Source organism: Bacillus sp. YBWC18 (genome assembly GCF_002998775.1).
Classification (GTDB): domain Bacteria; phylum Bacillota; class Bacilli; order Bacillales; family Bacillaceae; genus Bacillus.
Window position 1 is genome coordinate 115,343 of record NZ_PVRI01000006.1, and the last position, 57,671, is coordinate 173,013.

At 42.3% G+C, this 57,671-nt stretch carries 49 protein-coding genes and 1 pseudogene (2 of these 50 running past the window's edge); 19 read left to right on the forward strand and 31 right to left on the reverse strand.

Annotated elements, in window-relative coordinates; translation table 11 throughout:
* The 9 genes from C6348_RS16305 to C6348_RS16345 form a co-directional block, all read right to left on the reverse strand.
* Nucleotides 1-456, reverse strand: partial view of a response regulator gene (locus tag C6348_RS16305; protein ID WP_189293948.1) — the 5' portion only. 243 nt of this gene lie to the left of the window's left edge; 456 of the gene's 699 nt are visible here — the first part of the coding sequence; it begins with the start codon at nt 454-456; its stop codon lies off the left edge, out of view.
* Between the two features lie 3 nt (nt 457-459).
* On the reverse strand, nt 460-2,058 hold the full coding sequence (locus C6348_RS16310) for a sensor histidine kinase (RefSeq protein WP_106043742.1): 1,599 nt from the start codon (nt 2,056-2,058) through the stop codon (nt 460-462).
* Nucleotides 2,059-2,196: 138 nt separating this feature from the next.
* Nucleotides 2,197-4,293 carry an exosporium glycoprotein BclB-related protein gene (locus C6348_RS16315; RefSeq protein ID WP_106043743.1) on the reverse strand — a complete coding sequence of 699 codons (2,097 nt, stop codon included), beginning with the start codon at nt 4,291-4,293 and terminating at the stop codon, nt 2,197-2,199.
* A 118-nt stretch (nt 4,294-4,411) separates the two neighbouring features.
* Complete coding sequence (ribD, locus tag C6348_RS16320; protein WP_106043744.1) at nt 4,412-5,497, reverse strand: bifunctional diaminohydroxyphosphoribosylaminopyrimidine deaminase/5-amino-6-(5-phosphoribosylamino)uracil reductase RibD; 1,086 nt, start codon at nt 5,495-5,497, stop codon at nt 4,412-4,414.
* Nucleotides 5,498-5,780: 283 nt separating this feature from the next.
* Nucleotides 5,781-7,538: a WD40 repeat domain-containing protein gene (locus C6348_RS16325; RefSeq protein ID WP_106043745.1), complete on the reverse strand. Its 1,758-nt coding sequence runs from the start codon at nt 7,536-7,538 to the stop codon at nt 5,781-5,783.
* Between the two features lie 4 nt (nt 7,539-7,542).
* Nucleotides 7,543-8,346, reverse strand: coding sequence for a formylglycine-generating enzyme family protein (locus C6348_RS16330; RefSeq protein WP_106043746.1), 804 nt, complete (start codon nt 8,344-8,346; stop codon nt 7,543-7,545).
* Between the two features lie 33 nt (nt 8,347-8,379).
* The gene (locus C6348_RS16335) at nt 8,380-9,105 is read right to left on the reverse strand and encodes a GTP cyclohydrolase II (RefSeq protein WP_106043747.1); all 726 of its coding nucleotides are present in this window, start codon (nt 9,103-9,105) and stop codon (nt 8,380-8,382) included.
* 349 nt (nt 9,106-9,454) lie between these two features.
* On the reverse strand, nt 9,455-10,111 hold the full coding sequence (locus tag C6348_RS16340; RefSeq protein ID WP_034664521.1) for a class I SAM-dependent methyltransferase: 657 nt from the start codon (nt 10,109-10,111) through the stop codon (nt 9,455-9,457).
* Between the two features lie 950 nt (nt 10,112-11,061).
* Nucleotides 11,062-11,409 (reverse strand): YflT domain-containing protein, encoded by a 348-nt coding sequence (locus tag C6348_RS16345; RefSeq protein WP_060595744.1) that lies wholly within the window; start codon nt 11,407-11,409, stop codon nt 11,062-11,064.
* 221 nt (nt 11,410-11,630) lie between these two features.
* On the opposite strand from C6348_RS16345, the gene C6348_RS16350 reads away from it, so the two are divergent.
* Together C6348_RS16350 and C6348_RS16355 are read left to right on the forward strand one after the other, a co-directional pair.
* Nucleotides 11,631-12,020 carry a YfmB family protein gene (locus C6348_RS16350; protein WP_106043748.1) on the forward strand — a complete coding sequence of 130 codons (390 nt, stop codon included), beginning with the start codon at nt 11,631-11,633 and terminating at the stop codon, nt 12,018-12,020.
* A gap of 108 nt (nt 12,021-12,128) precedes the next feature.
* Entirely contained in the window at nt 12,129-13,133 is a 1,005-nt protein-coding gene (locus C6348_RS16355; RefSeq protein WP_060595742.1) for an NADP-dependent oxidoreductase, read from the forward strand.
* A gap of 34 nt (nt 13,134-13,167) precedes the next feature.
* Here the strand turns inward: C6348_RS16355 and C6348_RS16360 are convergent, their stop codons facing one another.
* Nucleotides 13,168-14,310, reverse strand: coding sequence for a DEAD/DEAH box helicase (locus tag C6348_RS16360; protein ID WP_106043749.1), 1,143 nt, complete (start codon nt 14,308-14,310; stop codon nt 13,168-13,170).
* Nucleotides 14,311-14,462: 152 nt separating this feature from the next.
* Between C6348_RS16360 and C6348_RS16365 the strand changes: the two genes are divergently transcribed.
* Nucleotides 14,463-16,016 carry an ABC-F family ATP-binding cassette domain-containing protein gene (locus C6348_RS16365; protein ID WP_024426645.1) on the forward strand — a complete coding sequence of 518 codons (1,554 nt, stop codon included), beginning with the start codon at nt 14,463-14,465 and terminating at the stop codon, nt 16,014-16,016.
* A 49-nt stretch (nt 16,017-16,065) separates the two neighbouring features.
* Here the strand turns inward: C6348_RS16365 and C6348_RS16370 are convergent, their stop codons facing one another.
* A complete protein-coding gene (locus C6348_RS16370) occupies nt 16,066-17,256 on the reverse strand; it encodes an MFS transporter (protein WP_034664540.1) in 1,191 nt (396 codons plus the stop codon).
* 56 nt (nt 17,257-17,312) lie between these two features.
* Nucleotides 17,313-17,738 carry a MerR family transcriptional regulator gene (locus tag C6348_RS16375; protein ID WP_034664543.1) on the reverse strand — a complete coding sequence of 142 codons (426 nt, stop codon included), beginning with the start codon at nt 17,736-17,738 and terminating at the stop codon, nt 17,313-17,315.
* Nucleotides 17,739-17,881: 143 nt separating this feature from the next.
* Between C6348_RS16375 and folE2 the strand changes: the two genes are divergently transcribed.
* A complete protein-coding gene (folE2, locus tag C6348_RS16380) occupies nt 17,882-18,778 on the forward strand; it encodes a GTP cyclohydrolase FolE2 (protein ID WP_106043750.1) in 897 nt (298 codons plus the stop codon).
* A gap of 25 nt (nt 18,779-18,803) precedes the next feature.
* On the opposite strand, the gene C6348_RS16385 is transcribed toward folE2, so the two are convergent.
* Entirely contained in the window at nt 18,804-20,693 is a 1,890-nt protein-coding gene (locus C6348_RS16385) for an ABC-F family ATP-binding cassette domain-containing protein (protein WP_106043751.1), read from the reverse strand.
* 134 nt (nt 20,694-20,827) lie between these two features.
* On the opposite strand from C6348_RS16385, the gene C6348_RS16390 reads away from it, so the two are divergent.
* Nucleotides 20,828-21,901 (forward strand): tetratricopeptide repeat-containing glycosyltransferase family 2 protein, encoded by a 1,074-nt coding sequence (locus tag C6348_RS16390; protein ID WP_106043752.1) that lies wholly within the window; start codon nt 20,828-20,830, stop codon nt 21,899-21,901.
* A gap of 180 nt (nt 21,902-22,081) precedes the next feature.
* The gene (gene bcaP / locus C6348_RS16395; protein ID WP_106043753.1) at nt 22,082-23,473 is read left to right on the forward strand and encodes a branched-chain amino acid transporter BcaP; all 1,392 of its coding nucleotides are present in this window, start codon (nt 22,082-22,084) and stop codon (nt 23,471-23,473) included.
* A 204-nt stretch (nt 23,474-23,677) separates the two neighbouring features.
* Here bcaP and C6348_RS16400 read toward each other — a convergent pair whose 3' ends face one another.
* Complete coding sequence (locus C6348_RS16400) at nt 23,678-25,093, reverse strand: SLC13 family permease (protein ID WP_060595735.1); 1,416 nt, start codon at nt 25,091-25,093, stop codon at nt 23,678-23,680.
* 262 nt (nt 25,094-25,355) lie between these two features.
* On the opposite strand from C6348_RS16400, the gene pbp4 reads away from it, so the two are divergent.
* Together pbp4 and C6348_RS16410 are read left to right on the forward strand one after the other, a co-directional pair.
* Nucleotides 25,356-27,395 (forward strand): penicillin-binding protein PBP4(5), encoded by a 2,040-nt coding sequence (gene pbp4, locus C6348_RS16405; protein WP_106043754.1) that lies wholly within the window; start codon nt 25,356-25,358, stop codon nt 27,393-27,395.
* Between the two features lie 134 nt (nt 27,396-27,529).
* Nucleotides 27,530-28,768, forward strand: coding sequence for an MFS transporter (locus tag C6348_RS16410; RefSeq protein ID WP_106043755.1), 1,239 nt, complete (start codon nt 27,530-27,532; stop codon nt 28,766-28,768).
* A 35-nt stretch (nt 28,769-28,803) separates the two neighbouring features.
* On the opposite strand, the gene C6348_RS16415 is transcribed toward C6348_RS16410, so the two are convergent.
* The 5 genes from C6348_RS16415 to rfbF are packed head-to-tail and all read right to left on the reverse strand — an operon-like array spanning nt 28,804 to nt 33,585.
* Nucleotides 28,804-29,733 carry a putative nucleotide-diphospho-sugar transferase gene (locus C6348_RS16415; protein WP_095285994.1) on the reverse strand — a complete coding sequence of 310 codons (930 nt, stop codon included), beginning with the start codon at nt 29,731-29,733 and terminating at the stop codon, nt 28,804-28,806.
* Nucleotides 29,734-30,924 (reverse strand): glycosyltransferase family 2 protein, encoded by a 1,191-nt coding sequence (locus tag C6348_RS16420; protein WP_106043756.1) that lies wholly within the window; start codon nt 30,922-30,924, stop codon nt 29,734-29,736.
* Complete coding sequence (locus C6348_RS16425; protein WP_106043757.1) at nt 30,921-31,832, reverse strand: putative nucleotide-diphospho-sugar transferase; 912 nt, start codon at nt 31,830-31,832, stop codon at nt 30,921-30,923. The genes C6348_RS16420 and C6348_RS16425 overlap by 4 nt, the downstream gene beginning before the upstream one ends.
* A 12-nt stretch (nt 31,833-31,844) precedes the next feature.
* Complete coding sequence (locus C6348_RS16430) at nt 31,845-32,816, reverse strand: GDP-mannose 4,6-dehydratase (RefSeq protein WP_041816148.1); 972 nt, start codon at nt 32,814-32,816, stop codon at nt 31,845-31,847.
* 4 nt (nt 32,817-32,820) lie between these two features.
* Entirely contained in the window at nt 32,821-33,585 is a 765-nt protein-coding gene (rfbF, locus tag C6348_RS16435; RefSeq protein WP_106043758.1) for a glucose-1-phosphate cytidylyltransferase, read from the reverse strand.
* 356 nt (nt 33,586-33,941) lie between these two features.
* On the opposite strand from rfbF, the gene C6348_RS16440 reads away from it, so the two are divergent.
* Both C6348_RS16440 and C6348_RS16445 read left to right on the forward strand, forming a co-directional pair.
* On the forward strand, nt 33,942-34,091 hold the full coding sequence (locus C6348_RS16440) for a DUF1540 domain-containing protein (RefSeq protein WP_003213883.1): 150 nt from the start codon (nt 33,942-33,944) through the stop codon (nt 34,089-34,091).
* 198 nt (nt 34,092-34,289) lie between these two features.
* A complete protein-coding gene (locus C6348_RS16445) occupies nt 34,290-35,369 on the forward strand; it encodes a DUF3900 domain-containing protein (protein ID WP_012009211.1) in 1,080 nt (359 codons plus the stop codon).
* A 65-nt stretch (nt 35,370-35,434) separates the two neighbouring features.
* Here the strand turns inward: C6348_RS16445 and C6348_RS16450 are convergent, their stop codons facing one another.
* Complete coding sequence (locus C6348_RS16450; protein ID WP_034664579.1) at nt 35,435-36,634, reverse strand: MFS transporter; 1,200 nt, start codon at nt 36,632-36,634, stop codon at nt 35,435-35,437.
* A 103-nt stretch (nt 36,635-36,737) separates the two neighbouring features.
* On the opposite strand from C6348_RS16450, the gene C6348_RS16455 reads away from it, so the two are divergent.
* The gene (locus C6348_RS16455) at nt 36,738-37,646 is read left to right on the forward strand and encodes a LysR family transcriptional regulator (protein ID WP_034664581.1); all 909 of its coding nucleotides are present in this window, start codon (nt 36,738-36,740) and stop codon (nt 37,644-37,646) included.
* Between the two features lie 34 nt (nt 37,647-37,680).
* On the opposite strand, the gene C6348_RS16460 is transcribed toward C6348_RS16455, so the two are convergent.
* On the reverse strand, nt 37,681-38,160 hold the full coding sequence (locus C6348_RS16460; protein WP_034664582.1) for an aminoacyl-tRNA deacylase: 480 nt from the start codon (nt 38,158-38,160) through the stop codon (nt 37,681-37,683).
* Between the two features lie 145 nt (nt 38,161-38,305).
* Here C6348_RS16460 and C6348_RS16465 point away from each other — a divergent pair, with 145 nt between their 5' ends.
* The gene (locus C6348_RS16465) at nt 38,306-39,505 is read left to right on the forward strand and encodes an MFS transporter (protein ID WP_106043759.1); all 1,200 of its coding nucleotides are present in this window, start codon (nt 38,306-38,308) and stop codon (nt 39,503-39,505) included.
* Nucleotides 39,506-39,522: 17 nt separating this feature from the next.
* On the opposite strand, the gene C6348_RS16470 is transcribed toward C6348_RS16465, so the two are convergent.
* The gene (locus C6348_RS16470; protein WP_034664588.1) at nt 39,523-40,254 is read right to left on the reverse strand and encodes a MurR/RpiR family transcriptional regulator; all 732 of its coding nucleotides are present in this window, start codon (nt 40,252-40,254) and stop codon (nt 39,523-39,525) included.
* Nucleotides 40,255-40,453: 199 nt separating this feature from the next.
* Here C6348_RS16470 and C6348_RS16475 point away from each other — a divergent pair, with 199 nt between their 5' ends.
* Nucleotides 40,454-41,782 carry a 6-phospho-beta-glucosidase gene (locus C6348_RS16475; protein ID WP_034664592.1) on the forward strand — a complete coding sequence of 443 codons (1,329 nt, stop codon included), beginning with the start codon at nt 40,454-40,456 and terminating at the stop codon, nt 41,780-41,782.
* A gap of 33 nt (nt 41,783-41,815) precedes the next feature.
* On the opposite strand, the gene C6348_RS16480 is transcribed toward C6348_RS16475, so the two are convergent.
* Complete coding sequence (locus C6348_RS16480) at nt 41,816-42,463, reverse strand: DUF3885 domain-containing protein (RefSeq protein ID WP_106043760.1); 648 nt, start codon at nt 42,461-42,463, stop codon at nt 41,816-41,818.
* A 113-nt stretch (nt 42,464-42,576) separates the two neighbouring features.
* Between C6348_RS16480 and C6348_RS16485 the strand changes: the two genes are divergently transcribed.
* Nucleotides 42,577-42,783: a hypothetical protein gene (locus C6348_RS16485; RefSeq protein WP_066031192.1), complete on the forward strand. Its 207-nt coding sequence runs from the start codon at nt 42,577-42,579 to the stop codon at nt 42,781-42,783.
* Between the two features lie 185 nt (nt 42,784-42,968).
* On the forward strand, nt 42,969-43,340 hold the full coding sequence (locus C6348_RS16490; RefSeq protein WP_034664610.1) for a hypothetical protein: 372 nt from the start codon (nt 42,969-42,971) through the stop codon (nt 43,338-43,340).
* 146 nt (nt 43,341-43,486) lie between these two features.
* Here the strand turns inward: C6348_RS16490 and C6348_RS16495 are convergent, their stop codons facing one another.
* Both C6348_RS16495 and C6348_RS16500 read right to left on the reverse strand, forming a co-directional pair.
* Nucleotides 43,487-44,815 carry a 6-phospho-alpha-glucosidase gene (locus C6348_RS16495; protein ID WP_106043761.1) on the reverse strand — a complete coding sequence of 443 codons (1,329 nt, stop codon included), beginning with the start codon at nt 44,813-44,815 and terminating at the stop codon, nt 43,487-43,489.
* Between the two features lie 17 nt (nt 44,816-44,832).
* Nucleotides 44,833-46,422 (reverse strand): alpha-glucoside-specific PTS transporter subunit IIBC, encoded by a 1,590-nt coding sequence (locus C6348_RS16500; protein WP_106043762.1) that lies wholly within the window; start codon nt 46,420-46,422, stop codon nt 44,833-44,835.
* A gap of 148 nt (nt 46,423-46,570) precedes the next feature.
* Here C6348_RS16500 and C6348_RS16505 point away from each other — a divergent pair, with 148 nt between their 5' ends.
* A complete protein-coding gene (locus tag C6348_RS16505) occupies nt 46,571-47,335 on the forward strand; it encodes a MurR/RpiR family transcriptional regulator (RefSeq protein ID WP_106043763.1) in 765 nt (254 codons plus the stop codon).
* A 132-nt stretch (nt 47,336-47,467) separates the two neighbouring features.
* On the opposite strand, the pseudogene C6348_RS16510 reads toward C6348_RS16505, so the two are convergent.
* From C6348_RS16510 to C6348_RS16520, 3 genes and pseudogenes are all read right to left on the reverse strand, one after another.
* Nucleotides 47,468-47,917: pseudogene (locus C6348_RS16510) on the reverse strand (SMI1/KNR4 family protein); the annotation flags it as partial.
* A 110-nt stretch (nt 47,918-48,027) separates the two neighbouring features.
* The gene (locus tag C6348_RS16515; RefSeq protein ID WP_034664624.1) at nt 48,028-48,999 is read right to left on the reverse strand and encodes a tRNA dihydrouridine synthase; all 972 of its coding nucleotides are present in this window, start codon (nt 48,997-48,999) and stop codon (nt 48,028-48,030) included.
* A gap of 413 nt (nt 49,000-49,412) precedes the next feature.
* Complete coding sequence (locus tag C6348_RS16520; RefSeq protein WP_223251589.1) at nt 49,413-50,549, reverse strand: Rap family tetratricopeptide repeat protein; 1,137 nt, start codon at nt 50,547-50,549, stop codon at nt 49,413-49,415.
* 332 nt (nt 50,550-50,881) lie between these two features.
* Here C6348_RS16520 and C6348_RS16525 point away from each other — a divergent pair, with 332 nt between their 5' ends.
* Both C6348_RS16525 and C6348_RS16530 read left to right on the forward strand, forming a co-directional pair.
* Nucleotides 50,882-51,364, forward strand: coding sequence for a hypothetical protein (locus C6348_RS16525; protein WP_106043764.1), 483 nt, complete (start codon nt 50,882-50,884; stop codon nt 51,362-51,364).
* A gap of 48 nt (nt 51,365-51,412) precedes the next feature.
* Entirely contained in the window at nt 51,413-51,973 is a 561-nt protein-coding gene (locus C6348_RS16530; protein WP_106043765.1) for a hypothetical protein, read from the forward strand.
* A gap of 167 nt (nt 51,974-52,140) precedes the next feature.
* On the opposite strand, the gene rlmD is transcribed toward C6348_RS16530, so the two are convergent.
* Nucleotides 52,141-53,520 carry a 23S rRNA (uracil(1939)-C(5))-methyltransferase RlmD gene (gene rlmD / locus C6348_RS16535; protein WP_106043819.1) on the reverse strand — a complete coding sequence of 460 codons (1,380 nt, stop codon included), beginning with the start codon at nt 53,518-53,520 and terminating at the stop codon, nt 52,141-52,143.
* A 60-nt stretch (nt 53,521-53,580) separates the two neighbouring features.
* Nucleotides 53,581-54,489 (reverse strand): diacylglycerol kinase, encoded by a 909-nt coding sequence (locus C6348_RS16540; RefSeq protein WP_034664632.1) that lies wholly within the window; start codon nt 54,487-54,489, stop codon nt 53,581-53,583.
* Between the two features lie 181 nt (nt 54,490-54,670).
* Here C6348_RS16540 and C6348_RS16545 point away from each other — a divergent pair, with 181 nt between their 5' ends.
* The gene (locus tag C6348_RS16545) at nt 54,671-55,624 is read left to right on the forward strand and encodes a nucleoside hydrolase (protein WP_106043766.1); all 954 of its coding nucleotides are present in this window, start codon (nt 54,671-54,673) and stop codon (nt 55,622-55,624) included.
* A 197-nt stretch (nt 55,625-55,821) separates the two neighbouring features.
* Here the strand turns inward: C6348_RS16545 and C6348_RS16550 are convergent, their stop codons facing one another.
* Nucleotides 55,822-57,671, reverse strand: the 3' portion of a protein-coding gene (locus tag C6348_RS16550; RefSeq protein WP_106043767.1) for an efflux RND transporter permease subunit. 1,375 nt of this gene lie beyond the right edge of the window; the window shows 1,850 of its 3,225 coding nt (coding positions 1,376-3,225); its start codon lies off the right edge, out of view; the stop codon is at nt 55,822-55,824.

Genomic DNA, 57,671 nt, shown 5'->3' on the forward strand with positions numbered 1-57,671 from the left:
GCCATCCTTTTCTTTTGGCTCTTCTTGCATCTGTCCAAAAAACAAATCAATCATCGTTTGATTGACTTCATCCTTAGAATTGATGATGTCTTTCTTCTCTTTATATTCGGTTAAAACTTGCGCAAACTTTTGTGCGGTCACTGGTTTGATTAAATAATGAACCACTCCGTAATGAAGTGCATCTCTTAAAAGTGTCGTTTCCGTTGCAGCCGTGATTATAATCACATCTATTTCTGGATAGTGTTCTCTTAAAAGCGGCAACAGGCTTGTACCGAGCTCATCGGGCATATATACATCAAGCAAGATGAGGTCGACTTGTTCCTTTTGGAGCGCCTCCCACATATCTTTTGCACTCTTTGCCTTTCCGGCGACTTGAAATCCTTCTATTTGTTGTATATAAGATTCATGAATGGCTGCGATTCGAAAATCATCCTCCGCAATGAGTACCTTCATCACCATTTATTCCCCCTTTGTGCCTTTCGGTATGTATGCAGTGAAGATGGCACCGCCTTCTTTTTGGTTCGTCACTTCAATCCAGCCCCCAAGTTCGTCCAATACTTCTTTCACATTCGCTAGCCCGTAGCCTCGTCCTTCCCCCTTTGACGAATGGCCTCTTGTGAAAATATGTGTAAGTTCTTCCTCGTTTACTCCATCACCTGAATCAGATACTTCTATGATAATATCAAACCCAATATCTGTAATGAACAGGCTTACCTCGCGCGTCTCCTTATTTAGTACGGCCTCAAAGGCGTTATCTACAAGATTACCAATGATGGTAATAAAGTGAGATAGACTTAAATGTGGTGGAAGCGGCTCCAATGAACTATTTTCATCGATGTTGAAATGAACCTTCTTCTCAGATGCTTTCCCTAACTTGCCGAGTAAGATGGCTTGTATTTTAGGAGATCGAATTTGATTCATGAGTAAATCGTGCTGACGGTTTTGCAGCGTATATTCTTCCTTTATTAAGTCGATGGCCTCATCCACTTGCTTCAGCTCAAGCAAACCTAAAATGGCGTACAGCTTATTTGAGAATTCATGCGTTTGTGCCCTCAGGTCTTCTGAATATTGGCTGACCTCTGTTAATGTATCCAGCAGCTTCGTCAGCTCTGTTTTCTCTCGGAAGCTCACAATTCCCCCAAAAACTCGATTGTCCTGCACCACTTTTTTCACATTTAAGACATAGGTTTTATCATTGACGACGGTTTCGATGTTCGGTTCAATCGTTTCTGCCTTTAAATAGAAAAGGAGATTGGCTTTTGGCAAGACTTGGTCAATATGAAGCGGCAGCTCGGATGAAACGCGCAGCATGTGTTCAGCAGATGTATTCATCATCGTTATCGCGCCTTTGCGGTCAAATGCAATAATCCCTTCTTTTATAGCAAGCAGCATCGCTTCTCTTTCTCGAAATAATGAAGCAATTTCGTGCGGTTCAAGCCCTAATGTATCTTTGCGAATACTTCTTGTTAAAAAAATCGCTCCGAATATACCAGGCAAGAGCACAAGAAGGGCAATATAGCTAAGCTTGATTAGTTGATGGGCTGTCGCTTGATCAATTTCCTTTTTTAAAAATTCGACGGTGACTGTGCCAATAATTTCTTCATGCTTGCCTGTTTCTTTCATAATCGGGGCACTGCCTCTGACAACGGTTTCACCATTAGAATCACCCGTTGATATGGAGGTTCCCCCAAATAGCAGGGTACTTCTTCCTCTAAATACACTGATGGTTTTTCCTACATTCTCATGATTCGTATGAAAAAGGACCTTCCCTTTTTGATTGGTAATGAAGATGGCATGTGCTCTGACTTGATCCTTCATTTGCTCAAGCACTGCCTGTTCTTCATACTCAGACACTGATGAGGTGCCCACCGATGTTTTAATGGGCGGCATATATGAGATTGTTCTAGCGGTTTGCACCGCCAGCTGTTCAGCTTGCCGCTGCCTTTCTGATGTCTGCAGAAAACCAAAACAAATGGTCAATAAGGCAATGACAACAAGCAAAAGCCCGATAATTAACCCCAAAATTTTCGTTTGTAAAGTGACTTTCCTTTTGCCCATCCTCACCGCTACAACCCCTAATTCAAGTAGATTCATCGACTAGACTCTAAGAAAATCATATCATTTTTTCTTACGAAGTTAAGAGAAAATTCATTCAAACAAAAAAGGACGACTCAAATCGAGTCATCCCTGTTTCAATTACGTGATAGATAAGCCTGCACTCGCATAGCCTGCTACAGTGTTAATTAAAGATAAGCCTGTTGCAGTCGCAGAGAAAACAACCAGTAATCTTGTTTCTGCTGTAACTGGCACATTCAGGCCGGTAGCGATTCCGTTTGAAATAGCACCAATAGTTAAAATCCCCGTTAATGGTGGTGCCAACGTGACACTCGCTACTTGAGTGAAGCTGTTATCTGGTGTCGGTGAAGCAAATAAGCTAGCTGTCACTGTAATACTCGTGCCGACTAAAGCCAATGCTGCCGTAGTACTAAAGTATCCGGCAAATGAAGTAATAGTGCCATCCCTTGGTACAGAGAATGCCATATTTAAAAGAGTACCTGCTGCTCCTGTTAAGTCGATGATACCACCTAGTATGCTAACGCCTGTTGCAGAGCTACCAAAGCCGACCAAACTAGAAGTTCCGACAAGACCACCTGCAATTGTAGTCAAGACAGCAGGGGTACCTGATGCAAATGGAATAATCGCACTCGATCCAGTTGCTCCGGTTGCTCCTGTAACTCCGGTGGCGCCGGTATCTCCGGTGGCTCCCGTTACTCCAGTCGCTCCGGTGACTCCGGTGGCGCCGGTATCTCCGGTGGCTCCCGTTACTCCGGTGGCTCCTGTGACTCCGGTGGCGCCGGTATCTCCGGTGGCTCCCGTTACTCCGGTGGCTCCTGTGACTCCGGTGGCGCCGGTATCTCCGGTGGCTCCCGTTACTCCAGTCGCTCCGGTGACTCCGGTATCTCCTGTGGCTCCCGTTACTCCGGTGGCTCCTGTGACTCCGGTGGTGCCGGTATCTCCGGTGGTGCCGGTATCTCCGGTGGCGCCCGTTACTCCAGTCGCTCCGGTGGCGCCGGTATCTCCTGTTGCTCCCGTTACTCCGGTCGCTCCGGTATCTCCGGTCGCTCCTGTGACTCCGGTCGCTCCGGTATCTCCTGTCGCTCCTGTGACTCCGGTATCTCCGATATCTCCTGTTGCTCCCGTTACTCCGGTCGCTCCTGTGACTCCGGTGGCCCCGGTATCTCCGGTGGCGCCCGTTACTCCAGTCGCTCCGGTGGCGCCGGTATCTCCGGTGGCGCCAGTATCTCCTGTTGCTCCTGTGACTCCTGTGATCCCGGTTGCTCCGGTAACTCCAGTCGCTCCCGTATCACCTGTTGCACCGGTTGCTCCTGTACCTGTTGCTCCTGTGGCTCCTGTGATCCCAGTTGCTCCGGTAACTCCAGTCGCTCCCGTATCACCTGTTGCACCGGTCGCTCCTGTACCTGTTGCTCCTGTGGCTCCTGTGGCTCCTGTGATCCCGGTTGCTCCGGTAACTCCAGTCGCACCTGTATCTCCTGTCGCACCGGTCGCTCCTGTACCTGTGGCTCCTGTGATCCCGGTTGCTCCGGTAACTCCAGTCGCACCTGTATCTCCTGTCGCACCGGTCGCTCCTGTACCTGTGGCTCCTGTGATCCCGGTTGCTCCGGTAACTCCAGTCGCACCTGTATCTCCTGTCGCACCGGTCGCTCCTGTACCTGTGGCTCCTGTGATCCCGGTTGCTCCGGTAACTCCAGTCGCACCTGTATCTCCTGTCGCACCGGTCGCTCCTGTACCTGTTGCTCCGGTTGCACCCGTTTCACCAGCAGCTGCTAACAATGTATAATCTGGTGACGTACCTGGCGTACCTGTTGGCGGCGCTGAATTCACCACATACGTACTTCCATCGAATGTCACGACTTGACCTACTGGATAGGTTGGGGCTACCGCTGGATCAAATGCCACAATGCCCGTTAAGCCTACACCAGTGGCTCCAGTTGCTCCTGCCGGGCCTGCTGGGCCTGCTGGACCCGCTGCACCCGCTGGACCTGCTGGGCCTCTTCTTCCTCTCCCGCCTGGCGGACCTTGAATCACACAAACACAAGGATCTTTTCCGCAGCAAGGATTTTTCACTGGTTTCCCTGGCTTTCCTGATTTCCCTTTCTTACAACTATCACATTCCCAGCCGTCATCCTTATACGCGTCATACCAGCTTCCTTTTTGGTAGTGGTCTGTTGAATGAGTTGGATATGTCTTTCCGCATTGTCTACACCTTCTCATGGAATCACCCCCATCCATTGTATTCATCGTTCCTTGGATAGGTGTATGTACACTTTTATTTTTTATCATGAAATATTGAAAAGACCTTGCACTCGATGCACAAGGCCAGGCCTTACTTTCATTGAAATTTCATCATCATTTTGATATCTTTTCCTACCATACTATATTCAATATCTGCTGGACGGATCGCTTCTTTTAGTTTTTTCACCCCTTCTCCTTCAAAAAAAGTAGGTGCATGTTTTCCACCGATTAATAAAGGCGCCATGTAAATGACGGCTTCATTGACTAGTGATGCTTCTAAAAAGGACGCACTCACATTCCCTCCTGCTTCAACGAGAACTGACATGACAGAACGTTCCTTCAGCATTCGTAACACGTCATGAATATTTGTCCGCTGCTCTCCGCTTGTGACATAGACTTGATGCCCTTTTTCTACCAGCTGTTCATACTTTTTCTGATCATGCATGTGCGAGGTGCAAATAATGGTTTCCGCCATATGATCTGTTAAACATTTCGCATGAAGCGGAATCCTTAATGTGGAATCTAAAATGACACGAATGGGCTGGGTCGCCATTGAATCTTTCACAATAAGACCTGCATCATCTTGAATAATCGTTTCGACGCCTGTAATCACAGCATCTGCTTCTTGACGCAATTGCTGCACTTCTTTCCTCGCTTCTGTTCCTGTGATCCATTTGCTTTCAAGATGAGATGTTGCAATTTTCCCGTCTAACGAAATGGCTGATTTTAAGATGACGTAAGGAAGGTCTGATTGAATGAAATGAAAAAAAGGCACATTTAAGCGATCCGCCTCCTGTTTACATATTCCTTCTTCCACTTCAATCCCTGTTTGTTTCAACATGGTGATCCCTTTACCTGCTACAAGCGGATTCGGGTCTTGTGTCGCAATGACTACACGTTTTACACCACTCTTGATAATGGCTTCCGTGCAAGGACCCGTTTTCCCATGATGCGAACAAGGTTCAAGCGTCACATACATGTCAGCTCCCTTTGCCTTTTCCCCTGCCATTTGCAGCGCATGAATTTCAGCATGAGGTTCGCCCGCCTTCATGTGAGCACCAACCCCAACAATCTCACCTTGCTGTACAATGACTGCACCGACAAGTGGGTTTGGGGAGGTTTGCCCTTTCATTGCCTTTGCGTTGGCAATCGCCAGCTTCATATAAAAAACATCGTCTTTCATGTGAGTCTCCTTTCTTCTCTTTCAAGGGAAAGAACTCCTTCAGGAAATGAAGGAGTTCTATTCTCATGTGCTATATTTTTTCCATCCGTTTCTTTTCAGATCGATCATAGTAAGGCAAGGAATAAAAAAGTTTATATGATGCTCGTTGTTTACAAAAACAGCATTTGCGTAATTCATATTTATTAATGAGGAGCACATGCGGACAATTGAGTACAGTCAGGCCTTTTTTCATATGTTCCTTGCAAACACTTATCATGAGAATCCCCCGCTTACATTCTTTTTCTTAATGAGAGATTACTTCTTTCGGAAATTGTTCAAATAAGCGCAGTACTTCGGTATGCGTGCCATCTTCTCGAATGTGATAAATCCCGCCGTCATATGAGCTTGCGTATACATCATTGCCTAATTGTCTGATGGCACTAATCCCATTCTTGGCAATTCTAATTGGGCCGGTATTGACATCTAGCTCTGGATTCCACACAACGATATAGCCCCAATAATCTCCGCTCACAATATAGCCAGAGTCTGTGACAGAGACAGATTTAATAGAATACTGGTGTTCATTATGCTGGTCTAAAATTCTTCCTGTATGCAAATCAAACAATCTCACATTCTTGTCACGGCTGACAATGGCAATACGATCTCTTTTACTATCAATGAATACATCATTTAACAGCTCTGTCGCTCCGATATATTTCGCTTTTAGAGACAAGCTCTTCTTATCTAAAAGACAGATGGTTCCTTCTACCGCGGCTGTGATGATATGATCTCCTTCTACTTTTAATGCTTTAACAGCACAATCGTGTGCTTTGGAACGGCCAATTTCCTTTAAATGTTCTGTCGAAATGACATGTACATAACCGCCGTAAGTTCCAATATAGAATTGCCGATCCTCCTCGTGGAAATACACACTGTTGACCGGCCCTGTGTTGAGATCAAACGAAACCATTTGCTGTAATGATTCATGAACAATATGCACCTGACTTGCATGATCTCCCCACGCATAATAGCTTCCATCTCGTGCGACAGCCACTCCATTTGTTAAAACGCCTGTCGATTTAGCGATTTCAATCCCGTTCTTTCTGAATTTTCCGTCATCTGATGCTGTGATGATATCTCCCGCATCAGTCAGCGCAATATCATTAATAGATGGTGTCGCCATTTCAATCTCATCTGATACAACTTTTCCCTTTTCAATAGACCATTCACAATACGTTTTACCAAAGCTGGCTCCTAGGATCGATTTCTCATCTTCCGTCCAGACAAGCGAACGCTCCCACTGATATTTATGAGGCAGCAACGTATTGACTAAATCCCCTGTTTCATAATTCCACAGCTTAATTAAATGGTCATAGCCTGCTGTCAGCAAGTAATTGCCGCTTGGAGAAAAGTTCACCCGCTTGACGCCCTGTAAATGGGCTTTAATGATTTTTTTCTCCTGTAAAGTAACCGCATCATAAATAATGACGGTGCCATCGTCTCTGCCAAGTGCGAACACTTCTTTTTGATTGCTGCCGCTGATTGTGTCCAGCTCATAATCAAACGGACCAATTTCTCCTACAATTTCTCCTGTATCATACAGCCATACAAGAACGTAGCCATCATCACCTGTTGTATAAGCTTTATCGCCATGTATCCATACAGCTAATACATCTTTGCTATGTCCATGGAATTCTCTTAAAATAGCTCCTGTTTCGATATCCCACACTAAGCACCTTCTATCTCTAGACACCGATACTAGTAAGGTATCCTGTTTGGCAAAGGCGACGGCTTCTACATCATCCGCATGACCAAACAGGGTGCGAATTCGAGTATGAGTGCCTGTATCATACAATTGAATGGTGTAGTCTGACGATGCACTCGCTAAATACTTTCCGTTTTCAGAAAGAGATAAAGAGTTAATGATATGCTCGTGACTTCCAATAAACGTTCCTTCTCCTGTTGCCCGGTTCCACTTATAAATACAGCGGTCATAGCCGCCAGTGTAAACAATTTGGTCCTGCTGAGTTGATAAAACAGATGTAATCGGTCCTCTATGCATGATTTTACACTCCCACCTTTATATGTTGTTTTTGACGAGTCACTATACGAAAACCAGTAAATCGGAAAACGGGATCTGGATGCTTCCCGTGTCTTCTGGCGACTCTGCATAAATCTCCGCCTCTTGCAAAGGAGCCTCCTTTTAAAATGTAGTAATCACTGCCAAGCGTCTCCGTTAAATCATCTACGACCTCGATGCCGCCTTCGTATACATGATATTTGGTGTTGACCCATTCCTCGACGTTGCCCCCCATATCATAAAGACCAAATAAGGATCTGCCCTTTTTGTATTGACGGACAGGCGTCGTTTTTTCAATATTTGATTCGAACGTATTACATAAAGAAGGATCAAACTCATCTCCCCACGGGTATTGATTTCTCGTATTTCCTCGGGCAGCATATTCCCATTCTTCTTCAGTAGGAATCGACACGTCTATCCCAAGTTTCCCGCTCAGCCACTGGCAGAACGAGAAGGCTTCCTCGATATCCATGCCCCAAGCCGGATGATCTTTCCCGCCACCAAGCTCTTGATTCGTTAAGCTCTCCGGGTACGTCTGGCCTGTTTCATCACAGTAGCTTTGATACCATTCATTGGTGACGACCGTATCTGAAATAAAAAATTCATTGATATACGGCTGATAGGATGGAAATTCTTTGTACAGCCATTTTTGAAATTTTTTCTCACGGCCGTAGGTTGGATTGAGAAGCTTGTCCTTCCAGAATTCTGATGCCTTTTTCATATCTTCTTCATTACTTCCAATCGTTGCATAGCCGCTTGGGATTTGAATCCAATTGATTTCAGGTTTCACGCTTTTCTCCCGCCTTCTTTAAAGTAAACTCATCTACTGATTAATTAATTTTTTCTCATCGACCATATGCCCTGAGGCTGCTTTTGCCTTTAAATAGGCTTCATTATAGAGAGAGGCTTCGACCGTATGATCAAACCGCAAAACAGGAAGACCGTAAGCAGCAATGGAATCGACTTTATCTGGATTGTTCGTTAGGAGGTGCATTGGTTTCCCTTTGTTTAAATAGTGCAGAACAGCCGCTGCCTCCTCGTAATGCCGGTCATCATCTCCGCACCCGATCAGGCGGTTGGCTTCAAATGTATCCAGCTTCATTTCCTGTAATTTATACGTCAATGCTTTCGCCATCAGCCCAATTGACCGCCCTTCTTGATTGGCCATATATACGAGCATGCCTTTACCGTAATCGGTGATTTTCTTCAGCGATAACGCAAGCTGTGGACCGCAGTCACATTTCAGTGACCCAAACACATCCCCTGTTTGGCAGACACTATGAATTCGCACTAGCGGCGGCACCTCATTTTCAAAGTCGCCAAATAAGAGACAAGAGGAAAAGGTTTGCTGCGTGGTACTCATTTGGACAATAGATTCGATCGTTGGTTTTGTCTCCCCTTCAACAGGTGCGAAGGCATACCATTTAAATGGCACTTCTTCATGTTGAATGGAGATCGGCAGGTTCACTGGCCCCACGAGCAAATAGTTTTTTTCTTGAAAGGTAAAATGATGAATCATTGATTGTAATTCATCTACAAACTTGTTCATTTGTCTCCCCCCTATTCATCGCTGCACCCAAATCGACTCTCATAGCGCAGTGATGGAGTGATGAATATGTGTCCGCACTCCCTTACTTAACATGTGTGCTCCTATTTCAAGCGGCACTCATTCCTAAAAAGAAGAATATAGATGTGCGATGCCTCTCATCGTTCAGACCTTGATTTTCGCAAAAATGTTTCCGTTCCACCTCTTCTAGCAATGTTTCAATCTAGGTCTTGTCCAGTACAAAGGAGCAGAAATCTTGGTTCATACGATGTTAACGCCTTTCGATTCTTACATGATGCATGCTCTTTATTAGAATGAACACCTCTGCTAGGTTTGAGTGATCACCTTTGTACTAGATTTTGACGGCAATGACATGATGCTGGCTAATGCCGGCCTTTGCTTTTAATGGTGTAATCGATACAAGCTCCAGACCTGATGAACAAATTCTTTCTCCAAGCTGAGAGTCTGAAAATGAAAAGTGGAAACGGCCATCTTCTCCGATCAACCCTGTTCTCCACTCTTCTCCCCATACAACAAGTGAGAAGACGCCGCCTTCATGAAGCAAAGAGGAGACCTGTTTTAAATAACGCTCATGATCATCAGGATGCTGGTGATGAAAGCAGCCATGATCTAAAATTAAATCAAACTGCATCCCGCGTCCCTGATCCATCGACCAGGACATAAAATCTTGATGAACAAAATGGACAGGAACCGTTTCTCTTTTCTGTAATCCTTCCCACTCCTCATGCTCATACAGGTCGATACCGACATATGCAGAAAGCCCCCTTAAATGTTCAAGTGCCCGGCCGTTCCCGCACCCGATATCGAGCACAGAAGCAAGTGCATTCTTTTCCCGTGAATGCCATGCCTTTAATGACATCACGGCTGCATCTGTTAAGGATGGATCAGTAGACCACATATCTGTTCTTTTCTCATAATGTTCTTGAAATGCCATACGCATTTTTTCTAGATACAACCCACTGTCTTCATGGTATAAAGCTTTTTTCATCACAGGACCTCCTTCTATTCAAAATCGACTTTTCGGGCAAAGGTCATTTTCAAGCCAAAAACCTTATGTTAAAATGAAAGATGGATTTTTTAGGAAAATCTGTTTTCTGAAAAAGGAGAGTAGCATCCCACATGTTCACTCTTCTTTTTCAGCATGCATCCTCATATGCAGCCATTTGAGAGCTGCAGCGCCTCAGCTTATTGTCTCTTTTTTTCATATGAGTTCACCTCCTTCACCGTTCGATCAACTCACAGCCTTTATTGAAACCGCTTTCTCTTCTGTACAGGAGTACGACGTCTTTTAAATATCTCTTGCAAAGGGATCATAGTAGAAAGATCATCTACTGTTTAAATCGGCTATCATTTCTTCTTCATGTAAAAAAACATTTTCTCGTGTTTAGTAGTAATTTTCCGAGTGCTTTTACCTTGGTTTTATGCCACCACCTATCACTAGAATGTGCTTCGAATAAACCCATCAGAAATTTAACAACTACTTCCATAATGACTGGATTAAGCCAAATATATTGTTTTTAGATTATTTTGTCAACAAATTATTTCCTAAACATTAAAATGAATTTTCTAATTGAAAATACAGGTATTTTTCGTGGTTTTTTGACCTCAAAACACTTATTTCTACACAAAAATACAACATAAACCAATAGAACTAAGAAATTTATCTACTAAATTACACAAGATTTTTATTTCATTTTGAAACAAAATTGAAAGATACAATGATTATTTCCCGAATGGATTTTTGTGATATTTTGACTATTTTTTTCTCATTTCCGATCATTTTCTTTGGTATATCTGCATTTTCAATTAGGTGATTTACTGTTTATTCCAATCTGCTGTTTTTTCTTATTATAGTAAAAAAGATGTGTCCTCTCCTTCAGAGATGATGGCATGAAAAAAAGCCCCTTACGAAAGTAAGAGGCTTTTTTCAGTTGGCGTTTATGCCCAAGTTTTCACTTTTTCATGGTCTGTCACAAAGAGAAGGACTTTTCCTTCGTCTAAATGTTCTTCAAATTTCTCAGCTTCTTCTTTAGAGAAACCAATTTCATGGATTTTATTTCGGAGCTCATCGCCCTTTTTACTAAAGATGTTCCCAACAGCATGTTTAAGTCCAACTTCTCTTTGACCTATCGTATTAGCATCTGCATTTCCAGCAATACGCTCTGTACGATCATCGTCATGGGACAGAACATAAATGTCCTCTCTGGCTACACCGAGTGCTTTTAATTGCTCTACATCTCTTTGAAGTGTCTCATCATTTGAATACTCTCTTACAACAGGTTTCATTTTATATTCCTCCTTTAGCGTCTTACGAATCTTTTACCCGTCACTTTTGTCATTAAACCTTCCTTGAGCACATCCATTTTACATTGTGTACTAACCGTGCCTATTGGCTTATTTTTGACAAAAATCCTGTAAAAATGACTAAATTTTCTGAAATATTGTATTCATCCCTCTTGTTTTGTTGTACAATTCTTATACTGGAGGCTAGAAATGAGGTAGAGCTGATGTATTACTTTTCAGCGGAGCAGCAGTTTAATGCTTGGGTTGTCAGTGATTTGGTGAAACAGCTTTTTCAGAAGTGGAATCCTGAAGAAGCAAAAGCAAAGCCGCTTACATTGTTTGCTGAACAGCACTTTCGCATCTCCATTGATTATCTCTTTTCAATCATCATTAACATTGGAGATATCGAGTCGATTGAACAAGATCCACAAGACCTGTTGTCCTCATACTTGAATATCCTTTTTCCTTTTGTGACGCACGATATGATGAAAGCCTCCATGCAAAATGCGAACGAATATTTGTTAAAAGAACGTGATGCGGACGTGTATCAGCTGTTTGGCTGTCTGCCGCCGCTCCTCTCTGTTGCCTTCCAAAAAAGCAGTCCTCATCTATGAGATGGCGGCTGCTTTTTTGTATGTGTTTGAAAAAGACCGTATGTTTTGAATGAAAAGAAGCATCATGTTAATGTAAATCTAGGCTGCAAGTGAAAGGGAGGATTTGACATGAGTCAACAAAAGCAAATTCAATTAGCCAAACGTCCAAAAGGATTACCTACAAAAGATGTTTTTCATTTTGAAACAGTCGATATACCTGTGCCGCAAGATGGCGAAGTCTTGATTCAAACGAAATATGTTTCTGTAGATCCTTATATGAGAGGACGAATGCAGGATACAAAATCCTATACACCTCCATTCAAGCTAAATGAAGTGATTCAGGGCGGTGTTGTCGGAGAAGTCGTTGAATCCAAATCGCCTCAATTTGAAAAAGGGGATTTTGTTCTTGGATTCCTTGGCTGGCAAGAATATTCCACAGCCAAAGCTGAATCTCTGACTAAAATTGATCCATCCATTGCGCCATTGTCCTATTATTTAGGCATTTTGGGCATGCCAGGGCAAACCGCTTATTTCGGACTTCTTGCGATTGGCCAGCCAAAAGAAGGCGAGACCGTTGTCATTTCTGGAGCCGCAGGTGCTGTTGGTTCCGTTGTGGGACAAATTGCTAAGATCAAAGGCGCACACGTCGTTGGGATTGCCGGATCTGATGACAAGCTGGCTTACTTAAAAGAGCTGGGCTTTGATGAAACGATTAATTATAAAACAACAAATGATTTAGATGATGCCATAGCAAAGGCGTGCCCTAACGGCGTCGATGTGTATTTTGACAATGTTGGCGGCGAAATTTCTGATGCCGTGATGAATCATTTGAACCGCTTTGCACGTATTCCAGTGTGCGGCGCGATTTCGTCTTATAACATTAGCGCAAGCGAGGACATCGGACCGCGTGTGCAAACAAAACTCATTAAAACAAGCGCATTGATGCAAGGCTTCATTGTTGCCAACTATTCAGATCGTTTTGAAGAGGCTGCAAGAGATCTCGCACAATGGGTAAAAGAAGACAAACTGACTTATAAAGAAACAATCATTGAAGGCTTTGACAACATTCCTGATGCATTCCTTGGACTGTTTAAAGGGGAAAATGTCGGAAAACAGCTTGTCAAAATTTCATAACAAGAAAGGACCCTCCATGTGGAAGGTCCTTTTTTTATGCTTGCTTGGGCGCAAGATGCAGCTGGCCTTGCTTATAAACAATTTCCTGAAGCGAAAGATTCAGCTTTTTCGCCATTTTTTTGAGCGTTGCATGCTCTTGAGGTGTGACTAGGCTGATGACAGCCCCTTCCTTTCCTGCGCGCCCGGTTCTGCCTGAACGGTGGATATAGCCTTCTTCGTTTGGCAGGTCGGCATGGATCACGTAAGGCAGATCGTCAATATCGATGCCTCTTGCTGCGATATCTGTTGCAAGGAGAAGCGGGAATTCACGCTGTTCAAATTCCTTTAAGATGATAGCACGCTCTGCTTTTTTCGCTTCACTATGAAGCACACCAAGGTCGACATGGTGATACGCTAATTTCTCTGCATAAATGCTTAAATTCGTAATATCACGCACAAACACGAGCGCCTGCATGTCCTCAAGGCGTGATAGCTTTTGCAGTAGTTTTACTTTGTCACGCTGATCACATAACAGATAATAGTGTCCTACTTTCTGCGCTTCTTCCTCACTTCTGGCAATTTTCAATACTTCTGGTTCAGATGTCATTTCTTTAATCAGTTGAACCGTTCCCTCTTTCAGCGTCGCAGAAAAACAAAGGATTTGTCTTTCTTTTAATGTGGATTTAATGATCGCTTGGATCGTTTTCATATGCTCTGGCACAAGAAGCTGATCTGCTTCATCTAGCACGACCGTTTTGACTTCGTGCATTTTCAGTTTCTTGATTTTGATTAATTCCTGTACACGGCCAGGTGTTGCGACAACGATGTTCGGGTGTTTCTTTAGTTTTTCCTGCTGCTTTTTGATGTTCGCTCCACCAATCAAGGAGACCGCTTTGATATCTGATCCTTGTTTGAACTCTTGCACGACATCAAAAATTTGCATCACAAGCTCTCTCGAAGGTGCCAAGATTAAGACTTGCGGGTGCTTGATATTCACATCGATTTTATTTAAAAGCGGCAACACATACGCCAGTGTCTTCCCCGTTCCCGTAGGCGATTCCGCGATCACATCACGCTTCTCCGTAATCCACTCTGCTGTTTTTTCTTGTATAGCTGTTGGTTTTTCGAAGCCAGCCGCTTGAAAGTTTTCCTGAATAAATGGCTTTGCTTCTTTCAAAAATGCCCAATTTTCTATCATGTCGATCTCCTTTATCCTCATTCAATCTATCCTTTAGTATCTCAAAATCAGCTTTGAAACGCAATTTTTCTTTTGATGCTTTTATCGAGCCGGACAGTTCGATATAATCATGAGAGGCACTAGCCGTTTTGAATCTATTTGAGGTGTAAAAAATGATATTATCTGTTAAAGATTTAAGCCATGGCTTTGGCGACAGAGCCATTTTTCACGAAGTCTCCTTCCGTTTATTAAAAGGCGAGCATGTCGGCTTAATTGGCGCCAACGGTGAAGGAAAGTCAACGTTTATGAATATTATTACTGGCAAGCTGGAGCCAGATGCAGGAAAAGTCGAATGGGCAAAAAATGTCCGTGTCGGCTACCTTGATCAGCATACTGTACTAGAAAAGGGAAGAACGATCCGCGAAGTGCTTCAGGATGCATTCCACTATTTATTTTCCATGGAAGCAGCGATGAATGACATTTACGGCAAAATGGGTGAAGCCGATCCTGATGAGCTGGAAAAGCTGTTAGAGGAAGTTGGCGTCATTCAAGATGCGCTCACAAACAATGATTTTTATATTATTGATTCCAAGGTCGAAGAAATTGCGAGAGGTCTTGGGTTAACGGATCTTGGGCTGGACCGTGATGTGACGGAGCTGAGCGGCGGACAGCGTACAAAAGTATTGCTTGCGAAATTGCTGTTAGAAAAGCCAGAAATTCTCCTTCTCGATGAGCCAACCAACTATTTGGATGAGCAGCATATTGAGTGGCTGAAGCGCTATTTACAGGAATATGAAAATGCGTTTATCCTCATTTCACATGATATTCCGTTTTTAAACAGTGTCATTAACTTGATTTATCATGTTGAAAATCAAGAGCTCACGCGCTATGTTGGTGATTATGATCAATTTAAACAAGTGTACGAAGTCAAAAAGCAGCAGCTTGAAGCAGCTTATAAAAGGCAGCAGCAGGAAGTCGCTGAATTAAAGGATTTTGTTGCAAGAAACAAAGCACGTGTCAGCACAAGAAATATGGCCATGTCCCGTCAAAAGAAACTGGATAAAATGGATATGATTGAACTCGCAGCAGAAAAGCCAAAGCCTGAATTCCACTTTAAGCCGGCACGAACTTCCGGGAAATTGATTTTTGAAACAAAAGATTTGGTCATTGGTTATGATGAACCGCTCTCTCGTCCATTGAATCTGAAAATGGAACGCGGGCAAAAAATTGCGTTATACGGCGCTAACGGTATCGGAAAAACGACATTGCTGCGAAGTCTTCTTGGAGAAATCACGCCAATTTCTGGTGAGGTGGAACGCGGAGAATTCCTGCATATTGGCTACTTTGAGCAAGAAGTAAAAGAGCAAAACAGCAACACTTGTATTGAAGAGGTGTGGAGTACCTTCCCTTCTTACACGCAATATGAAGTCAGAGCCGCTCTTGCAAAATGCGGATTAACGACAAAGCATATTGAAAGCCGCGTGTCTGTTTTAAGCGGTGGAGAAAAAGCAAAGGTCCGTCTTTGTAAGCTGATCAACGAAGAAACCAACTTACTTGTTCTCGATGAGCCGACCAATCACTTGGATGTCGATGCAAAAGAAGAACTAAAACGTGCATTAAAAGAATACAAAGGGAGCGTCTTATTGATCTCTCACGAACCTGAATTTTATCAAGATGTAGCCACTGAAACTTGGAATTGCGAATCTTGGACGACAAAAGTATTATAACGACAAAAAAGCCTTATATCTGTTCAGAAGATATAAGGCTTTTTTCTATTTAATGACCTGCTTGAATATTGACCAAATGCTTCCGACCAAGAAGCAGGATGATCATGCCTAACAGAACGACAGCCGCCCCAACATAGTAAGGGGTGCTTGCTGTGTAAGATTCAGCAAGTACGCCGGCAATCCAAGGAGCAATCGCGCCCCCAATAAACCGCACAGCACTGTAAGAGGATGAAGCAATCGAACGTTCAACCGGCGCCGATCCCATCACAGCGGTCGTGAGCACTGTATTGATCATGCCAAGGATGCCCCCAGCAATAACAATTCCGCAGATGACGACTACAACATGTGAAGTCCATACCCCAATGCCGAATAAAATCACAGCAAATGAAGCAAACAGAACCACAAGGGAAGTCAATGTCCCAAGTTTGCGATGAATGACCGGCGCTGAGAAGACGGATGTCACGGCCAAAAAAAGTCCCCATCCAAAAAAGACATAACCAAGACCATGCTCATCCAGATGAAGCACAAATGGCGAATAGGCTAAAAGCACAAAGAAACCAAAATTGTATAAGAAAGCCGCAGATGCCATCGTTAATAGCCCTTTATATTTTAACGCCCCCACAGCCTCGAATAATTTCACCTTTTTCTGAGGTTTTTGCATCGGCGGGAGCATAAACGTAATGGCTAAAAGAGCAACAAGCATTAACACCGCAACGCCAAAGAATGGCCCGCGCCAAGAGATCGTCCCAAGCTCTCCGCCAAGCAGCGGTCCAACCGAAATCCCAAGACCTAGTGCAGCCTCGTATAAAATAATGGCCTTCGCACTTCCTCCAACAGACACACCGACAATGACAGAGAGGGCAGTTGAAATAAATAAGGCATTCCCAATGCCCCATCCGCCTCTAAAGCCGATTAATTCATTAATCGTTGAAGAGGTACCGCCTAAAGCAGAAAAGACAATAATAAAAATGAGTCCTACTAATAACGTCCATTTCGCACCAATCCGACTAGAGATAAAGCCGGTAAAAAACATGACAAAGCCGGTCACAAGTAAGTAGCTCGTAAATAAAAGGGAGACCTGACTTGGAGATGCATCTAATTGTGATGCAATGGCTGGCAAGATCGGGTCCACAAGTCCTATCCCCATAAATGAAATCACACACGCAAAGGCAACAGCCCAGACGGCTTTCGGCTGCCTAAGCAGACTTGTACGCTGTTTCAACACTTCTTCTTCCTTCATTCCATCAGAACCTTTCCTTCAAATGTTGACAAAATAAAATAAACACGCAGAGGTGTTTATTTTTGTAATTGCTCAATTGCATGAGCCGCTCTTTCTTTCATCGTTTCAAGATCCTTTTTAAAAGATTGAATCGTTTCAAGCTTTTTTGTAATCAATTGATGCTGTACAGACAGCTGCGCCTCAATATCTAACAGCTTCTCTAATCGTTCCTTCGGATCAAGCGACAGCAAGTAACCCTCTTTATTCAGCTCAAGCTGCTTTCCTATTTCCATAAACGATTGAAGCTCTTGTAAAGAAAACCCAAGTACCTCTTTTGCCTGCATCACTTTCTCTAGTTCTTCCATGTCGTCCTCTGAGTAAAGTCTGACACCGCCCTCTGTCCGCTTTGGTGCTGATAATAAACCAATCTCTTCATAGAAACGTATCGTCCGTTTGGTCAGTCCGCTTCTTTTCGCCACTTGATCAATTTTCATCCATTCCATTGCCAGTGCCTCCTGCTCATCAATTCATGATTTATTATAGACCTTTATAACCTTAACGTAAACGTAAATGTTTGCACTCTTGATTTTTCTCGTGTTTTGATGCAAAATAAATAGTAATAATTACGATTTAAAGGAGGGATCTCATGTTTTCTTTTCCACCCAAAAAAGAACGACACCAACAATTCGGATCTGTACCGCCAAGCCTTGGAACGAAGTCCCCTCAAAAAGAGAACATGACTGACATCCAAAAGACGGAGCAGGACTTTTATTTTCATCTTGAACAAGTCGGCATCTGCCGCGTGTCTTATCCTGTACGAATTTTGTCTAAAACGGCACCGCAGGACCAAATAACTTCTGCTGACTTTGCACTGAGTACCTCCCTGAGAGCTCACGAAAAAGGCATTCATATGAGCCGTCTCACTGAACAGCTGCACTCGTTTTACGAAAGCGGCAAGCCGCTTGATGTGAATAGCTTAAAAGCATTGACAGCAGCGCTTACCCGTCAGATGAATCAGTCATCTGCCTCGGTTCAAGTTTCCTTCCCTTGGTACATGGAAAAGCAAAGCCCGGTCACCGGGAAATCGGGTTTGATGCATGCGACAATCACATATGACATTCATTTTCATGAAAAGGATGGATGGACCTGTCATATTGGCTGCGATGCACAAGTCACCACATTATGTCCTTGTTCTAAAGAAATTAGTGAATACGGTGCACATAATCAGCGCGGCTCTGTTTCCATTCAGGTAGAGTTGTTTGAACAAACATCATTTCCTGAAGACATGAAAGCAGCTCTTTTACATATCATTGAGTCCAATGCGAGTGCACCGCTCTATCCTGTGCTTAAAAGACCTGATGAAAAGAAAGTGACAGAAGAGGCTTATGAAAATCCACGCTTTGTAGAAGATCTCACAAGGTTAATGGCCATCGAATTATATGAGCAGCCATGGGTCAGGGGCTTTCAAGTCGAGTGTCGTAATGAGGAATCCATTCATCAGCATGATGCCTATGCGAAATGCTCTTATCAAAAAAACCTGTAGATCAACTCTACAGGTTTCTTATTTCTTAGTCATGACTCTCTAATTCCTCAATCATCAGCGATAGTTCTGTCCAGCGGTCCATTGCTTGTTCTAGTTCTTCAGCAACGGCTTTTTGTTCGTCCATCAGCTCTTGAATTTTTCCAAAATCACTGCCTGCCTCCGCAATGCTGGATTCAAGCTGCTGGTGTTTTTCCTCTAAAGCCTGTATCCGGTCTTCAATTCCGTCCCATTCAAGCTGGTCTTTATAAGAAAGTTTTTTTCTCTTTTTAGGTGCCGCTTCTACTTGTTTATCAGCAGGCTTTGTCTCTGTCCGCTTCGCCTCTTTTTCTTGTTCCATGTAATCGCTGTAAGCGCCTTGGTAGTGTGAAATGCGGCCATTTCCTTCAAAGACAAGCAGACGATGAACCACTCGGTCTAAGAAATAACGATCATGCGATACGGTCATGACAACGCCAGGAAACTGTTCTAAATAATCCTCTAAAATGCTGAGGGTCTCCGTATCAAGATCGTTCGTCGGCTCATCTAAAAAGAGAACATTTGGTTCTTCCATTAAGACTTTCAATAAATACAATCTGCGGCGTTCTCCCCCTGACAGCTTGCGAATAAACGTCCGCTGCATGGATCTTGGGAATAGGAACCGTTCTAGCATTTGCTCTGCTGTCACGATGGCGCCATCAGATGTCTTGACGATCTCAGCTGTTTCCTTGATGTACTCAATGATGGTCAGTTCTTCATCCATTTCCTTGTGATCCTGCGTGTAATAGCCAATGCGAACGGTTTGTCCAATGGTCAATTGTCCTGTAGTCGGTTCTATTTTACCCGCTAGACAGTTAAGAAGAGTCGTTTTGCCGACTCCATTCGGTCCGATAAATCCAATCCGGTCGCCCGGCACGACTAAATCTGTAAACCGCTCCACAAGGGTCTGGCCAGCAAATGAAATTGATAAGTCTTCTGCCTCTATGACTTGTTTTCCTAGGCGGTGCGAGCCGATAGCGAAATCAAGCTCTCCTTTCGCATCAGGCCCTTTTTGATCCATCAGCTCTTCGGCTCTGCCAATGCGTGCTTTTTGCTTCGTCGTTCTTGCTTTTGCCCCTCTTCTCAGCCATGCAAGTTCTCGTCTGAGTAAGTTTTGACGCTTCGTTTCTTTCACCTGAGCTTCTGCTTCTCGTTCGGCTCTTTTTTCTAAAAAGACTTCATAATTTCCTTTATACGTATAGAGCTGCCCTTGATTCAATTCATAAATTCGGTTGGCCACACGGTTTAGGAAATAACGATCATGCGTCACCAGAATGACAGCACCGCTGTATTGACTCAAATATCCTTCGAGCCATTCAATCGTTGCATTATCGAGATGGTTGGTTGGCTCGTCTAAAATCAGCAATCCCGCGGGCTGAATTAAATTTTTAGCAATCGCGACACGCTTTTTCTGTCCGCCTGATAATGCATGAACAGAGCGGCTCACATCTTTGACACCAAGCTTTGTCAAAATCGTTTTTGCTGACAGGTTCGCATCCCATGCATCTTCCTGATCCATTCGATTTTGCATGCGCATCAGCGCTTCTTGTTTTGCTTCATTTTGCGGATCATGCTCTAAATCGGCTAGCGCCTGTTCATACGCCTTCATCGTTTGAATCATGGGTGCCGTTCCAGAAAAAATGTAATCAAGAATCGTTTCATCCCCGCTCATTTCAGGGTCTTGCTCGAGAAATTCGATATCAAGTGTCCCTGCTTTCGAGATGTCACCCTCCTCAAACGATTCAAGTCCCGCAATGACCTTTAGGAGCGTTGACTTTCCTGTTCCGTTTGGTCCAATCAATCCGATGCGCTCCTTTGGTTCTATATGAAAAGAAATATGATCAAACAGCGTTTTCTCGCCATATGTTTTATATAATCCTTCAACATTCAATAAACTCATTTTTATCAGCCCTTACATAGATTCTCCCTTTATTTTAAATCAGCCAGTAGCAGAAAACTAGTTTTAAAAAAACCCGCTGCTGAAAAGAATGTTTCCTTTTGCTGCTCGATACACTATGAAGAGGTGATCTAAAGATGGTAACCATTAGCTTATGTATGATTGTGAAAAATGAAGAGGAGGTGTTAGCGGACTGCCTTTCCTCTGTCCAAGACATTGTAGATGAGATGATCATCGTTGATACAGGGTCAACAGATCGTACGAAGGAGATTGCTCACTCCTTTTCAGCACAGGTACTTGATTTCGAATGGGTTCAGCACTTTGCAAAAGCCCGCAATTTCGCTTTCTCACATGCAACGAAAGAGTATATTTTATGGCTTGATGCAGACGATGTTCTACTAGAAGAAGACCGTCAAAAATTTCTTCAGCTCAAAGAGACGCTTGATCCTTCGGTGGATGCCGTCTCAATGTTTTATCATGTGGGATTTGATCAAGACGGTCGGGTGAATTTTAAATATAGAAGAAATCGCCTTGTGAAGCGTGTCTTGAACTTTCAGTGGTACGGGGCCGTACATGAGTTTCTTCAAGTGTATGGCAACATCTTTCCAGCCGATATAGCCGTCACACATCAAAAGCGCAAGAAAACAACCACTGGTGAGCCCGGGCGCAATCTTCGAATTTATGAAGACATGCTTGCAAAAGGAGAGGACATGACGCCACGTGATCTCTTTTACTTTGCCAATGAATTAAAAGATAACAGGCAGCATGTCAGGGCGATTCGTTTTTATCATGAATTTTTAGCGACAAAACAGTGCTGGATTGAGGATGAAATTCGCACATGCCAATATTTAGCCGACTGCTATTATGCGGTAGGCTTCGAGGAAGCGGCTTTATCCTCATTATTACGTTCTTTCTTATACGATCAGCCCCGTCCAGAATTTTGCTGCCGGATCGGGGATCATCTAAAAATACAAAATAAACATCAGGCAGCGATCTTTTGGTATGAGCAGGCGCTGAAGGCTCCTGAAAACGAAACAGCCTTCACACTCACACAGTATAAAACGTGGTATCCACATCTCCAGCTTTGCTATTGTTATTATCAGCTCGGCGATTTGGAAAAAGCCAAGACACATCACCTTGCCTCCTCCGCCCATTACCCCACTCATCCAAGTGTGCTGTTCAATGAAAAAATATTTGCTGAACAGACATAGATCCCCCGTCACCACATCCGCCTTCCACCTGCCAGCGGATGTCTCTTTTTATGCACAAATTCGATTGTGATGTTTAACACTTTAGTGATTTAAAGCGTTTTTCAACCAATTGACTAAATTGTCAATTACGCATATACTAACATTCGTCTTACGAAAAGATTTATCCATTAGGAGGTCAACATGAGTTCTTTATTTCGAAAAAAGTCTCTCGACCAGCTCATGCTTGAAAGTCAAACGAAGCGGCTTAGCCGATCGTTAAATACGTTTGATTTAATCTTGCTTGGCATTGGCTGCGTGGTCGGGACTGGTATCTTTGTGATTACGGGGGTTGCGGCAGCAAAGGATGCGGGACCTGCGATTATTATATCTTTTATTTTGGCTGCGATCGCATGCGCCCTTGCTGCTTTTTGCTACGCTGAATTCTCCTCGTCCATTCCTGTGTCAGGAAGCGTCTATACGTATTCCTACGCCACACTTGGGGAATTTCTCGCCTTCTTAATGGGCTGGGATCTCATGCTTGAATATGTCATTGCGCTCTCTGCTGTAGCAAGTGGATGGTCGTCCTATTTTCAATCACTGCTCAGTGGATTCGGTCTGCACATACCGAAGGCTTTATCAGCTGCACCTGGAGCCGCTGATGGTGCCGTCTTTAACCTTCCAGGCGCACTTATTATTTTACTCATCACCTTTATCGTCTCAAGAGGCGTCAAAGAAAGCACGAAGCTGAATAACATCATTGTGTTAATCAAAATTGCCATCGTCCTTCTCTTTATCATTTCAGGCTTTGCTTACGTCAAACCTGAAAACTGGACACCCTTTATGCCGATGGGCTTTGAAGGAGTGATCGCAGGCGCGGCAACAGTCTTTTTTGCTTATCTCGGATTTGATGCGATCGCCAATGCATCTGAAGAAGTCAAAAATCCGCAAAAGGCGATGCCGGTTGGCATTATCGGGGCGCTCGGTGTTTGTACCATTTTATACATCGGTGTGTCCTTTGTCTTAACCGGCATGGTTCACTATACGAAACTGAATGTCAGTGACCCTGTCGCATTTGCTCTTCAAGTCGTTGGCCTTCATAGTGTGGCAGGTATCATATCAGCCGGTGCCATTATTGGGATCACAACGGTTTTAATTGCCTTGGTCTATGCGCAGGTTCGCTTAACCTTTGCGATGAGCCGCGATGGACTCATGCCAAAAATTTTCTCAAAGGTTCATCCAAAATCGCAAACACCCGTTGCCAATACTTGGCTGACAGGTGCTGTCGCAGCATGTATCGTAGGTTTTGTGAATTTATCGACGCTTGCGAATTTAGTGAGTATCGGTACACTTGCTGCCTTTACGGTGATTTCAATTGCCGTCATTGTTTTACGGAAAAAGCACCCGAATGTCAAAGCAGCGTTTAAAGTACCATTCGTGCCTGTTCTTCCGATTATCAGTGCGGTCATTTGTATCACACTTGCGACGACCCTTTCATGGGTGACTTGGAGAGCCTTCCTTATCTGGGTGGCCATTGGTGTCGTTGTTTACTTCACCTATGCAAGACGAAAAAGTCATCTTAATGAAACACATTAGAAAAGAGACACGGGGTTTCCCGGTCTCTTTTTTTTGCTTAAATCACGCTGTTTTTGGCTGAATTTGAGTCCACCATGTCTGGATCTAACACGCTTATTACACGCCAAAGGACACTCACATCAAAAAATCCACACCAGCACCGAAGCCAAAAGAAACAAAAACACCGACGGTCTCGATTCGATCAAAGCCATCTTCTTAACCCACTCAGCTTTTAAACACAATCGGGAGCCAGAAATAAACCGCAAGGACAATCGCCACAATACTGATGATATTTAACCAAAAGCCTGCCCTAACCATATCAGATATTTTCAGCACGTCCGCACTAAAGACAGCGGCGTTTGGCGGTGTGGAGATCGGCAGCATAAACGCACATGAAGAAGCCAAAGCAGCCGCAGCCATTAACCCATATGGCTCCATGCCAATCGCAAGCCCAAGCCCTACCGTAATCGGAATAATCATATTGGCAACAGCTGTATTTGACATAATTTCAGTCATAAACAAAATCGCTCCCGTTAAAATGATCAACAGCACGATATACGAAAGCCCATTTAAATGCTGTAGATTTTCCCCAATCCATCCCGTTAGATTGGTTTCTGCAAAGCCCGTAGCGAGCGAAAGCCCACCTCCAAACAAAAGCAAAAGCCCCCACGGCAGCTGTTTCATATCCTGCCATTCTAATATTCTCTCTCCATTTGTTGCTGGAATGAGAAATAACAGCATGGCACCGAAAATGGCGATAGACGTATCAGATACGGTGATCCCTCCAAACAAAAAGAGCTTAAAAATCCACAAAAACGCCGTCATGAGAAAAACAACAAACACCCATTTTTCCTCTTGTTTCATTTTTCCTAAATTCTCTAATCCCTTTCGAATGAACGCTACACTCATTTCACCTGTGTGCTCTACCTTGAACTGTACCTTGGTCAAATACAGAAATAAGAGAATGAGCAGAATCATCGCAACAGGAAAACCAAACAAAAACCATTCAAAAAACATAATTTCCCGATCTAGCAGTTTTTTTGACATCGCAGCAAACACCGCATTTGGCACAGATCCGACAAGTGTTGCTAGACCACCAATTGACGCTGAATACGCAACCGACAATAAGATGCTTTTACTGAATCGATCAAGAGATGGACCAGATAAGATTTCATTAGCCTTGACCTCTTTAATCACTGCAAGTGCCACTGGGAGCATCATCAGGGCTGTCGCTGCATTCGAAATCCACATAGATAAAAAAGCAGTCGCGATCATGACACCTAATACAATGCGATCACTTCTTGTGCCAATCACCCTCAAAATGTGTAAGGCCATTCTTCTATGTAAGTTCCATTTTTCAATGGCAATAGCAATCATAAATCCTCCCATGTACATAAAAACGATCGGATCTCCATAAGCCCTTGATGTCTGTTCCATAGAAAGCCCGCCAAGTGTCGGCAGTAGGATGATGGGCAATAAAGATGTTGCAGGTATGGGCAGTGCTTCTGTCACCCACCATGTTGCCGTCCAAGCCGTAATGCCCAAGACTACCCTCGCAGCATAGGTCAATTCATCTTCAGGTATGAGAAACAGAACGAGCAAGAAGAGTGTCGGTCCAAGAATAAGTCCAATTACATTCACTTTTTTATAAACGATAACAATTCCCCCCTATTGAAAGCGCTTGTCATATTTTTTCTAATTTTCCACATTCGATGATCTCTTAAGAAATCCTTTAAATCATAAGAAAAAATGAAGATATCTTTCATAAAAACAGCTGTCATTTTACTCCCATTTTCAAGACCATGACATGATGCCTTGGTCTATTTTCATAGGAGAAACTATACAAATCATGTGCAATCACTGTAAAATATAGAAGATCTAATCAAAAATTGAGGTGTTTTCATTGTATAAGGATCAAAGAAAATCATTTTGGAAACAGAAAAAATTCATTATTCCTCTTCTTAGCATCATCGTGATAGCAGCTGCTCTCTTTTTCTTAAAAGATACTCTTTTCTCAAAAGAAAAAGAGGCTTTAAAAGCGGCTGAATCCTTTACGAAACAATTGGAGAAGAAAGACTTTACGAAGCTGGTGGATGAGGTAACGAGTACGTCTTTGAAAGCCAATGACTTCTCAAAAAAACAACTAGCCGAAAAATATGACAATATCTTTAACGGAATTGGTGCTTATGATCTGAACATATCAAAGCTCAACGTCGAAAAACAGGACAAAGGAAATGGGTATCAATTTTCCTATGATGTGACAATGAAAACGTCTTTTGGCAAGCTGCACAAGCTTTCTTACAAGGGAGTTCTCTCAGAAGAAGATGACAAGTGGAAAGTGGACTGGAAGCCAAATCTCATCTTCCCGCAAATGGAGAAGGGAGATACTATCAAAGTCAAATCAGACCCTGCTGTCCGTGGAAACATTGTAGACCGAAAAGGGCGTACGCTGGCAGAAACAACTGGTGGAAACGCACTTGGCATCATCCCAGGTAAACTCGGAACAGGGAAAGAAAAAGAACGCAATATCAAAAAAATCAGCAAGGCATTTGATATAGACGAAGAACTGATTGACAATCAGCTGAAACAAGCATGGGTCACAGACGACACGTTTGTCCCTCTCAAATCAATGTTAGAGCAAAAGCCGATTCCAAAGGATGTAAAAGGCGTCACCTATCAAACGAAGGAAATGCGTTACTATCCTTATAACGAAGCCGCCGCCCATCTCACCGGCTATGTCGGAAAAGCAAATGCAGATGATATCAAAAGAAATCCGGCATTAAAAGCAGATCAAATCATCGGCAAAACCGGCCTTGAATTTACGTTTGACAAAAACCTGCGTGGTCAAGATGGCGGAAGCATTCTGATCGTCCATGATGAAACAGGCATTGAAGAAACATTGCAAAAATCAGATCGAAAAGATGGAAAAACAGTGAAGCTGACCATTGATGCTTCCTTACAGAAAAAAACCTATGAACAGCTAAAAGGTGAAAAAGGGGCTGTCACGATCATGAATCCATCATCGGGGGATCTATTAGCGCTTGTCAGCGCCCCTTCCTACGATGTCAATCTCATGACAAACGGGATCACACCTAAGCAATATCAGGTATACAGTGAAAACCCAGACCTCCCATTCCAAGCTCGGTATGCGAGCCGGTATGCACCAGGGTCCACATTCAAAACCATTACAGCGGCCATCGGGCTGGAAACAGGTGTCACAAAACCTAATAAAGTACGCACCATTCATGGAATGAAATGGCAAAAGGATCAATCTTGGGGCAATTATCGAATTACACGGGTTCACGATAAAGAAAACGTAAATATGGTCGATGCCCTCGTGTACTCAGACAATATTTACTTCGGACAGGAAGCACTGGAAATTGGCAAAGACACCTACGAGAAAAAAGTAAAAGCATTTGGGTTTGGCGAAGATTTGCACATGCCATTTACAATGAAACCAGCACAAGTATCGAACGATGGCATTCAATCGGACATCTTACTTGCTGACTCTGCCTATGGCCAAGGCGAATTACTCATGTCACCGATTGAACAAGTACATGCCTATTCTCCATTTGCAACAGGAGGCAAGCTTGTCTATCCTCGAGTCGTTCAAGATGAAAAAACAGCATCACCAAAACAAATCATCAAAGAAGACTCGGCAAACACAGTGAAAGACGCACTGACTCAGGTCGTGACCAGTCCAAACGGTACAGCTCACTCCTTACAAATTGAAGGAGCTGATATTGCCGCTAAAACAGGAACGGCAGAGCTGAAGAACAAACAAGGGGCAACAGACGGTTCTGAAAATGGATTTTTACTTGCATTTAATCCTAAAAAAGAAGATTACGTCCTCGTCGGCATGATTGAAGGTGTGAAAAACCGCGGCGGAAGCGGACTCGTCATTCAAAAAATGAAGCCTGTGATCGCATCTTTTTATCAATAACCCTTTAGAGACACAAGCACTTGTGTCTCTTTTTTCTAAATCATGACAATTTGCTATTGTTTTATAGTTCACCTTATGAATAAAATGAGAAGAATGCAAAATAGAAAACAGTTGAATGAAAGGAGGAAGTCTCATTGGCTATTGCTGCTCGTACAAAGGAGAAACCACAAAATTCTGTCACCGGATCAACGGTTTATCCCATATTATTGATTATTGGCATTTGCCATATGCTGAACGACACATTGCAAGCCGTTATTCCTGCGATGTTCCCTATTTTAGAACGCTCAATGGGGCTGACCTTTACACAATTAGGGCTGATTGCCTTTACATTAAATATGGTCTCCTCCGTCATGCAGCCCGCTATTGGGTGGTATACAGATAAACGGCCGATGCCTTATGCACTCCCGATTGCTTTATTTTCTAGTGCTGTCGGTATATTCGGGCTTGCGTTTGCGCCTTCCTTTGCCACCATTTTGCTTTGCGTTGTCTTTATCGGACTCGGCTCTGCAATTTTCCATCCAGAGGGCTCTCGTGTTGCCAACATGGCAGCTGGTCCAAGACGAGGACTTGCACAGTCCATCTATCAAGTAGGCGGAAATACAGGTCAAGCCTTTGCTCCGCTGATCGCTGCATTAATGCTCGTCCCTCTCGGTCAGCCAGGCGTGGCTTGGTTTACGATTGTTGGAATGATTGCTGTCGGTTTCCTTCTTTATATTTCAAGATGGTATGCAGGAAGACTTCAAACCATTCGAGCTCAAGCGAAAAAGGCTCCAGCAAAAGCTGCAAGATCTGATATTCATCGTAAGTCAGCACTCACAGCACTTGGCATTATCGTCTTTCTCATCTTTGCCCGCTCTTGGTATGGGAATGCGATATCGAATTTCTATGCGTTTTATGCGATTGAACAATATGGATTGACGATTAAAGAATCACAGACTTATATTTTCTTATTTCTCATTCTAGGTGCAATAGGGACATTTTTAGGCGGGCCGCTTGCAGACCGCTTCGGCAAGAAAACCGTGATTTTAATTTCCTTATTGGCATCCTTTCCACTTGCCCTGCTGCTGCCATTTGCCGGACCTGTTTTTGCTTATGTTTTACTTGGACTAATTGGGGTCATTCTGACATCAAGCTTCTCTGTCACAGTCGTTTATGCTCAAGAACTATTTCCCGGGAAAATTGGCACAATGTCTGGTTTAACTGTTGGGCTTGCGTTTGGTATGGGTGCAATTGGATCAGTCGCTCTAGGCTCATTCATTGATGCCTTCGGTTTAACGCCTACCATGATCGGAGTCGCCTTTTTACCGATATTAGGCATCCTGGCCTTCTTACTACCTAGCGATCAAACCATCTCCAAATGGAATGAATCATAAAAAGGAGAAAACCGCTCAGTTATTGAGCGGTTTTTTCATATCTCATAAAAATGCGTGTCAGGAACGTGCTTCTTTGCAATAAACCCTTGCTGAAATTCTGGAAAGACCTTTTGCACCTGTTTAATTTTTTGATGAACCAAATCGGCATACGGAATATATAGATGATCCACTAGATTTTGTTCAGTCATATAGTAATACCAATTAAGATTAAAGGTATTCTCATCAATGATCGTAAAGGCAGAAAAATGATAGAACAAGAGTGGACATTCGTCGAGATACATATCCCCTTTCACAACTGAAAGCTTGTAGTTTTCAATATTCCAAATGGCGGCATTGGCTCCTTTAGATGTCACCACATGGACCCCTTCAAAATCATCGATCCATCTTTCAACATACCGCTGATCTCCATACGTCTTATTTTCTGTATCCATTTCTACTGTACAGTGTGCAAGACAGTTATCCTTCCATTGTGTGACCGCCTGTTTGGCAACATCTGTGTTGCGGCAGCCGACAAATCCAGTATTAAAGCGGCCAGACAACTCATAAAAGTGATAGAACCGCTTGGAATTCATATGATCCGTCAAAAATAAATGAGCGAGCGGATTCTCTGCAAATACCGCCTCTGGATCATGATAAAAATACAAATCCGTATCCAAATGGGCGAGATAATCCGCTTCTGAGGACTCAAGGATTTTGAGCAGAAAAGCAGGCTTTAACGTCCAGCAATACTCATGGAACGTCCGATCATCTTTTGCCTTTCGCAGCATGTCATCTTCAATGTCTTCAAGCTGTTCATATTGAACGTGCGGATGAGGGAATTCACTTAACACCTTGTAAGCCAATGGGTCCGCACATAAAACCGACAGCTTGAATGAATGGGCGGTTTGTTCAAGCGAATGAATCAGCGCCAAAAGCTTAAAAATATGGGTATTCGACACAATGGTTGTAAAATGATAAGATGCCATCTACAACACATCCACTTGAAACAAATCAACGCGTAATAGCTCTTTCGTCAGCCCTTGAATGGCTTCTACAAGCACTGTGCAGCCATATTCCTGCCGTGCAAGCTGCGCTGCCTCTGACAGCTTTTTCAAAGGGACATGTTTTGCTGTCAGCTGATCTTTTTTATCGCGTTTGATGCCTACATTCCGCTCTGTGATCAAATGAAGCAGCTCTAAAAAATAAGAAAGCAGACCATCGAATGCCGGTTTTTCACGCAGCTGCCGGACCTCTTTCACAATGTCATTTGTGACGGTGTGAGAAAATGGACCAGAGAAAGCCAAATGGACATCAATGGCATCAATATTGTTGTACTTCTCGCACATATACAAAATGTTATATTTGATGTCATCAAATGAAGTTAAATTACTTGGATGCTCCTGATGCACACTCATGATATCCTCTCGCAATTCAAACGAGAGACCAAGCTGATGCAGACGAATTCCTAAATCATAATCTTCAAACCCGTACCGAACGATATTTTCATCAAACATCCCGAGTGCCATGACATGCTTACGTTTGACAGAGGAGTTATTCGTAATAAAAAATCGCCACGGCAGCTCATAAGAGCCTAAATCATAGTTATACGTGCGCAAAATGTCTTTGAGAATATCAATAAACTCAGACTGCAAATCGAAGCTTTTCTCTAGAAATGCACCATTTTCAACTTCCTTCATTGATAAAAGAGGCGTTTTATCTTTCATTTTCCGCTTATACAAGCCTTGCTTTTTCAACCGATTGATATGATCCTGATCAAATGCTTCGTAAAAATAACGATAAATCCGCTTCCAGCATACACCACAAATCACAAGGTCTTCATGAACAGCATGTGCTTCCGCATGCTTTTGAATAAATTGCGGCTCTGCCAGCATATCGCTGTCATGGAATATTAGCAGGTCTCCCTCCGCCTCGCGAATGGCATGATTGCGACCCTTGGCAATCCCTTGATTGACAGGAATACGTACCTTTTTAAACGGGAAATTCACCTCAATGTTCTCAAGCATTTCCATCGTGCCGTCCGTTGACCCATTATCAGCGACAATGACCTCAAATGGAATATCCGTATCCTGAAGCGTTAAGGAAAAAAGACTCCCTTCTAAACGCTCTTTGGCATTATAGCTTGGAATAATGACGCTTACCTTTGGCTTCTCATTCATGCGTCATCCCCCTCCAATTTGGCATAGCCGTTAAACAGCGGATCGACCTGCTCAACAGATTCAATCACATGGCGCAGCACGTTTCGATAGGCTTCTTGGAAAAACGGCAGATCATTTCTCCCTTTTTCATGAATTTGCTGCATCTCATCCTTACTCACGATGCGAAAGCCGCTGAAATGATAGCAAATGAGCGGATGCCCATCCTCCAGCAAAATACGTCCATTCTCTTCCCGATAAGAATGCTGCCCATAATTCCAATGACCAATATTCACGCCTTTTGTTTGAATATCTTCCACTTTTTCAAACAGCTTCGGCATATGATCCAGATATCCTTGATCGCCAAACTTGCCTTCTCCCGGCGCATTTTTGCATTCCTTCAAGCATTCTTCTTTCCACCAGCTGAGGCATTTCCGGCCGGCTTCATCTCCTTTAAAATACAGGAAGCCTGAGTTATATCGTCCTAAAAGCTTCTGAAGCATCTTCACTTCCTCGGGATCGAAACTCGGAATCACAATATCCCCTCTCGAGAGTAAAACAGAGGCATTCGGCTGATGTTGAAAAATCACTTGCGGGCTCTCATAAAAAAATAAATCCGCATCAAGATAGGTTACTCCCTCTGCCTGCTCCTGTTCAAATAACCACTCAATCCAAATCGGCTTTAATGTCCAGCAATATTCCGAGGCATCCCGTTCCTCTTTTTTCTCCAGCAGCTCCGGCGTTTCGAGCTCCCGTACATGAACAAGATCGACATGAGGAAAATTCATTTGATGAAGCAGATCAAATGCAGCATCATCCATACATAACGTCTTGATGACAGCATCATCATCTACTTGCTTCAATGATAAGAAAAACGCAATGGCTTGATAAAGTCTTCCACTTGATAGAACCGTACAATATATGCTGTTCATCTACTTACACCTCTATTTTTGAAAGAATTCGCGGTACCATTCAATCGTCTTCTCTAAACCTTCATCAATGGAGTAGTCAGGCTTCCAATCAAGCAGCTTTCTCGCCTTTTCTGCCGACAAATATTGATGCTTAATCTCATGCGTTCCTTGGTTTAAAATACGCGGCTTCAGTTCACTGCCCATTGCCTTTAAAATCTTATCCACGAGCTCAAGCACCGTCAGCTGAATTTCATTACTAAAATTAAAAGCTTCTCCAGCGAGCCCTTTTTCCTCCATCTTCTCAGCTAGAAGCAAATAAGCTTTGACTGCATCTTCAATGTAGAAGTAATCACGAATAAATGTCCCGTCACTTCTAATTTCCGGTGCCTCTCCTTCTAACACAAGCTGGATGGTTTGCGGAATGATTCTGTTGAAATTTAAATCCCCGCCCCCGTATAAATTGCCGCAGCGTGTAATACAAACCGGAAGACCATATGTGTTGTAATACGTGTGAGAAATTAAATCTGCACAGCTCTTCGATACATCATACGGATGTTTCCCATTTAGCGGCATGTCTTCATCGTATGGAAGCTGCTCCTGATCGCCGTATGCTTTGTCACTTGATGCCACGATGACTCGTTTGATCAGCGGCTGTCTTCTGCAAGCCTCCAGTACATTCCATGTCCCTAAAATATTGGCTTCAAATGTAGAAACAGGGTGTCTATTTGCGACCCCAACAATGGCCTGCGCCGCCAAATGGAAGACAGTATCAATTTCGTATTCTCCTAACGCACGTTCAATCGTTTGCATATCCTCCAATGCACCTTGCACCACATTCATCTTTTCGAATTGACTGCCTTGATATAAATTCGATCGAGGCACCTGATCACGCACAAGTCCAGTTACGTTTGCACCTTGATCAATCAATTCCTTGACGAGATAGCTTCCCAATAGTCCTGTACATCCAGTCACAAATACGTTTTTCCCATTCCAAAATCCGCTCATGCCGTCACCAAACCTTCCATGGTTGTTTTCCATTTGTCCACATGCCATTGATTTCCTTCAGGTTCTTATACGTATCGATCGCTGTCCAAAATCCGTGGTGCTCATAAACCGCAAGCTCTCCATCATTCGCCAGATTTTGCAGAGGCTCCGCTTCAAACACGCATTGATCACCGTCTGTCAAATAGTCAAATACCTTTGGAGACAACACAAAAAACCCTCCATTGATCATCCCGACACTGTCTGTCTTCTCAGAGAAGGATTGTGCCATCCCGTTATACACCTTCAGTGTCCCGTACTGGGACTTCTTTTCAATTCCTGTGACAGTCGCAGCTGCCCCAAGATCCTGATGACGCTTCAGCAGATGAAACATATTGATATTGGCAAGTCCATCACCATACGTCATCATGAATGTCTCATCCCCAATGTAGTCCTGCGCCTGCTTTAACCGTCCGCCTGTCATCGTCTCCTCACCCGTATCTAAAAAGGTGATTTTCCAGTTCTCTGACTTTCCTAAAAGCTTCATTTCTCCTGTTGCCATATCCAGCTGCATGCTGTGATGCCGCCAGTCGTAGTTCAGAAAATATTCTTTGATCTTCTCTCCTTTATATCCAAGCAATAAGATAAACTCATCTACTCCGTAATACTGATAGATTTTCATAATATGCCATAGAATAGGCCGATCTCCGATCATAGCAAGTGGTTTAGGAAGCGCTTGTGTGACCTCACTCATTCTCGTTCCCTTTCCTCCGCAGAGAATGACTGCTTTCATCTTCTCCCCTCATCTCTCTATGAAAATTTTTGATTGAAAACCTTATCTTTATGCGGAAAATCAGTACATGTACCCTCAGACTTTGTCCGACATCAGGTTTTGAATCTACTCTATTCATATGTCGAAATGAGAGATGGTGCCACCTAGCATTTAACTATTTTTACAAATAAAAAAAGAGCGAGATTTGTATTCTCGCTCTTTCAAAGTTTAAATTGTATATTATCAGGGTAGATGGTATGATAAACATGTGCATCATCAGCACAAAACAGCCTCTTTTTATAAAGAGACTACTAGATGGAATGAATTCAAGTGGCAGCTTGCTTCATTCTCAATATGAATCACGGAGGTGAATTCTCATGGCACAAAACGTACTTTGTGAAGTGAACTCTTGCCGTTTTTGGGCTGATAACAGCTGTACTGCTTCTACCATTAAAATTGGTAAAAACACAATGACTGATGTGACTCGCAATGCCGAAACTGATTGCGAAACATTTGAAACAAAATAAGTTGTTTTTCTGAGATGAAGGAACTGGCAGGTTCCTTCTTTTCTTTTATCATTCTATCAAGAATGATAATTATTATCAAGTGTTTTTCACTAAACATTTCTCGGGAAATAATGACACGATATTTCTGCATTCGTTGACGATTTTCACTCCTTTTTCTATACTCAACATATCCGAAGAAGAAAAAGTGGTGACCAATCAATGGATTTTACGATACGTTTTCTATCATTCTTTGTCGTAGAAATCGAAGGCAAAGATGAACAAGCAAATAAACGGTTCAAGCATTATCAAACATTAGATCAAGAGGAATTTGAACAAAGTGAGCTGAAGGACTTTTTAGATGGCGAGCTGAAAAAAATCGTCAAACGAAAAGTGGACAGACACCCTAAATCTGAACAAGTACCAACCAAAATTGGCCGATTCATTGTCGAACCCGGTCATGAACTCGATTCAAATCCAAACTACAATTTATTTCATCAAACGAGATTTGCCGATACAAAAGAAGTATTTAATGAATGCAGTGAACAGTTTGTTCGCACGTATTTAGATACAAGTGCTGTCAGAGGCGGCGTTTTTTTAGTTGCGTCTGCCGTTCCTAAAAAGTACTTCGATGACTCCTTTGTCTTTATTATGAAATGCGATTTTGAACAGAAAGTGGCTTCTATCGCTGATACATCTACCTTGATCAAAAAAGTCGAAATGGCCATTACAACAAAAAACATGAAATCGATTCAATATCCGTTTATGCCAGAAGAGGGCATGACAGAGGAAGCCGAAGTGAAAATTCACCAATCCTCACATGCTCGTTATTTTGAGGACTTTCTGAAATTCGTCGAATACGGGGAATCTATGCCTGAAATCATGAAATCACAGGTCATGAATATGGTGCAGGAACAAGTATTTGAAACATTACAGGATGAAAGTGAAGAATTAAAGCAATTTGAAGAGGACCTTGAAATATGGGAAGCGAGTGAAAAACGAGAAATTAGAGAAACACTCGATACAGAACAGGTCACACTAGCAGCATCTCACATTGTGGAACAAACCCCTGATATCACAATGAAAATGCGTCTAGGTGAAACAGAAATCAAAGGGCTTCTAGCGGACTTTGGCCACTCGATCCATATTGCGAAGGTCAACAATCGATATGTCGTGCTCGTCGAAGCAGACCAAATCGTCTTTGAAAAAGGAAGCACACCTGTTGAATTCCATAAACCAAATGGATTAAAAGAGGTTGTCAGCCAGCTGACGCAAAAAGCCTACGATTCAGACTTAGAATAAGAGAATATGACTGCCTCCTGCACTCAGCTGCATGAGGCAGTTTTTTTATATAACGCTTTATTTTTTTACACTGCACTAGAAGAGACATGCTGCCCGCCTCTTACCCACATGCTGACAAGCATTAAGCTTATGATGAGCATCAGCCAAAAGACGCTGTTTGTTCCAAAAAACTGGATCAATGTATACCCGCACAAAGGCCCTAAAGCAGCCCCCATATCTTGAACAAAAGAATAGCTGGCGAGAAAGCGGTTCTTATCTGTTTGAGCAGAGGCTTTTTGAAAGGCAAGTGTATCGGTGAACGTTGTTACAATCGTTGCCAGCAGCTGAATCAAAAGCAGCATCAATAGAAACCAGCCGCTTACCTTCAGCATGACCCCAAGAAAACTGAGCCCTCCAAATGAAAGAAACATCCAGCATAGCATTCGTTCCTTCATCACAAGCCGATCAAACCATTTGCCTGTTCTCGGTGCGACAAATGGTTCCCACCCCCACCTGATTGCTTGAATGACACCGCTTAAAGCCGAAGCTCCGATGACAAAGCCAAATAGAGCAAATTCATCCTGATCGATCTTTGCTTCAATGACATGACTCAGCGTGGATGCGAATAAACCTTGTATAATAAGTGCGACCAGCATGCCTGTTATCAGTACTTTTACAACATCTCGTGCAAACCACTTCTGTTTGATGCCATGATACATCTGCGTGCCTTCTCTCTTTTCAATTTCATCCAAAGATACATAAAAAACGCACCCTATCAATGTGAGTAAACCAAAGACAAGCGTCATGGACTGGAAGCCGAACAAGCTGGCGAAAATCCCGCCAAATAACATACCAAATAAACTGCCAAGCCGGTAAAGCCCATTATAAAGACCCGTCAAATGTCCTTGTGAGCCTTCGTCCATTTCAGCCAAAACCCTCATCCCGCTCATACGGAGTAACGTCCAAGCAAGCCCCCATGCGCAGCGGCAGATCAGCAGCAGCCAAAAACCACTCATCCCATATAATGCCGTGGTCACTGACGCGATCAAAATCGCCATTAATACACCGGTCTTCATTGGGATATAGCGATAGAGCCACCAAACGACAGGCGCTAGCGGAATGCGAATGAATCGGTTGATGGATAGCAGTAACCCGACCTCCCAAATAGATGATAAACCAATCTCTTTCCAATAGACTGGAAGAACAATATAGAGCATTGAATCCCCAATAAGTGCAAATGCTGTGATGAGCGATATTGACACAACTTGCTTTTGACGATGATCCATTTTCCCTTCCCCCTTCGCTATCTTTACGATAAGGGATGCTTTATAATAAATCTAATGAATGTTTTTGATTAAACCATTAAAATAATTGATAGGTGGTGCAAAGTTGAATTTACATGCCCTTCGGATTTTTGCAAAGGTCGCAGAGACTAAAAGCGTCACACAAACAGCAGACGCACTATCTTTGACACAGCCAGCTGTGACGGCTCAGCTTAGAAGCATTGAACGAGAGATCGGTTTTCGCCTTTTTAAACGAAACGGCCGAGGAATTGCGCTCACAGAAATGGGAAAGATGCTGTATCCTTATGCCCGGCAAGTGTTCGAGGCTGAAAAGGAAGTAGAATATCAGATCACACTATTACAAAACGGGAAAAAGGGACGCCTCCGCATCGCTTCTACCTACGTACCACTCAACTTTTTACTGCCTGATTGGCTCGCTGCTTTTAAATCGTCTTCACCACAGACAGAAATTGAATTAAAAAGCGGAAACTCCGCTCAAGTGATAGACAGCCTGCTTCAATATGAATCAGATGTGGCCATCGCTGTAATTGAAGATTTGGATCATGAGGAGATCGTTACCTCCCATTTGACGAATTTAAGCTATGATTTTATTGTGCCAGCAGACCATCCGTTAAACGGAAAAACCGTCCCGCTAGAGCGCCTGAGCCTGGAGCCTTTTTTAATGCGTGAAGAAGGCAGCTCCACAAGAGATAAGCTCTTTTCCCTTTTCACCTCGAAAGGAATTAAAAAACCGACTGTTGATTTACAATTCAGCGGTGTTCATGAAGCGATTCAAATGATCAAAGCTGGCTATGGGATCACACTTGTTCCCCGTGATGCGGTTCAAGGCAGTCTCAAGCGGAAAGAGATTGGGCGCGTATATATCGAAGGCATAGAAATCGTCAGACCCGTTGTTATCTGCAAACGGGCGAATGATCTTGAAGAAAATAGAACAGTGGATGCCTTTCTGCAAATGAAAGATATCGGTCCATTTAAGGCGCCTGCTGCAAATTAAAAAAGTGCCTGCATAAGAAACAGGCACTTTTTTTCTATTCGGCTGGTTGAACAATGTCATACGGTACAGCCTTTGAGGCTTTCACTAATTGTTCTGGTGTGATGAGGATTTCATTTCCCCATTCGCCTGCTCCAACGCCTAATACCTCTTCCTCTAATAACGAAGCTTCGATGATGGTGCGGAAGCCTTCTGGCTGCCAGCAAAATGGCGGTATCGAGCCAATTCGGTAGCCCGTCACTTCCAGAACCTTCTCTGGTGATGCCATTTTAATATTACGGGAGCCGGCCGCTTTCTTTAGTTTCCCTGACTTAATATGCTGGTCTGCGCCAACCATCACAAGCAGCTGCTCTCCTTCCCCTGTTTCAAAAATCAATGTCTTAATCATTTGTCTCTCACGAAAACCAAGGGCTGCTGCTACATTTGCGGCTCCCTTCTCTGTTTCGGAAGAAAATGTTTTGATCTCATATGGGATGCTGTGCTGATTCAAGAATTCATGTGCTGGCAGTACTTTCATTGATTTGAACCCCTTTCCTTGCGATGTCTTTCATTTAGCTTATCACAATCCTCTCATCCTTAAGATGTATTTTTCAATGAAAAGCCTCTGGGTCCTTCATCACCATGCTATACTGAACTTGTTTTTGAAAAGGAGCCGGTTGGATATGGGAAACAAGTTTTGGTATTATACAGGCAGTAAAAGCCTTCTCATGCTAAGTGATATTCTATTTGTGATGACGATCACGTTTGTGATCTATCAAGATACACAATCTGTTGCCTATGCGGCTCTATTTCCGCTAATAAGAACGCTATGCCAGCTATTAGCTGGGCTCATCTCTCCTGTTTTGACCGATCACTTTCAAGCGGGTCGGCTGTTGAAATGGGTCCCTCTTTTACGTCTTGTGATGCTCATCGTGTTTACAGCCCAATTTCATTTCTTTCAGCAGCATATGGTCTGGCTGTTTGGTGCGCTTATTCTCATTTCCATCACAGGTGGATTCATCAGTCCTTTATTACAGGCCATCATGCCGATGCTTGTGCCAGCAAATCAGCTTGTGAAAGCGAACAGTACAGCCTCCATTTTTCATCAAACGGTGCAAATCGCCGGTTATTCGTTTACTGGAATGCTCGTCCTGTTGATTGGTCCTTTTTATTTAATGTGGATTACTTGTTTCATGATTGTGTTGTCTTATTTGTTTTTCATCCCTGTTTTTCCTCTTCTCAAGCAAGAAGACACGGTTCGAAAAGCAAATAAGATGAACAGTTTCAAGGATGGCTGGACGATCATTTGGACAAACAAAACAATTCGCACCCTGACCTTTATGGATGTGTGTGAAAATATAGCGGGTGCTGTGTGGATCGGGGCGATTACGCTTGCCTTTGTAACACAAGATTTAAACGAAAGTGAAGATTGGTGGGGGTTTATCAATGCCGCTTATTATACAGGCGCCATTCTAGGTGGGCTCTTGGCTGCGTGGATAAGCCGGTTGATTCAAAAGCAGCTTCTTCTCTTTATGGCAGCTGGTTCATTCATTTATGCAGTGCTGACTATTGTCTTTTCACTGAATAGCCTGCCGTGGCTTGCTTTGCTGCTTTGCATTTTGATGGGGCCTGCTTATCAAATTCGGGATGTTTCGCAGCAAACCATTCTTCAAACGGAAACGCCCGTCCGAGATTTATCAAAGGTGTACTCGGCTCATTACGTCCTTTCTTCTGTATCTGTCGGTTTATCTATTTTCTTTGTTGGATTGATTGCAGATGCATTCGGAGCGAGGACTGTGTATTTGCTAGGCGGTTTGTTTGTACTCATCTGTTCGGGGATTGCCATCCTCGCTTTTATGAGACAGAAAAAAAAGAGCGGCTGATTCATGCAGCGGCTCTTTTACTTTTCCTTTAACATCGCGAACATGTCACGAGCCATCGCTTCTAAAATATACACAACTGGCGTCTGTGTCGTAATATTGGCTCTGTGAACCCGTTCGTCTGTCACGTAATAAGCAATATTTAAATCGGAAATGCGTGAAATCGTACAGTGCTGATTGTTTGTAATACTAATGATTTTGCTTCCTTCTCTTTTTAACTTCGAAATATGATCAATCGTAATACGGTTCTCCCCTGATACAGACAGCACAATGGTGACACTATTGTCTAAATACTGCATATTCATCGGGAAAAACGGATCATTGATGTAAAATGAAAATTTCTCAAGACTCGAAAAATACCTCGCCCCATACTGTGCCAAAATACCAGAGCTGCCAGTTCCGATAAACAGCACATTTTTTGCATCGGCAATGAGCCTTGCTGCCTCCTTAATTTTCCCTTCAAAGTCCCCTTTCAGTGTCCGTTCAATAAATTCATATAGAAAGTGCTGTGTGCTTTTTAAAGTAGGAGTTTGCTCTGATTCTAAATACATTTTGAGTTTCACTTTAAACTCTGAAAAGCCTTCACAATTCACTTTTCGGCAAAAGCGAAGGACAGACGAGGTGGAAATATGGGCAGCATCTGCTAAATCCCGAATTCTCATATACACGACCTTTTCACTGTTTTCCATGATATATCGGTATAAAGCGCTTTCTAGTTCATTAAAGCTGGAAATGACCTCACTTGAAAACATCTGACTTCTCCTTTCTCCAACAGCATGTCACAATGTGTTTCTTTTATGTAACAAATCTCTAAATAGGGCACCCTTGCCTAAAGACGCTGAAGTCATTTACGCACTAGATGCTCTCACGATAAGCTATAGATGTACAGACAAAAGAATTGGCTTTTCTCTATTATAACATTGCGCGTTACATTATTCGGAGGTGCAGCACATGGCAAAAGGATTAAAGGTTGTCACAATTGGCGGAGGATCAAGCTATACACCAGAGCTTGTAGAAGGATTTATTAAACGATACGATGAATTTCCGATTAGCGAGCTTTGGCTTGTCGATATTGAAGCGGGAAAAGAGAAGCTTGAAATCGTCGGAAATCTTGCAAAACGCATGGTGAAAAAGGCAGGACTTCCAATCGAGGTTCATTTAACATTAGATCGCCGGAAAGCGCTTGCGGGCGCTGATTTCGTCACAACACAATTCCGTGTCGGACTTCTTGAAGCACGTATGAAGGATGAACGCATTCCTTTAAAATATGATGTCATTGGTCAAGAAACGAATGGTCCAGGAGGTCTATTCAAAGGACTTCGCACCATTCCAGTCATTCTTGATATTGTCAAAGATATTGAAGAACTGTGCCCAGACGCATGGCTTGTGAATTTCACCAACCCAGCTGGTATGGTCACAGAAGCCGTTCTTCGCTATTCAAACCATCGCAAAGTCGTTGGTTTATGCAACGTGCCAATCGGTATTCGCATGGGAATCGCCAAAGGACTTGATGTCGACGCAAGCAGAGTCGAAGTCAGCTTTGCTGGATTAAACCATATGGTCTTTGGACTCAATGTATTCTTAGATGGCAAAAGCATCATGGATCAAGTCATCGAAGACATGGCAGATCCAAACTCCAGCATGTCGATGAACAACATTCAAGCCATTCCGTGGAATGCAGATTTCTTAAAAGGGCTTGGCGTCATTCCATGTCCATATCACCGCTACTACTACAAAACAAGTGATATGCTGGCTGAAGAAAAGAAAGCAGCAGAGAATGAAGGAACTCGTGCAGAAGTCGTTCGTGCACTAGAAAATGACCTGTTCGAGCTTTACAAAGATCCTGATCTTGATATCAAACCGCCACAGCTTGAAAAACGAGGCGGTGCTTACTACAGTGATGCGGCTTGTAACTTGATTGCATCCATTTATAACGACAAGCATGACATTCAGCCTGTGAACACCATCAACAATGGTGCCATCAGTGACATTCCAAATGATTCTGCCGTTGAACTCAACTGCGTCATCACAAAAGACGGTCCTAAACCAATCGCTGTTGGTGAAATGCCAGTCGCTGTCAAAGGACTCATTTCTCAAATTAAATCCTTTGAACGTGTTGCCGCTGAAGCAGCCGTGACAGGCGATTACAACACAGCCCTTGTCGCAATGACGATCAACCCGCTCGTCCCATCAGATGCGATTGCAAAAAGCATCCTCGATGAAATGCTAGAAGCACACAAAGAATATTTACCACAATTCTTCAATAAAGTAGAAGCATAAAACAGAACCGCACTTGTCAAAAGTGCGGTTTTCTTATTTCGCTGCAAACAGCCGGTCCATCTGAGCACGATCATAGTCTAATAGCCAGTGCTGTAAGCCCTCATAGACTGGCCGAAGACGCTCAGAATCTGACGCTATGAGATCACAGCCTCCATCATCATATAAGTGGAAAATCATCTGTTTCGAGAGATTGATGAGATAAATTTCATAATCAAGCTTCCCCTTCATGATTTGATTCGGTGCATAGAAATCCTCTCGGCACATGGCTTGTAGTAGCGGACGCAATCGAATATCTTGCAGCCGGCATTTCAGTGTAAATCTCTCCAATGTCAGTGGGTCATCTATTTCTGGTCGAACATAGGTCAAAAGCTCGTGACGCAATCGGCTGCGTACTTGCCGGCGGACATATTTCTGATAAACTAGGAGCTTTTGCTTCGTTAATTCATGTTCATGCTGCGTATAGACATCCGTGACAAACAGAATATCGTCTTCTGGGTCAAAAGCATATTTCACAATCTCCAAAGCACGATCCCCCGCTTTTTCTAATACAACTAATTCCTTTCCTAATGACCAATCTGCCACTTCAAAGCGTAGCCCAAAAGGCCATTGATAAAAAAGAGGCGGCGTGAGGACAAGATCAGGAAAATGACTTTTTAAAAAACTATTGGTTTGATCGCTCATCTCATGTCCTTCCATTGGTTTTATTTATTATTTTACCGTTGAAACTGATGGAAATACAATTGGAAATAAACTGTCATTTCTTATATGATGGAAAGAGATGGAGGTGTGACCAATTGAAAAAATCAAAATGGTTTCTACAAGTGTTCCTCACAGCATTGATCACCATGTGGGTACAGACTGGACTTGATCAGGCGAACATCATTCATATCACCAATGTATGGGTCGATGCCAGCAGCTGGATCCTTATCTTCTTTGTCATCTACGCACTTTTTGAATGGGCAGCTCACGTCTTAGCAAAACGGAAAACCGCTCATCGCTGAACATCTCTTTTCATAGAGATGTTTTTTTAAAACCCCTCTTACACAACACATGTAACCCCTTCTCTGTCTATCAATCCAAGCGTTAAATCACTCTATTCTTATATCATTCCACATTTCGCATTTTCTTCCGATAATAAAGGTAAGCACGAATAAAATTTTGATGAAAACTAGAAGGAGTGAAGAAAATGTCAGATCAACAGCACAATGCAGCACACGAAGAAGAAGAGGAATTCAATGTATACGACATGCTTCCGCCCGCAGGAACAATCATTGGTGAAGCAACAGAAGAAGAAATGGAAGCTGCGGCAGCATTAGAAGTGAGACATGTCGCGTTCATGCGCCTTCAAGACATGTTCATTCAATTTGATGGCTCGTCTTACAAAGACTTATTAAAAGACTTCCAAGAATTCGAATATGATTCTACAAAATTCTGGAGAGGTATTGCTAAACGACTTCAAATTCCATACGAATGGCCAATCCGACTCGACCACGCAAACGGTCCAATTTATATTGGTGAAACAGAGGATAGCCGTGAGGTTGAGGAGAGTGCAGAGTAAGGAAATGATGACCCCCTTTTTGACGAGGGGGTCTTTTAGTACCCAGTGAAAACCGCTTTGTCGCCATCACAAAAAAAGCGGAATACATGGTTGAAAAAACAAATAAGCATATGAGCGATGTAACGCCCATATTGCTTATTCTCATGTTATGTTAACTCTGGCCAAAATGCTTTATTTGCCACAATTAACTCGTCTAATATATCTTTTGCTACTTTAGCACTCGGCACCGTTTTCGATAATGTGATGGCCTGCCATAGTTTTTGATAGGAACCTTCTTCAAATGCTTCTACTACTAATTTTTCTACGCCAACTTGCTGCTCCATGAGACTTTTTTGAAATCTAGGAATTTCTCCAACCACTAATTTTTCTGGACCGCTGCTGCCAACGATACAAGGAATTTCGACCATGGCTGTTGGGTCAAAGTTCATGATGGCGCCATTGTTCTCTACAATCATCAGCATCCGTTCTTTTTTATTAAAAGCAATGGCTCTTGCTAAATCAACGATATAGGAAGCGTGTTCATCGATGGTTAGCTTTGTTTCCTTCGCACTCCCTTTATCAATGATGGCCTGACATTCACTAAAAACAAAAGCTTCCCGCCCCTCCATCACTTCATTGGCACGCGTGAACTCTATGTTTGAATGTGCCACTTCTTCATCTGGAAATAGATAGTATTTCAAATACGTATTCGGTACCGTTTTTGGATCAAGTGCTTGAATATCTTTAGCCTTTTTTAATGTGCTGTTCCAGCTCTTCTGCTGTTCTAGTTCAGATGTTCCATCTGTTGCATAACCATGCTGGCTTACATGCTTAATCACCTCAGGCATTAAGCTATTTCCTGCTTTATCTCTAATATCTGTCCACCAGCCAAAATGATTCAAACCATAGTAATCTACTTCTAGTTCTTTACGTGAAGATAAGCCTAAATTCTTTGCAATCAATTCTTCGATTCCAATTGGCATATCGCATATGTTTAAAATTTTAGAATTCGGTCTTAGCTTACGTGTTGCCTCTGCTACTATCGCTGCAGGGTTAGAATAGTTTAACATCCAAGCTTCAGGTGAGTATTTTTCCATATAATCGACAAGTTCTAATACACCTGGAATGGACCGCATTCCATAAGCTATTCCGCCTGGACCGCATGTTTCCTGTCCGACGACTCCATGCTTCAATGGAATTTTCTCATCTAATTCACGCATTGCATATTTGCCGACACGGATATGTGCCATCACAAAATCGACTTGAGTAAAGGCTTCTTCTGGGTCCGTGCTTGCCAGTAACCGCACTTCTGGTGCTCGTTCTTTTAACATAATCTCACATGCATCTGCAATCGTCTTTTGTCTAGCTTCATCATTATCATAGAGTTTAATTGTATGAATTGGGAACTCCTCTAGATAGTTTAACAGCATCAAAATGATCCCTGGTGTAAATGTACTTCCGCCTCCAGCAATGGTAATATTAAATGTTTTTTTCATGATATCCAGCTCCTTTTTCAATTAAATGAAAGTTTTGCCTCAAAGGACTCTCTCACTTGCGGTACACTTAAGCCAACAATGATCTGAATGCTTTGACCACTCTTAGCCATTCCGTGTGCCAGTTTATTTTTTGTAAAGTATTCCCTATCTTTCACCAAGCTAGGGTCAATCACTGTAATACGCAGACGCGTGGCACAGTTTGTCACATCTTTAATGTTTTCTTTACCGCCAAGGCCTTCTAAGAAATAAACGGCTTTCTCTTCATACTCAGACGCATAAACGGGTGCTTCCTTTTTGTCATGGCCCTTTTTATTAGCATTCTCATAATCTTGTTTTGTATATAGCCTAGTCTCCTCCTCATGTTTTCGACCTGGTAATGGAATATCAAATTTCACAATCATCCATCTAAATATGACAAAATACAATGCTGTAAATAGACATCCAATCATGGCTTGGATCAGATAAATCCCTCCATGATTTGAAGAGAGCGGAATCCAGTTCAATGCAGCTATCTCAATAAGCCCGGAACCCATCATTCCGACAACACCAAACATATTCATGATTGTCACCATGGTGGCTCCAAGAAGTGCATGTATCACAAATAAATAAGGTGCGAGAAATAGAAATGTAAATTCAAGTGGTTCTGTAATTCCGGCAAATATTGCTGTTAATGTGGCGGGTAACACCAATGCCAAAACCTTTTTTCTATTTTCATTCGGGGTAGAAAAATACATCGCTAGAGCTATCCCTAAACAGCCGAACATCTTAATATTTCCATGCAGTAAAAATCCGTATGGATAAAGATTTTTCAAATCGGAAGTTGAGGTCGCAAATTCATTTAAGTGAGCAATCCAATATGGTTTTAACCCCCCATTTACAGCCGCTGGACCAAACTCAAAAGGTGTATAAATAAAATGGTGAAGTCCTGTTGGAATTAACACCCTTTCCAAGAAATGAAACAGCCAGACACCAATATAACCGGACTGTGACATGAACCCTTGGAGAGATTGAATTCCCTGCTGAACATAGGGCCATACAAAGGCAACGATAAAAGCAATAGGAATCATCACAAAGAATCCGATGATGACAACAAATACAAGCCCCTGGAAAATGCCAAGCATTTCAGGCAGCTTTTGATCATAAAAACGATTATGGATCCAAATCACGATTCCAGATATCATAACCGCACCAATGATACTTGTATCTAGCGTAGGTATACCCGCAATTTCTTTTACACCCGCTACGTTCTCGACACCTTGCGATAAATCAACTCCAAAAGTGGACGGCCAAAGTGTCAAAATAGCATGAATATAATTGTTAAACACAAGATAAATCATCAAAGCTGCGAGCGTAGCACGTGCTTGCGCTTTTTTTGCAAGAGAGATGGGCAAACCAATCACAAATGCCAGCTCCATATGATTGAAAATCGTCCATCCCCCGCTTTCAATCAGTGCCCAAACCTTATACCACATCGTATCTTCTGCAGCCATTTCCCCCATAATCGCTGGATTCTTACATAAAGTCGCAAGGCCTACAACAATACCAAAAAATGCGAATAAAAGTACAGGAACTACCATAGCACTGCCAAATCGCTTGATTGCATTCATAAGCATCACCCCTTTGTTTGATCCATAAGACCACTGTAAAGGTAGCGCTTTCAAAAACCAATAGGTTTGACGTATTTAGAAATCAAGTTGTAACATTAGATTATATTTTCACAGGAAGAAAATATTTTCATGTTGGAGGGCGCATCACATGATATTGGACAAGCTGGTAAATGAATACTTCGAAGATTTAAATAAGAATGATCTGCACATTATTAAAACGATTCACGATCACCTTGAAGAAATGAAGACAATGAAAATTCAGGATCTTGCTCATTATGCTCATACTTCCATCTCATCCATCCATCGGCTTGCCAAGAAAATAGGCTTCGACGGCTACAGTGACTTAAAGTCTTATGTGAAATTGAATAATCATACTGAAGAAACAACACAAGATTTAATGAAGCTGCTCGATCAAGATATCCAGCAGACAAGGAAATATATGGAGCAGCTGGACTTTCATCAATTAAATCAACTGATTGATCGCGCACCGTATATTTATGTTTATGGTACAGGAACAGCTCAGCTCGATTTGGCCAATGATGTACAACGACAGTTATGGTCACTGCATAAGAAATCTCAAGTTTTACGAAGTAAGCGAGACTTAACAGATGGAATCGTTGAATTTGGTGAGGATGACCTTTTATTTATCATTTCTTTATCAGGCGAATCGAAGAATTTAGATGAAATCATTCAATTGGTGAAAACGAGACATATCAAATTTATCAGCATGACCACATTGAGGAATAACCTCCTTGCACAAAATGCCATGTTTAACATCTATGTAAGCAGCACCCCGTTTCCCTTGTATAACAAAGTGGACAACTCCAGCTTTCTGCCATTTTACATTGTGGTAGATATGATCGTCAGAAAATTTAGTGAGTGGAAATGGAACCAATTGAATAAGAGGACATAAAAATAACAGGTACAGTTTTGGAGTGAAGTGGTGAAATAATTCATTTTGCTTCATAAAAAAGAGAGACACTTTTGTCTCTCTCAAAAAACACCAAAATATTTTTCTGAAATAAGTGATGACTGCTCAATGTTATTCAGCAGTATAATGCCCAGCAAGCAGTTCATCAAACGAATCCGCTAATTTGAAATCCGTCTCATATTCTAGATCAAAGTAATGAATTGGCGGATGCTCCTTTGTTTCTCTGTAATCCAATGCAATCCACGTATGACCATCCCCACAAATCAGCACAAGTCCCTCAGGCAATTCCCATTCTTCTATTAAATAATCACTATCCATAATGCCTTCATTTTTAGCAATTCCTCTTAAATGATCAAATGACACATGATCCTCTGCCCATCCATTCGGCTGGTCCGTTGGAAAAGCATTATGCAAGGTATAACCGCCATTTTGTTCAAGAATAAGTTTCTTATATGTATCAGGCAGGATGACGCCTAGCTTCTTTTCCGCTTTTGCAATTCCTTTCTCATTGATTTTCTTAAATGTCTCTTCACTTTCTCTGTCTTTATCCCAAAATGATTTCAAATAAAATACCTCCAATTGTTATTTCTATCTTATCTTACCATTTGAGACGACTAGTTTAATAGTCCTATTCATAGAAAAAAGAGAAGGGCTTCTCCTCCTCTTTTCAATCGTTATTGTTCTTTATTTCTCGCTTCAAATTCATCCAGCATTGCACGCACTTCATCTGTTGATGATGTGTTCATTAATTGATTTCTTAGGAAACTCGCTCCTCTGAATCCTTTCACATAAATCTTAAAGAAACGGTGCAGTGCCTTGAATGGACGCAAGCCTAGTGATGAATATTGATCATGAAGATCAAGATGCAACCTTAAAAGGCCTAGCAGCTCATCACTCGTATGCTCCTTCTGTTCTTTTTCAAAGGCAAATGGATTATGGAAAATCCCGCGCCCAATCATCACTCCGTCCACTCCATACTGCTCAGCGAGCTTTAAGCCCGTTTGACGATCAGGAATATCACCATTGATGGTCAAAAGAGTATCAGGTGCTACTTCATCACGAAGTTTTTTTATCTCAGGAATGAGCTCCCAATGTGCATCCACTTGGCTCATTTCTTTTCTTGTGCGAAGATGGATCGATAAGTTCACAATATCTTGCTCCAATATGTGTCTGAGCCACCCGCGCCATTCATCGACCTCTGTAAAACCAAGTCTTGTTTTCACACTGACAGGTAACCCCCCAGCTTTTGCAGCCTGAATCAGCTCTGCCGCAACGTCTGGACGTAAAATCAATCCGCTGCCCTTCCCGTTTTGCGTGACATTCGGGACAGGACAGCCCATATTAATATCAAGCCCCTGAAATCCTAACTCCGCCATTCCAATGCTCATCTGTCTAAAGTTCTCAGGCTTGTCTCCCCAAATATGAGCAACAATTGGCTGCTCATCCTCTGTAAACGTTAAACGCCCTTTCACACTTTGAATCCCATCCGGATGGCAATAGCTCTCGCTGTTCGTGAACTCTGTAAAAAACACATCAGGTCTCGCCGCCTCACTCACAACATGACGAAACACAACATCTGTCACTTCTTCCATTGGTGCTAATATAAAAAATGGCCGCGGTAAATCACGCCAGAAATTTTTACTCATCTTTCATCCAATTCCTCTCATGACATAGCGCCTTAAAGGGCATGTCCTTCTATAAAGTCATTCAGCAATTTTTATCATTATATACTTTAGTAAGGATTCAATGCAAAAGGAGCATAAAATGAACATTAACAAAATGCTATCAGCACTTTATAAAATATCAAAAATTTGAGAAGACGTAAACGCCGTTCAAAAAGGTACTACTGGAAAACGTGTCATGCGACGGGCAGCAGGTAATGCATCTGGCAAACTAATAAAAAAGATATTCAAATAAAAAAAGCCCTATGCAGGGGCTTTTTAAATTGTAATTGCCTTTTCTGTTACATGATAAGTATTAGAAGTAATGATTTTATCAAGCGACCAACCGGCAGCGAATAACACAGAAAAAATTGTTAAACTGATAAATAACTTTTTCATCATAACGCCTCCGCCATTTTTAGTATTTGTTGTTGAGCTTTAATGGTCTTTTTTAGATATTCTCTATTCATTTCAAAATTCCCTTTTTGATAATGATAATCTGCAAGTTTTTCTGATAACTCTGCAACATCTTGCCATAGATGTTTACTTTCTAAATAACCGAGGCTTTCTTTTACCTCCAATTGATTATATTCTTCAAAAAGTGCATAAATGATTTTTAATTTAGCTATATATTCTTGATCGTCTGCGAGGCTGGCTCTATTTATGCCACAAATAAAATATTGATTTCCTTTATCTTTTTTACCTTGTTCGTAGAATACCCATGACAACATATAAAGAGTTCTAATTCCCGAAACCGTTTCGGCGTGTTCTTTAATTTGAATTGAATTTTGAAATTCATTTTCTGCGGTTTCAATTTTCCCCGCCCTCTTTTTGACTAACCCTATATTATGATGTATTACACCAATGATTCTTCGTGCTGTATCCTCTTTAAGCTCTTGAGCCAAACTCAAGGCTTCCCGATAATAAGATTCTGCCTCATCTAAACGGTATAAGTCATACATATTAGCTCCAAATTTGATATTACAACCGACTACTTTCGCTTTGTAAAACTCGCTAGTTGAATACATTTCTTTTGCTTTTTCCAAATGGTTTAATGATACGAAATGTTGATCAATGCGATAATAAGCATCGGCCAGTTTATAATGAAATTCCGCTCTTTCTATATCATCAGGTACATTCTTTAAATGTTCTTCAGCAATCTTATAAAAATTTATAGCAGCAACATAATTTTTGTGATGAAATTCGTGCATACCTCTAAAGAAGTTTGAATAGTAGTCAAGCGTTCCTTTGACATGAGGTTGTTTGTTCTCTATTTCTTTGAGTAAGTTGGGTAAAGTGGGGCGTTGTTGATTCATTTCAATAGGCTCAAGACTCTCAAGCATGAGTCGATGCCTAAACTCCATTAATTGATAATAAAGTAGTAAATCTTGATCCTCTTCCATGTTCTCTATTTCTCTTTCAACCTGTTTCTTTAAAATCTCTGCATCCGGCACGCTGAATGTTCTTATAAATCTATACCAATCATTTATCAAGATACCAACTTGAGAAGAAAGAATTTTCTCCACTCCTACCATCCCATCCCCTATAATGACATATATTATCATTTTCAGAATAATTCCACACCGAAAAGAAACCGCAATTTCCATAAAAATCAAATAGATACACGAATTTATCACATTGCAAAAAAATACAGTACAAAGATACCATTTATCCTTAATATGGTTGCTGTTACAATTTTTGTATACATGTAGAAAGGAGTGATTATCCTATATAAAAGACCTATACGGATTTAAGACATATTTCACTGGATTTTCTTAAGATGTATTTTATAATTGAGGCTTAAACAACAAGATTTTTCTAGCATTATAAGCAGCCTCTTCATTAAATTTTCGGAGGCGAAATTAACATGACTTTTAGAAAAAAATTTGTTCCTGTACTACTAAGCGCAACTTTATTAACTTCCGGTCTTGGTGCGACTACTGCGTTTGCAGCAGATCCGGCTAAATCAACAGGACCATTACATACGAAGGTGTATAAAACTTCTTTACAACAAGCCGCGACAAATAACAGTACCAGCCCTGTCCAATCCAATTCTTTAGCAACTCAAGCTACAACAAATGGAGATGTTTCTACTCAAGGTGTTGTTTCGTGGTCATATAAAGCTTTCAGAGGTGCTTTACGTTCTGGTGGATGGTTACTGTCAAAAGCATTGAACCCCTTTAATCCAAAGGCTGCTGCTTGGATCAGAAAGAATTCTGCCAAAATCGCAAATATAATGGATAAAGGGGAAAAGTGGACGGAAAAACAATTCATAAAAGCTTTTACTAAAATAGGCGCTCCTAAAGATGTTGCTAAAACTTTGGCAAAGTTCATCGTTAATCTTATCTAAATAACAAGTGCTATTAGTTTCTAATAGCGCTTTTTTATGGAGGTATTCATGTCTTTTTCTTACGTGATTTCATTGACTTTTTTAATACTCCTTTTAGTGTCTATCATACTCTATACTTTTTTCAGAAAGAAAAACGTTGTAGATGAAGCCCCTGGCGCTATTGCTGCCGTTCTTCTTATTTTACTAATATTTTTTTCCCTAAGTTTCGTTATTGCCCTTCCAACTGTTATGCTTTATCTAGTCTCATTGGGAGTGAATTTTCTTTTCGGTGAATACATCACTTATGATTCATTTTTCTCTTTGATTACCTTCTCGTTGTTAGTTAGCATCATTGTGATTTTTTGGTCATTTATCGTTTTATTTATAGGGAAAGGAATCACTTTTTTGTTACAGCTCCCAAAATGGATGATTTATATTTTAGAATTTTTTGCTTCGTGGGCTCTTATTTACTTCTCGATTAAATATGTACTAAATTTGGAGAAAATTGAAGTTTCTATATGGGGAAATGGTGTATTGATTTTATCTTTCTTTGTTAGCTTTTTATACATCGGACTTGATATTATATCCTCTGCGCTTGATCAAAAAAATCAGAAGAACAAAGAAGAATAGCCCCCCATCCAATAAAGGACATGGGGCTATTTACTCATAGATATTATTTTATACCGCTTTTCTAACACTGCTGCTTTAATCTTTGGACCATAGATGCTATCAGCAGAAAGCCTATGCATCATCCTGATATCGATGTTTTTCTCGAAATCGGGATGTCTTTCAATACATTAATGATTAATCACAAGACTTGCCACACACTCCACATGACTCGTATGCGGAAACATATCCACAGGCTGTACTTCCTCTGTCACATACCCACCATCTTCAAGAATACGCAAATCACGAGCTAGCGTCCCAGGATTACAGGACACGTAAACAACTCGATTTGGTTTCATCTTTAAAATCGTATCAAGCAGCGCTTCGTCACAGCCTTTTCTTGGCGGGTCGACGACGAGGGTGTCTGCTTTGATGCCTTCTTTATACCAATTTGGGATGACGGTTTCTGCTTCACCGACTGCGAATTCGACGTTGTTGATTCCGTTTAAGGCAGCGTTGCGTTTTGCATCTTCAATCGCTTCTGGCACAATTTCTACGCCATATACTCTGCCTGCTTTTTGTGCGAGAAATAAGGAAATCGTACCGATTCCACAATACGCATCGATGACAGTTTCTTCTCCTTGCAGCTCGGCATATTCAAGCGCTTTGTCGTAAAGCACCTTAGTTTGGGCTGGGTTCACTTGATAAAACGAGCGGGCTGAAATGGCAAATTTGATGTCGCCAATCGTGTCATAAATGTATTTTTCACCCCACAAAACGGTCGTTTCATCTCCGAAAATGACATTTGTTTCCTTTGAATTCACGTTTTGCACAATTGACCGAACATGTGGGACGCGTGCTATAATCTGCTCAATCACCTGCTGCTTTTGCGGAAAATCAGCCGTTCTTGTGACAAACACAACCATCATTTCACCTGTTGCAATACCGTAGCGAACCATCACATGACGCAGCCAGCCTTTGTGCCGCTCTTCGTTATATGCTTTGATGCCAAACGCATTGCATATGTCTTTTACCGCCTGTACCACTTCGTCATTTTCTGATTGCTGGATCAAACATTTTTTCATATCGATGATTTCATGGGTACGCTGCTGATAAAATCCTGCAACAAGTCCGCCTTCCCGTTCGCCAACTGGAACTTGTGCTTTGTTTCGGTAATTCCAAGGGTCTTCCATGCCTAGTACAGGATGAACTTTTACACGGCTCATATCAAGCTTGCCGATCCGCTCTAAAACGTCCTTTACTTGTTTCTGTTTAAATAGCAGCTGGCCTTCATAGCTCATATGCTGAATTTGACAGCCTCCGCACTGCTTGTAGATAGGACATGGCGCATCTTGCCTGTGCTGACTTTCCTTTGTCAGCTCCATGAGTCGTCCAAAAGCAAATCCTTTTTTGACACGTGTGACTTTGATTTTCCCTTGTTCGTCAGGCAGGGCATTCGGTACAAAGACAGGGAACCCTTCAATTTTCGCTACACCTGCACCTTCGTGCGTTAAGTCTTCGAAGGTTACATTGTAGTATTCATTCTTTTCAACAGGCGGTTTCATTTTCACCAATTTTATCACCTCATTTGCAAAGAAAAACTTGGCGCCATAAGGAACCAAGTTCAATCTCTACCCTATTTTTTCAGCTGTTGCTTTTGGCACTATAAACTCAATATGACGATACAGGTTTTCAAATTCACCTGGCAGCATGCCGCCGAATTCGCCATCTAAATTTAATTGCATTTTATCTTTTACATCTACCTTCACGCGATTCGCTTTTGCGTAGATGACATTGTTATCATGAATATGCTCGCCTCGTAGTGCAAGGCTGACTACTCGAATGGCTTCTGCTAAATTGACCTTCTTTAAAATAATCAGGTCAAACATTCCATCATCTAAAATGGAATCTGGCGCTAGCTTTTCAAAGCCGCCTACTGAATTTGTGAGTGAAACAAGAAACAGCATGATTTCTCCATGAAACAATTTGCCGTCATATTCAATTTCGACTTCTGTCGGGCGGATAGAAGGAAGCATCTCCATGCCTTTTAAATAATAAGCAAGCTGTCCAAGCATTGTCTTCAGCTTACTAGGCACTTCATAAGTGAGCTCTGTTAACCGGCCGCCGCCTGCAATATTAATAAAATAATGGCCATTGACTTTACCGATATCAAGCGGTTTCGCTACACCATCAATAATGGCATCTGTCGCTTTTAAAACACCTTCTCGTGGAATGCCAAGTGCTCTTGCGAAGTCATTTGTTGTTCCAACAGGAATGATTCCTAGTTTTGGTCTTTTTTCAAGCGGTGCTAGTCCGTTGACGACTTCATTGATCGTGCCGTCTCCACCTGCTGCTACAATTAAATCAAAGTCTCTCTGTGCAGCTTTTTCAGCTGCTTGTGTCGCATCTCCTGCACATGTGGTTGCATGACAAGATGTTTCATAGCCAGCTTGTTCAAATTTTTGCAAAACCTGCGGCAAATTCTTCTTGAAGAGTTCACGCCCAGATGTCGGATTGTATATAATTCGAGCACGTTTCATTCATCATCATCCTATATTCATTATGCAATCTATTTTCACCACTAACAACCTTTAATTATACTATGAGATTTGAAAATGGCAACAGAACAACCAGCTAATATGAGAAATCTCCTGCCACATTTCCCTCAGCAAGAAAGCATTCTGATAAGATAAAAGAAAACGCTGTAAAGGATGGTTTGCGATGAAAAAGCCTGTCTATTTTAATCATGATGGCGGTGTTGATGACCTCGTCTCGTTATTTCTTCTCCTTCAAATGGAACATCTGAAAGTGATCGGGACGTCTGTGATTCCTGCTGATTGTTATTTAGAGCCTGCTCTCAGTGCGTCTCAAAAAATCATTGATCGATTTAGCCCCTATGAAATTGAAATCGCTGCTTCAAATTCTAGAGGCGTCAATCCTTTTCCGAAAGAGTGGCGCATGCATGCTTTTTATGTAGATGCCTTACCTATTCTAAACGAGAAAGGCATTGTAGATACAAAAGTGTCCAAGCTTCCAGCACACCTTCATTTAATCGAAACCGTTAAAAAGGCAGCAGAACCTGTCACGCTGCTCTTTACAGGCCCACTCACAGACCTTGCACGCGCCTTAGAAGAAGATCCTTCAATCTCTAATAAAATTGAAAAATTGGTATGGATGGGCGGTACGTTTCTTGAAAAAGGCAATGTTGAGGAACCCGAGCATGATGGGACAGCAGAATGGAATGCATTTTGGGACCCTTATGCTGTCAGCACTGTCTTCCAGGAACGCTTTCCTATTGAAATGGTCGCACTTGAAAGCACGAACCAAGTTCCGCTTACACTTGATGTGCGTCAGCGCTGGGCTTCCCTTCGTTCTCACATTGGGATTGATTTTATTGGGCAGTGCTACGCCTTTTGTCCACCGCTCATTCATCATGAAACGAATTCGACGTATTACCTATGGGACGTGCTGACAACGATGACACTTGCTTCTTCATCATTTACCCGTTCAAAGGAAGTGAGCGCGATCGTTTATACCGAGACGCCAAAGCAAGGACGTACCGAAGAGCATACAGATGGAAAATCAATACAAGTGATTGACCATGTCGATCGTGATGCCTTTTTCCACGCATTTGAAGAGCTCATGAGAAAAGCTGTTTGTCAGATTTCAACATAAAAATCCCCGCTAATGAGCGGGGATTCCAGATTGTTGACAAAGGGCTAAAATGATCTTTATTTTAGTCCTTTGTCTTTTTTCAGCGTGATAGAAAACCTTTGAAGTCTAGGAAGGACGAGCACCGGAGCACAGGACTGACAAGGAATGCGAGGGTTTGTCTACACGCTGAAAGCCCCGCCAATGAGCGGGGCTTCCTCTTATTCTTCTTCAGCGTACTTTTTCTTACGTCTGAACTTGCTTAAAATTTCATACACGATTGGGACGATGACCAATGTGAGAAGTGTAGAACTTGTTAAACCGCCGATCACGGTCACGCCAAGTCCTTTTGATACGATCTGGCTTCCGCCTTCAAATCCTAATGCGAGTGGCAGCAGTGCACCGATCGTCGCAAGTGCAGTCATTAAGATTGGACGTAATCTTATTGTTCCTGCTTCAAGTAAAGCTTCTCTTGTTGAAAGACCTTCTTTTTCTTTATGAAGGACGCGGTCAATCAGCACAATGGCATTTGTCACAACGATCCCGATCAGCATGAGCAATCCAATCATGGCATTTAAGCTGATGGTTTCTTTTGCTAAAAACAATCCTACGAGTGCGCCAATAATCGTAAATGGAAGTGAGAACAGAATCGCAAATGGTGCAAGACCTCCGCCAAATGTGATGACGAGAACGAGGTACACAATGGCAATCGCTGCAAGCATTGCAAGTCCAAGCTGTGTAAAGGATTCCTCAATATCCGCACTTACGCCGCCTGTGTCAATCGTTACGCCAGACTTCACATCAAGCTTGTCGACTTTCTTCTGAACATCCTGTGTCACACTTGAGACGTTGTCTGTTGTCATGTCACCAGACACTTCTGCGTAGATTTTTCCATCACGTTTTGTCACCGTATTTGCTGTCGTACCATCTTTTACTTTTACGACATCACCAATCCGGACTTCTTGTCCTGTTGGTGTTGTGATCTTTTTATTTTCTAAATCTTTTTTGCTCTTATATTCGTCTTTTTCGGTTTGAAGCTTCACATCAAGTTCTTTGCCGTCCTCTGTGACTTTCGTCAGTGTTGTTTCACTATTTTGAGGGGCAATCACTTGAGCGATTTGTGAAGCAGTTAGACCCAGCTTCGCTAGTTTTTCTTGATCTGCATTAAACGTATATTCATCGTATTTCTCAGATAAGCTTGTGCTGACATTTTTTAAGTTTTTCTCATCTTTTAAGATGTTCTCGACATCTTTTACTGTGCCTTCAATATCGCTTACTTTGTCACCGTAGACATAGTACGTTACTGTATTGCTTGCGCCAGCAGATGAGAAGTCTTGTGATTTCCATTCCCCTTTAGACGTTTTGTCTTGCAGGGCTTTGACCACTTTATCTTTTTCTTTATCAAAGTTTGGCGTGTCTTCATCATATTGTACGAAGAATAACGCACCGTTCGAGTTGCCGCCTACACTTGCTGTCAGGGCATTTGAAGAACCTAGTGAATATTGAACAGTATTGACATGGTCACGTTTGATCAAGTATTCTTCTGCTTTTTTCGTTTCATCGATTGCTTGTTCTCTCGTTTGTCCAGGTTCAGGTGTATATGTCACCATCGCCGTCTTATCTGCTTGCTGTGGTAAGAAGCTGACACCGACAAGTGGTGCTAAGAATAAGCTTCCAACAAGCATAAGAATGGCAATTCCTGATGTGATCCATTTATGGTTCAGTGTCCAATTGAGTACACGTCTATAACCGCCAGCAAGCTTGCTTGGTTTATGCTCTTTTACCTTTTTCGCTGTGCCGTACAGGTTCTTTTTAAATAGACTGTGTGCCATCATTGGAACAATCGTAATGGCGACAAGCAGTGAAGCAAGTAAAGCAAACACAATGGTTAGAGCAAATGGGATGAATAGTTCACCAATCATTCCACCTACTAATGCTAACGGTAAGAATACCGCAATGGTCACAATTGTCGAAGACATGATCGGGATAAACATTTCTTTTGTGGCTTCTCTGACGAGTGCTTTGCCTTTTAACGGTTCATCCTTTAACGCCATTCGTCGATAGATATTTT

What these genes read in the sequence shown, in the direction of transcription:
- C6348_RS16310 (WP_106043742.1), bottom strand. Translation starts at nt 2,058, where the DNA reads ATGGGCAAAAGGAAAGTCACTTTACAAACGAAAATTTTGGGGTTAATT.
- C6348_RS16315 (WP_106043743.1), bottom strand. Translation starts at nt 4,293, where the DNA reads ATGAGAAGGTGTAGACAATGCGGAAAGACATATCCAACTCATTCAACA.
- ribD (WP_106043744.1), bottom strand. Translation starts at nt 5,497, where the DNA reads ATGAAAGACGATGTTTTTTATATGAAGCTGGCGATTGCCAACGCAAAG.
- C6348_RS16325 (WP_106043745.1), bottom strand. Translation starts at nt 7,538, where the DNA reads ATGCATAGAGGACCGATTACATCTGTTTTATCAACTCAGCAGGACCAA.
- C6348_RS16335 (WP_106043747.1), bottom strand. Translation starts at nt 9,105, where the DNA reads ATGAACAAGTTTGTAGATGAATTACAATCAATGATTCATCATTTTACC.
- C6348_RS16340 (WP_034664521.1), bottom strand. Translation starts at nt 10,111, where the DNA reads ATGAAAAAAGCTTTATACCATGAAGACAGTGGGTTGTATCTAGAAAAA.
- C6348_RS16345 (WP_060595744.1), bottom strand. Translation starts at nt 11,409, where the DNA reads ATGAAACCTGTTGTAAGAGAGTATTCAAATGATGAGACACTTCAAAGA.
- C6348_RS16350 (WP_106043748.1), top strand. Translation starts at nt 11,631, where the DNA reads ATGTATTACTTTTCAGCGGAGCAGCAGTTTAATGCTTGGGTTGTCAGT.
- C6348_RS16355 (WP_060595742.1), top strand. Translation starts at nt 12,129, where the DNA reads ATGAGTCAACAAAAGCAAATTCAATTAGCCAAACGTCCAAAAGGATTA.
- C6348_RS16360 (WP_106043749.1), bottom strand. Translation starts at nt 14,310, where the DNA reads ATGATAGAAAATTGGGCATTTTTGAAAGAAGCAAAGCCATTTATTCAG.
- C6348_RS16365 (WP_024426645.1), top strand. Translation starts at nt 14,463, where the DNA reads ATGATATTATCTGTTAAAGATTTAAGCCATGGCTTTGGCGACAGAGCC.
- C6348_RS16370 (WP_034664540.1), bottom strand. Translation starts at nt 17,256, where the DNA reads ATGAAGGAAGAAGAAGTGTTGAAACAGCGTACAAGTCTGCTTAGGCAG.
- C6348_RS16375 (WP_034664543.1), bottom strand. Translation starts at nt 17,738, where the DNA reads ATGGAATGGATGAAAATTGATCAAGTGGCGAAAAGAAGCGGACTGACC.
- folE2 (WP_106043750.1), top strand. Translation starts at nt 17,882, where the DNA reads ATGTTTTCTTTTCCACCCAAAAAAGAACGACACCAACAATTCGGATCT.
- C6348_RS16385 (WP_106043751.1), bottom strand. Translation starts at nt 20,693, where the DNA reads ATGAGTTTATTGAATGTTGAAGGATTATATAAAACATATGGCGAGAAA.
- C6348_RS16390 (WP_106043752.1), top strand. Translation starts at nt 20,828, where the DNA reads ATGGTAACCATTAGCTTATGTATGATTGTGAAAAATGAAGAGGAGGTG.
- bcaP (WP_106043753.1), top strand. Translation starts at nt 22,082, where the DNA reads ATGAGTTCTTTATTTCGAAAAAAGTCTCTCGACCAGCTCATGCTTGAA.
- C6348_RS16415 (WP_095285994.1), bottom strand. Translation starts at nt 29,733, where the DNA reads ATGGCATCTTATCATTTTACAACCATTGTGTCGAATACCCATATTTTT.
- C6348_RS16420 (WP_106043756.1), bottom strand. Translation starts at nt 30,924, where the DNA reads ATGAATGAGAAGCCAAAGGTAAGCGTCATTATTCCAAGCTATAATGCC.
- C6348_RS16425 (WP_106043757.1), bottom strand. Translation starts at nt 31,832, where the DNA reads ATGAACAGCATATATTGTACGGTTCTATCAAGTGGAAGACTTTATCAA.
- C6348_RS16430 (WP_041816148.1), bottom strand. Translation starts at nt 32,816, where the DNA reads ATGAGCGGATTTTGGAATGGGAAAAACGTATTTGTGACTGGATGTACA.
- rfbF (WP_106043758.1), bottom strand. Translation starts at nt 33,585, where the DNA reads ATGAAAGCAGTCATTCTCTGCGGAGGAAAGGGAACGAGAATGAGTGAG.
- C6348_RS16440 (WP_003213883.1), top strand. Translation starts at nt 33,942, where the DNA reads ATGGCACAAAACGTACTTTGTGAAGTGAACTCTTGCCGTTTTTGGGCT.
- C6348_RS16445 (WP_012009211.1), top strand. Translation starts at nt 34,290, where the DNA reads ATGGATTTTACGATACGTTTTCTATCATTCTTTGTCGTAGAAATCGAA.
- C6348_RS16450 (WP_034664579.1), bottom strand. Translation starts at nt 36,634, where the DNA reads ATGGATCATCGTCAAAAGCAAGTTGTGTCAATATCGCTCATCACAGCA.
- C6348_RS16460 (WP_034664582.1), bottom strand. Translation starts at nt 38,160, where the DNA reads ATGAAAGTACTGCCAGCACATGAATTCTTGAATCAGCACAGCATCCCA.
- C6348_RS16465 (WP_106043759.1), top strand. Translation starts at nt 38,306, where the DNA reads ATGGGAAACAAGTTTTGGTATTATACAGGCAGTAAAAGCCTTCTCATG.
- C6348_RS16470 (WP_034664588.1), bottom strand. Translation starts at nt 40,254, where the DNA reads ATGTTTTCAAGTGAGGTCATTTCCAGCTTTAATGAACTAGAAAGCGCT.
- C6348_RS16475 (WP_034664592.1), top strand. Translation starts at nt 40,454, where the DNA reads ATGGCAAAAGGATTAAAGGTTGTCACAATTGGCGGAGGATCAAGCTAT.
- C6348_RS16480 (WP_106043760.1), bottom strand. Translation starts at nt 42,463, where the DNA reads ATGAGCGATCAAACCAATAGTTTTTTAAAAAGTCATTTTCCTGATCTT.
- C6348_RS16490 (WP_034664610.1), top strand. Translation starts at nt 42,969, where the DNA reads ATGTCAGATCAACAGCACAATGCAGCACACGAAGAAGAAGAGGAATTC.
- C6348_RS16495 (WP_106043761.1), bottom strand. Translation starts at nt 44,815, where the DNA reads ATGAAAAAAACATTTAATATTACCATTGCTGGAGGCGGAAGTACATTT.
- C6348_RS16500 (WP_106043762.1), bottom strand. Translation starts at nt 46,422, where the DNA reads ATGAATGCAATCAAGCGATTTGGCAGTGCTATGGTAGTTCCTGTACTT.
- C6348_RS16505 (WP_106043763.1), top strand. Translation starts at nt 46,571, where the DNA reads ATGATATTGGACAAGCTGGTAAATGAATACTTCGAAGATTTAAATAAG.
- C6348_RS16515 (WP_034664624.1), bottom strand. Translation starts at nt 48,999, where the DNA reads ATGAGTAAAAATTTCTGGCGTGATTTACCGCGGCCATTTTTTATATTA.
- C6348_RS16520 (WP_223251589.1), bottom strand. Translation starts at nt 50,549, where the DNA reads ATGGTAGGAGTGGAGAAAATTCTTTCTTCTCAAGTTGGTATCTTGATA.
- C6348_RS16525 (WP_106043764.1), top strand. Translation starts at nt 50,882, where the DNA reads ATGACTTTTAGAAAAAAATTTGTTCCTGTACTACTAAGCGCAACTTTA.
- C6348_RS16530 (WP_106043765.1), top strand. Translation starts at nt 51,413, where the DNA reads ATGTCTTTTTCTTACGTGATTTCATTGACTTTTTTAATACTCCTTTTA.
- C6348_RS16540 (WP_034664632.1), bottom strand. Translation starts at nt 54,489, where the DNA reads ATGAAACGTGCTCGAATTATATACAATCCGACATCTGGGCGTGAACTC.
- C6348_RS16545 (WP_106043766.1), top strand. Translation starts at nt 54,671, where the DNA reads ATGAAAAAGCCTGTCTATTTTAATCATGATGGCGGTGTTGATGACCTC.